The organism is Streptomyces sp. CB00455 (assembly GCF_001905445.1).
Taxonomy (GTDB): domain Bacteria; phylum Actinomycetota; class Actinomycetes; order Streptomycetales; family Streptomycetaceae; genus Streptomyces.
In genome coordinates, this window is the sequence record NZ_LIVQ01000001.1 from 1 (window position 1) to 57,151 (window position 57,151).

Here is a 57,151-nt window from a genome sequence, read left to right on the forward strand (position 1 = left end):
CCATTTCCTGGCGCGACCCGACACCACAGACCAAACAACCGATCCCGGGATAAAACAACGGGACGAAACGACCTCTGAAGTCAGTGGGTCGCTCTGCTTGCGTCTTGAGTCGCTCCGGAACGTTCGTAGACCCCCGGGTCGACACGCCAGGCCAAGCAGCCTCGACACGCTGCACACGCTTCCCGGTGGACTTCGCTGGTCTGTGTTCGTTGTTGAGTCGCTTCAGTCGCTGTGAGGGGAAGTGCATGCCTGCTGAGCTGCGGTTTTCGCGCAGCGACTCAGGGCAGCCCACCCCTGGGCGCTCAGTCGCTGGCCTGCGACTCGGGCGATGGTGCGCCAGTAACGGCTGGCCCGTTCACCCCCTGGCCGCGGGCCGCAAAACGCCTCCCGCCAATTGCAGTAACTGCACCCAACCAGGCCACACCCACACGAACTGCGCCTGCCTGCAGGCAGGCCGTTGGTGCCATGGCTTCCACGCCGCGACCCTGGATTACTCCCGCATCGAGCAGTGGTGGACCAGCAACCCATCCATGGGACCCGGAGTGGCCTGCGGACCAGCCGACCTCGTCGTCGTCGACATCGACGCGCACGAGACCCAAGCCCCCCACCGAGACAAACTCCTCCCCGGAATCCCGGTCAGCGACGCCGTCGACCTGCGAGGCCTGCGCACGGGCTTCCACTCCCTGACCGTACTGGCAGCACTCTGTGGCGAACGCTCCCCCGCCGAGGACGAAGCGACCCTGCGAGTACGCACACCCTCAGGCGGAATGCACGTCTGGTACCGGGCAACCGACGGCCGTCGCTGGCAGTGCTCGGCGAGAGCCTCGACCAGATTGCGGTCTCGATGCTGTGGGCCCGGTTGGGCAACATGTCGCGCGCCGCACGCAGCAGCTCGTCGCCGGCGACGGTGGGCCGGTCGCCAACACGCCCAGGAGGTGGCCGCCGCCGTCTGCGGCGGCCACCTCCTGGGGTTACGCGGTGGCGGTGTTCCGGCTGCGGGTGTGGGCGTTGAGGGCGTGGGCTGTGGTGGGGTAGGCGGGCAGCAGGGTGCTCAGGCCGGTGAGGTTCAGCAGCCGTTCGAGCCGTTCGGGGACGGCGGCCAGGGTCACACTGCCCTCCGCTTCCTTGGCGCAGCGGTAGATACCGATGAGGGCGTTGAAACCGGAGGAGTCGCAGAAGGTGACGGCTTCAAGGTCCAGGAGCAGGTGGCGGTGGCCCTGCTCGATCAGGGCCAGTGCCTGGCTGCGCACGTGGGGGGCGGTGTCGAAGTCGAGGTCCCCGAAGACGTGGGCCACGGCGAGATCACCGTCGGTGTGCTGGGCGGTGAGGCGGAAGTCGGTCACGGTCGGCTCTCCGGCATCTCGCCGGCGGGGGCGATGGTGTGGGCGGTCGCCGCGGCGGTGAAACCGTCCACCGCGGCGTCGGCGAGGGGGACGGACAGCGCCAGCAGGGCGACGTCGTCACCGGCGCCGTGGGGAGTGGCGTCGATGAGGGCGATGGTGTCCTCGATGACCGCCGTCGCGCTGACGGGCGCGGTGCGGGCGGCAAGGAAGCCGGTCAGGCCCTCGTCACCTATCATCTCGCCGTCCGCAAGGCGGGCCTCGGTCAGCCCGTCGGTGTAGAGCAGCAGTCCTTCGCCCGGGGCGAGGTGGATGGTGTGGGAGGCGAAGTGTGCGCCTGCGATGGCGCCGATGAGCATGCCGCCCTTGGGCTGCACCGCCTCCACCGTCCCCTGGCCGCGCAGGTGGTAGGCCGGGGGGTGCCCGCCGGTGGCCACCGTGACGGTAAAGCCTCCCTGCTCGTGCGGCTCAAGGACGCCGAAGACGGCGGTGCAGAACCGGCTGCCGACTGCCGCATCGAGGAGCAGCGCCGTGTTCAGCGAGGTGAGGACCACGTCGGGGTCGGGGTCGATCAGGGCGGCGGCGCGCAGGGTGTAGCGGGTCAGGGAGGTCAGGGCGGCGGCTTCGGGGCCCTTGCCGCACACGTCCCCGAGGAAGAACGCCCACCTCTTGCCGTCCAGGGGGAAGACGTCGTAGAAGTCGCCGCCCACGTCCTGCGGGGAGGCGGTGGCGTAGTGGCAGGCCAGCTCCAAACCGGGCACCACCGGCAGCGCCGGCGGCAGCAGAGTGCGCTGCAACGCGCCGGCGAACGCCGCGATGGACATCTTGTCCTGTTCCGCGCGCTGCCGGGCCTCCTCCTGCTCGATGCGCCGCTCCTGCTCGGTGCGCAGCGCGTTCAGAGCCGAAAGGCGCATCTCCATCTCATCGAGGACGATCGCGGCCAGATCCACGAGGGTGGCTGTGTCCTCCTCGGTGATCAGGCGCGGTTTGGTGTCGAGGATGTTGACGGTGCCCAGCCGGTGCCCGTCGCCGGTGATGATCGGCGCCGCGGCGTAGAACCGGACCGCCAGCGGACCGGTGACAAGCGCGTTGTCGCAGGCGACCGGGTCCATGAGAGTGTCGGGGATCACCAACGCCTCATCCGACAGGACTGCCGAGCCGCACAGGCCCGGCTCCCGCCCGATCTCGCTCACGCCCTCCAGGCCGTGGATGGCCTTGAACCAGATCCGGTCCTCGTCCACGATCGTCACACTCGCCACCGGCACCTTGAACAGCCGGGCCGCCAACGCCGCTACGCGGTCGAACGCGCCGTCCGGAGGGGTGTCGAGGATGTCGTAGCGCCGCACCGCATCCAAGCGGCTGGCCTCCTCCGCCAGGCTGAGCGCCCGCCGCACCGGCTCCCCGGCTGGGGGCGCGGCGTGTCCCGCTTGCGGCATGTCTGCCTCTCCTTGCCCGCCGACCCGGACGGTCCGCGCCTCGGCAGCGTAGACCAGCCCCCTGCCGTCATGAAACCAGCCACAGAAAGAACGGCTTCGCGCTGCTTGTGGGCGACGCCGTCGCGGACGACGTCGGCGTACGACTGGAAGCTGAAACCCCGGACACGACGAGCCGGAGTTGCTCGACGATGACTGTCTGGGACGGGCCCTGGACGCTATCGCCCCGCACCTGGCCGAGATCGCCGACAGGATCGCGGCGCGGGCGATGGGTGAGTTCGGCATCGACGTGTCCACGTTCCACTGGGACATGACATGTATATCGCTCTACGACGCCTACCCGGCCGAGGACCAGGACGAGGAGTATCCCCGCATCAAGCACGGCCGTTCCAAAGACCGCCGCCCTGACCTCAAACAGATTAAGGCCGGCCTCGCCGTGACCGGTGACGGCGGACTTGCACTGCTGTCCCACGCCATCAACGACAGAGCCGCGGAGATCTCCCAGATCACCGGCACGATGAATGGTTTGCGTGCCCGGCCGCCCCGGCAATCGAGCCGGGGCGGCTGTAGCGGATGGCATCAGGGGTGGGGCTGTGCAGTCATTTGTGGACGGTGACCCCTTCGGCGGAGGGGCGTTGTGCTGGTAGTGCTTCCCCTGGTGTCGCGGCCCTCGAGCCGGGCTGGGTCTGTGCCATGTCCTGGGCGGTCGAAGGCCGGGTTGATCCTGTCCGGCGAGGAACGGGGCGCCGTTCGAGGGGTGGGTGCGGCGTCGCTCCAGGCCGCAGGCGTGGGCTCTTCGGTGCCGGACTCTCCTTGCCTGCGCCGAAGGCGCTTCCAACTGGTCTTCTGCGTGGACGAGAAGTCGCAGATCAAGGTCCTGGACCGCTCGCAACCCGTCCTGCCGATGATGCCTGGCGTCCCGCGGGCTGCCCGAACACGAACTCGCCGTCGTGCCGGGACGGACGTTCCATGGTGTGAGGCTGCCGCTGGGGTGCAGGCCGGTGCAGGACCCGGTCCGACCGCATCGGGCCAGGACCTGGACGGGAAGGTCCCGCAGGAGGTGGCCAGGCGGGCTGCGTCGTATCCGGCGTCCGCGATGACAAGGACTTCCGGGTCGCCGACCTGCCACTGACCTGCGGTGATCGTCAGCTCGCGCAGCTGCCGGGCGGTGACGGTGGCCGTGTCGTCTCCGAGTCGGCGAGCACTCCTTCGGGTCGGCCATCACACCTTCACTGGGCTCCGTGTTGGGGATATTGCGCGGCTGCGAGCACTGTCGCGGACAGGTAACCCGGGGCGGAGGCTGCCCACAGGCTTGACGAAGAACGCAGCGGTATTCACCGGTCCAGGGCCGGGACGGACGTCGATCGTTGGAGGTGAGCAGGTTCCCTGCTGTGTCACGGCGACCGCCCCGGCTATCCCCCCGGATACCCCCGGCGTCCGCTTTCATCCGGTACGCCGGATCGTGCCTGTGCCCGGGTACGACGACATGGTGGTGGCCTGCACCCTTCGTAAGGGTGCAGGCCACCACCATGTCGTATCAGGACCGTGCTGTCGGCATGCGGCTACCAGCGGTACCAGCGGCCGCTGCTGCCCTTCGGGCGGGCAACGAAACCGATCAGCCACAGGATCAGCACCGCGATCGCGACCCACCAGAGGATCTTCACCGCGAAACCGGCACCGAAAAGGATCAGAGCGAGCAGAAGAACAAGAAGCAGGGGAACCATGATTATCAACCTCCGAGGCACCTAGTGCCCGGCCACCCTGCGCGCATGCATGCAAATCTTATGCGTTTCTTATTTCAGCAGGTGGGCAGGAGAATGCGCCCGCCGGCCGCGCACCGGCTCCGGGTCGTCTCTCACTCGGATCGCGGACGATGGGGCGGGGCCGAGCGAGGGGGCGCCGCTCTGGTGGAGATCCTCGCTGACGTGACGCAACATGCCGTAATGACCGGGCCGCCTGCGGTGAAGTGGGGCGGGTAGGACGAGAGCCCGTGCGGCCGACGGGCGGGCACGGAATCTCGTGGAGAAGGGTTGGTTCAGCCGCCCGCCAAGTAGCTCGACGGCGCCCGAAGCACACGGCGCGAAGCCCGGCGTCTTGGGACCAAACAGGAGCAGCCAGGCCAACACGGCGCCGCAATGGCAACTCGTGCACCCCACGCACATCGACCTCAGCGGCCCCAGGGAGAGCGAAACCCATACCCGAAGGCAATCACTCTCGGGGAGGGACTGAAGGGACCGAGTTTTTCAAATGGAGTCTCTTTCGACGACCAGCTACCCGAATTCACCGTGATGCTCGACGACGCTCCTGCTACGGAAGGCCTTGTGGCACTCGGGGACTCCGTCGGCCTCGCGCTGCTCACGGTCCTCGACTCGCTGCGCCCTGACGAACGGCTGGCGTTCGTGCTGCACGACGTGTTCGCCGTGCCCTTCGCGGAGATCGGCACCATTCTCGGAAAATCCGCCGACGCGACCAAAATGCTCGCCAGCCGCGGCCGCAGGAGGATACAGGTCGCCCAGCAACCGGCAAGTGCCGGTCGACCACAACGGGAAGTGGTCCAAGCCTTCCTGGCCGCGGCCCGCGACGGTCAGTTCGAGCAGCTGCTGCAGGTTCTCCACCCCGAAGTGAAGTTCACCGTCCACACCCCGAACGGCACGTTCGTCACGCTCGGAGCCACTGAAGTCGCCACCCGCGCGCGAGTGGCCGGCGGCGCGGCACGAGGACATGCGGTGACCGTCAACGGCCGCCCCGGCGTGATCTCCTGGAGCGAGGACGGCACCTCGCTCTCCCTCCTCGCCTTCACTGTTACCGACGGCCACATCACCGAGATCACCGCCGTGGTGGACCCAGCCAAACTCGCGCTCATGGACCTGCCGGACCCGGTGTGACTCACTACCGGCGAAAGCCTCGCCGGGGACGCGGCTGAGGCTAAGGGCTGTCCCGTAATCCCCGGTAGACCAGCGCACGGCGTCAGATGCGCTGCATCGCAAGGCGGAGGGGCGCCCTCATACTGGGCGTATCGGGGCGTTCCGACAACGCGGCGAGGCGCTGTAGCTGGCGTCGTGCGCCCGCCGGGGATTGCGGGACAGCCCTTAGCCCCGCCGTCTGGGCGATCAGATGGTGATCGGTGTGGACTCGCATCGATGCGACGATCCACGTCGCTCGCAGGCGGCCTCGACGCTGTCGGCAGGCCGTCCGGCGGCCGGTGTGCAAGAGACCGGGAGCGCCGATCAGGTTCTTCGCGTACTCGCTGGTCCGACGGCGGAACAAGTACCCGCGCCCGGCCTGGTCTGCGAGTTTCCCCAGGACGGTGTCCCAGATGGCGCGGGCGACGAGCGGAACCAGACGGTCGACGGCCGTGTGCATGAGCGGTCAGCTCGTCTTGATGAGGTCCAGGCGGAAGTTCGGGCACGTGTCCGGGTCGGATTTCTCGTAGAGGACCGTCCTGGTGGAGTCCATGGCGACGGACAGACGGTCGACCGTGTCACCCGACATCCAGTCGTGCGGCTGGGTGAAGTAGAGGTGGACCAGGGGATGGTCCTTGGGGTTCGAGGGGATGTCGATTTCCCAGGTGCCCGAGCCCTTGAAGGTGGTGCCCAGTTCCGCGCGGTAGTAGTTGCCGGTGGGCCAGTTCTCCGCCGTGAGGGTGCCGCCGTTGTGGCCGGGGGTGAGTGAGAGCAAGAGGCTGACACCTTCCGCGTCGCGTTTGCCCCGGTAGGTGCCGGCGAGTTCGCTGCCGCCCGCGGCCGTGGCCTCGTGCGGGATGCAGCGCTCGACCGCACTGGAGGCGCCGCACCCGGTGAGCTGGAGCGTCAGCAGGGAGAGGGCTGCGGCCGTCGTGAGCGCGCGCAGGGGGCGGATCATGGGGTTCCTTCCCTCCGGCCGGGATGCGTTCGGTCCAGGTGATCTCCTGGCGGACGGTGGAGAGGACGCCCTCGTCCCGGTTCGTGCTCTTGAGCCATTCGTAGTAGCCGATGAAGTGCAGGAACGAGCGGACGCCTAGCGCCCTGCGGATCCGTGAGACCGGGCGCATGGCCAGCATAGAGTGGCCGCCGAGGGCGAAGAAGTCGTCGTCGGCGCCGACCCGGGTGAGCCCCAGCACCTCGGCGAACAGCGCGCACACGATTTCCTCGCAGGCTGTGCGGGGTGCAACCGCCGCGGTGGCGGTGGTCTGCGGGGCGGGCAGGGACCGGCGGTCGAGCTTGCCGTTGGCAGTGATCGGCAGGGAGTCCAGGACGATGACGGACGAGGGGACCATGAAGTCCGGCAGGGTGCGCCGGGCGAAGTTGGTAAGGGCGGCGGTATCCACGCCCCCGCCGGGGTCGGCCGGGACGACATAAGCGACGAGCCGCTTCTCTCCCACGCGGTCCTCCCGGACCACGGCCGCCGCCTCGGCAACCGAGGCGTGCTCGGCCAGTATGAGCTTGCGAGCAGGAGAGCGGCACGACCAAATGACCCGCTTCACGGCTACAGCGGTCGAAGGCCCAGTCTTCCCCGCCAGAACCTCCCCCTACGCGCCGTCCTCGTCCTCCAGGGCGGGGGGCTCCTGCCAGGTCAAGGTTTCCAGCGGCGACGGCAGATGCCGGTCCGGGATTGGCAGCGCGTTCATGACGGCGGATGCCTCGTCGGTGAAGAGGACGACGGGCTGGGCCGGGTCGTGGACGAGCATGGGCGCTGCCGTGTTTGCGGTGTTCCTGGCGGTCATCTGATCCCCCTGCGTCGGTACGGGCTGTGCCCGGTTGGCGGTCGGCGCACGGGCCGACTCGCGAAAGCGTAGCTGGATCAACACCTGCGGCCTTTAGGGCGCAGCGCCACCGGCTCCTTCCCCTGGCAGGGGATGTCGGGCCGGCGCGCAACTACACGGCAGTGATCCGCGTAAGGGTGTCCTGGAGGCGGCGGACGGCCTCCTCCGCCTCCGTGTATTCGTCAGGAGCCGGGAGGACAGTGCCGAAGGTGCCGCCGTGGCCGGCAGGCAGGGCGCGCCAGCGCAACACCGGTTCGAGGGCGTGGATGGCACCGGAGAGGAACCAGGCCAGGCGGCCATGAGTGCGAGCGAGGGAGATCGCCAGGACGGCGAGCGTTTCCCGCAGGTGTTCGAGCCGGTCGATCTGCGGCAACGTCTCCTGGGTGTCCGGCGGGCCGACAGCGTCGCGCAGGCCGGCCTCGACCTCACGAGCGAGCGCGCGTTCCTTCGGCGCCAGTTCCCACACCCCGTCTTGGATCTGCTGCTCGGCTTCCTCGGCCAGCACCGCGACGATCCTCTGCATGTCCATGCGGCTCACTGTAATCAGTGGTCCCGGCACCCGGCACGGAGCGCAGGCTGACTGCGCTTGCAGAAAACATGCCAGAGCCCGACCGGGTGGCTCGCGCCCCGGACGCGAGGAGCGATGCACGATCGCCATCGCCGCGAACGCCCTGTTCTCCGAGTGGAGGCAGACCTTCACCGACCCCGGCTCTACGCGGCGATCGTGGACCGGGTGACCTTCAACGCGCACCTCGTCGAGACCGGAACCGACTCGTTCCGGCTCGCCCCGGCCCAGCCGAGGCGCCGCACATCCTGAGTGCCGTCCACCGGCGAGTCAGGGCGCTGCACCGGCCCCGCTCGCCGGCCGCAGACGATCTGTGGCGCAGTCACCAGAGCTGGTGACGGCCGCAAGGACGCCTTCACCCGACTGGTCCGGCTCCTGGCCTTACGGGAATACTTCGGGGTCGTGCTCGTGCTTATCGGCTCGCCGCGTCGCACAGGGCAACGCCACCGGCAGCACCCGGGAAGCCGTCACCCGCGCCTTCGAACTCCTCGAAGCCGGCTGGACGGCAAAGCGGCCCGGCGCCTGACGGGGTCGCGCCTGGGACGACGTACTCGACCCGGCGCAGCGCCGCGGGGCCGAGTACGCGTCGCGCAGTCAGCAGGTGATGGTGACCTCGTGGACCACCGGGTTGGCGGGACGGGGGAACGAGGCCGCGCCGAAGGTGCCGCGAATGGTCGAGCCGCACGGGGCGGTGGTGACCAGGCCGTGCACCTCGAGGTTCGACGAGGTGAAGATGACCGACTTGGTCTGGGTGCTGGGCGCGGTGCCGCTGCCGAGGACCTCTGCGGACAGGGTCGTGATCAGTTCCTTCGGGGCGGGCGCCGGGCTGCCCTGGGAGGGCGGACCGGCGAAGCCGACCGTGCCGTAGAACTCGACGGTGTTACCGGTGACCGCGGCACACACCCGCGTGGACAGGCCTGCCTGGAGACCTGAGCGGCCGCAGGAGGTGACGGTCGCGACGCTGTCGGCCGACTGCGCGGTGGCGCCGGCCGGGGTGATCGCGACAACGGCCAGACCTGCGGTGCCTGCGGCGAGCAGAGCTAAGCGGTTCATGGGTGGCCCTCCTTGAGATGAAGCACCGTCCAGGGATCCCCGGACAGTGGGTATGACATGTGATATTTCACATGTGATCAAAATGCAAGTTGATCAAGGCCTGAACTCGTCCCGTCCGCCCCGTGGCCATCTCGCCCGTGCCCACAGCGACTTGGGCCCGCACCCCCAGTTGCGCCAGTGTCGGCGCCCCTTTCCCGCCCGGATGTGGGAGCCGTCCACGCAGGCTCTGGACCCATCGAGCCAGCCGACCGCGTTCAGCTCGGCCGGCAGGATGCGGCGCAGTCGCCCACCGACCTTCACCACAGGCTCCTGCGGCTCGGCGTACCTCACGACCCCTGGAAGAAGCCCACACGGCCCCTTCCGGCCGAAAGGTGCAGCGTGCCGTACTCGACCATGGCTGGTTGTGCGTGGCCCCCACGCGCGCGTGGTTGACGGTTCATCAGATTGGCCTGACAGTGCCCTCATGATGACCCAGGCGATGCGCGAGCCGCATGTTTCCGGTCGATGGGCGTGGGGTGCGGTGCTCGCCGTACTCACCACATCCTCTCTGTTCGCGGGAGTCCCAGCGCATGCCGCCGAGGCGCCGACGTACGACGCGCGGGCGGTCGAAGTGAGTGTCAGCGGCACGCACTTCTTCGACGGCTACGGACGTGAGGTCGTGCTGCGCGGGTTCAACGTCTCCGGCGAGACCAAACTCGCCGAGAACGGCGGCCTGCCCTTCGCGAGTGTCGAGGACGCGCGGAAGTCGGCCCGGGCCATGCGCGAACTGGGCGGAGCGAACTCCGTCCGCTTCCTCCTGTCATGGACGGCGGCCGAACCCGTGCGCGGGCAGGTGGACGAGGTCTATCTGAGCCGGGTGACGGCGCAGATAAGGGAGTTCCTGGCCGTGGGGCTGCGCGTGTATCCCGATTTCCACCAGGATCTCTTCTCGCGCTACGTCTTCGACAAGGACAGCTGGTACTCGGGCGACGGCGCACCGCGCTGGGTGGTCCAAGCGGGCGCCTACCCGCGGGAGTCCTGTGGAATCTGCGCCCACTGGGGGCAGAACATCACCCAGAACCAGACGGTCAAGAGCGCCATGCGCGACTTCTGGGCCGACCGGAACGGCATCCAGGAAGCCTTCCTCGACACCGCCCAGGCGACCATGGCGTACCTCGCGGGTCATCTGGACGGGGCGGAGTTCGCGGGGATCGCCGGCTTCGACCCCTACAACGAGCCCTACGCAGGCCAGTACGCGAGCGGCGAGGACGGCGCCGCCTGGGAGCAGGGCCGCCTCTGGCCGTTCTACGAGAGGTTCCGGGCGCGCATGGACGCGGCGGGCTGGCTGGACAAGCCTGCCCTCGTCGAACCGAACATGTTCTGGAACTCCAACCTCTCCTTCATGAAACAGACCGGTGGCCTCGCCGGCGTCGGAACCCTGGGGCCGCGGTACGTGTTCAACACGCACTTCTACGACCAGGCACGGATGTCGGGCTTCTTCAACCTCTCCAAGGCCAAGGACGGCGAGTACACCGCAGACTTCAACTCCGTACGCAACCGGTCCACCGCCCTCAATGCCCCCGCCATCGTCAGCGAGTTCGGCCATCCACTGACCGGCACGTCTTCCGACAAGGCCCCGTCCGTCGTCAAGGGCCAGTACCAGGCGCTCGACAGCGGCCTCGGCGGCCGCACCTGGTGGCAGAACCCGGCCGCCGCCGGACCCGTCCTGTCCGCGACCCAGTGGCAGTGGGACATCTACAGCGGCCGCCATCACGAGGCGATGAACGACAACCCGAACAAGATCCGCACCACGGGCGATGCCTGGAATGACGAGGACCTGTCCGCCGTACGCCTCGACGACAGCGGCACCCCTGTGCTCCGTCAGGACGCGCGACTCCTGGACCGGCTGTACCCGAGCGCGGTCGCCGGGCATACGCTCGCGTTCCTCTACGAGGACCGCTCACGCGACGCGGGCACCACCACGACCTGGAGTCAGATACCCGGCAGCATGCCGGAATCGGCACGTCTCACCGGCTCGGGGCTGCCGTACGGCGTGCTGGTGTGGCGTGGTGGCAGCGCAAGCGCGCCGACGGAGCTGCACTTGCCGGCCGGGTTCGATCCCGCCACGACCACGGTCATCTCGGACCTCGGAACGGTCACCGGCCCCGGAACCACCGGAGCCATTGCCATCGTCCCCGAGCCCGGCGGTACGAACGCTCGCCGCATCCTCCTGTTCGGTGCCTCGGAAGGACTGCACTTCGCGCTGATCAGCGCCGCCCCGGCGACGGCCGAGCAGCGCTCGGTCGTACAGAAGGAAGTCGTCCGATGGGCGGCGGGCGCCGGCCTCGGGTGAAACTGGTTGTCCGGATCCCGCCAAGCCGCGGCGCGGTCGCGGCCACGAGACGCCCGACCGTGGTGGAGGCAGGGCCGTCCTTCCGGGAGGTGTTCTCGCCGAGACTGGCCAGGTGCGCGCCGAGAAGGCCGGTGCCGCCCTGGTCACGGATCCGGTCCATGCGGTGGGCGGTTCGCGCCGGCCGGTGCATCCGGCTCGCGAACAAGCGGTGCGGGTCGGGCGGGCGGATGCCGGCCGGCCCGGAACCCCTCGGGGGTTCCGGGCCGGCCGGCATGGCCAGGGGGTCAGGCGGCGCCGGGGGTCATGCCGCCGATCATCTCGGCCAGCACGGTCCGCCGGTCCTCTCCCGGCCGTGCCCGCAGGGGGCGCGCCAGGCGGGCGGCGTCGTAGTGCCAGCGGTGATCGAGGTCCCGGGGGACGTCGTCGCCCTCGCGGAGGTCGGCGTGGGTGTCGAGCAGTTCCGTGAGGTCGAGGGCCAGGTCACGCCAGGACACGTGGCCGCTGGACGCGTTGGCGACCCCGTGGACGGGACGGTCCAGGCTCGCGGTCACCGCGCGGGCCAGCGCAGCCGCGTGCACCCACGCCACTCCGTACCAGGGGTGTCCGCCGGTACCGGGCCGCGGCAGTTCGATCGGCCGTCCCTCACGGGCGCACTGGTAGAGCGTGCCGAGGGCGCCCCAGCGCAGCTGTTCGCGCAGCCGGTCGTGCGCGCCCCACACGATCGGTGACCGTACGGCGCTCGCTCCGCCGCGTCCCTCGGTGCCCGCGGCGCGCAGCAGCAGGGCCTCGCAGTCGAGTTTCGCCCTGCCGTACGGGCTGACGGGCTCGTGGGGCGGCGCCTCCTCCGCGACCCGGTCCGTGTCGGGGCGCCCGTAGGCGTCGACGCTGCTGACGAAGACGAACGGTCCCCGGCGCCAGGCGTCGACGATCGTATCCATGGCCGCCAGGTCCACGTCGTGCCGGGTGAAGGTGCAGGCGGAGTGGACGATGGCGTCGGCGCGCGCGACGGCGTCCCGCAGCCCGGCCAGGTCGGAGAGGTCACCCTCGATGACGTCGACGCCCTCGCCGGCGATCAGGTGGGCGGACTCGGGCCGGGCCAGCGCCAGCACAGGGCGACCCTGTGCGGCCAGTTCGCGTACGACGAACGCGCCGACCCCGCCCGTCGCGCCGGTGACCAGGACCGTGCCCGGGCGGATGTCCCGGGAGCGGGGCGCCGGCCTGCTCGCGGCCTTCGCGGCGCTCTGCCGTGCCGCGCGTTCGTCGAGGAGCGCGGTCAGCGCCCGGGGCGTACGGGCCTGGAGGACGTCGAGGCCCGTGAGGGGCAGACCGAGGTCCGTACGGAGCCGTTCGGCGAGCTGTACGGCCTTCAGGGAGTGGCCACCGAGAGCGAAGAAGTCGTCGTCGGGCGAGGGGAGGACACCGAGCACGGCGGCGAAGGCCTCCGTGACCGCTTCGGCCCGGGGGCCGGACGGGGCGCTCGGAGTGGACGACCCGGGCAGCCGGCCGTGGTCGAGGGAACCGGCGGCCGGGCGCGGAAGCGCGTCGAGCAGGGTGACCGTGGCCGGCACGGACTCGGCTGCGAGCGACCGGCGCAGCAGGCCGAGCAGTTCGTGACCGGAGGGGCCTACGCTGTCGTGCAGGACGGCGTAGGCCACGGGCGGCCCCTGGGCGGGCCGGACCACCGTGGCGTCGGCGACCTGCGGGTGGGCGCGCAAGGCTCGCGCGGCCGGGTGGCCGTCGCCCTCCGGGTCGTCGCCGTCCGCTCCCCCGCCATCCGAGCCGTCACCGTGGTCCGGGTCGGCGGCGTGTCCCGGGTCGGCGGCGTGGTTCGGGTCGGCCTGGGGCATGTGGTCCAGGGTGAGTTCCGGGTCGGCGGCCACCGCGTGGAGCAGGGCCGCGTAGTCCCGTACGGCCGCCTCCGCCACGGTGTCGTCCAGCGAGTTCCCGTCGTACTGGACGCAAGCCACCGGCTGCGCGGCATCGCCCAGGCCCAGGCCGTAGGACAGCGTGAACTTCGCGCCGTCGGTGGGTACGTCGACGTACTCGGCCGACGTACCCGGCAGGCGCAGGACCGTCGGCTCGCCGAGGACGTCGGAGGTGACGCGGACCAGCGCGGTGCCGTCGGCGCCGCGTGCCCCGGCGCCGAGGCGTTCGAGGACCAGGTCGAAGGGGATGTGCCGGTGGCTCTGGGCTTCGAGGAGTGCGGCGCGTACCCGGTCCAGCAGTTGGACGAAGGTCGGGTCGCCGGAGACGTCGACTCGTACGGGCAGGGTGTTGACGCACAGGCCGACGAGGCCGCGCATGGCGGTTCCGCTGCGGTGGGTGCCCGCGACGCCGATGATCAGGTCGTCGTCGCCGGTGAGGCGGTGCAGTGCGGCGAAGGCCGCGGTGAGCGACACCGCGAAGAGCGTGGCGTTGCGCTCCGCGCCCAGCGCCCGCAGGGCGTCGGGCACGGCGGGCGCGAGGGGCACGGTGCGCATGGCCGCGGGCCGGAGCGCGGTGGGCGGCGCGGCCGCCGCCGGTCGGGGCAGGCGCGGGGGCGCCGCGTCGGCCAGCAGGTCGCTCCAGCGGTCCAGTTCCGCCGCGTGGCCGGTCAGGGCGTCGTGCTCGCGGCGGGCGTGGTCGGCGTACCGGGGCGGTGCGGCGAGGGTGTGCCGGCCCGTCCCGTCGGTGGCGGCCGTGTAGAGGACGGCGAGTTCGGCGGCCACCGTCTCCAGTGACGCGCCGTCCACAGCGATGTGGTGGAACGTCAGGAGGAGGGTGTGGTCCTGCGGGCCGTGGCGCAGGACGAGGGCCCGTACGGCCTCGCCGGCCGTGAGGTCGAACGGCCGGGCCGACTCGCGCCGCAGCAGCCCGGGGGCGTGCGTCGCGTCGGTGTCGACGACGGGTACGGGGACCGTCCGCGGCGCGGGCAGCACCTCCTGGCAGGGCTCGCCCGCGCGCTCCGTGTAGCGGGTGCGGAGAATGCCGTGCCGGGCGACCAGCGAGGTGAGGGCGCCGGTGAACGCGGCCACGTCGAACGGGCCGCGCACCCGGGTGGCGAACGGTACGTGGTACGAATCGCCCGCGCCGCCGAGCCGCTCCATCAGCCACATGCGGCGCTGGGCGCGGGAGAGGGGGACGCTTGTGTCCTGCGGGGCGGTACCGGAGGCGTGGCCGGTGTCCCGCGGTACGGGGCCCGTCGCGCCGGCGGGTTCGGCCGTCACACGTCGGGCGTTTTTGGCGCGAGCCCGGCGCAGCAGTTCCCGCTGGAGGTGCTGTTGGCGCTCGCGGGCCGCGGAGTCGGCGTCAGTGGACATCGCTGTGCTCCGAGGTCTCGGGGTGCAGGTCGCTGTGGGCGGCCAGGAGGGCGCGTTCGACCAGTTCGGCCTGCGCGGCGACGGTCGGGGCGGCGAAGAAGTCGGCGAGGGAGAGTTCCACGCCGAGTTCCTCGCGCAGGTCGTCGGTGACGGCGAGGGCGAGCAGGGAGTGGCCGCCGAGAGCGAGGAACTCGGCGTCGGCGCGGGTGACCTCGCTGCCCAGTTCCCGGCTCCACACGTCGGCGACGGCCTGTTCCAGCGGGGTCATCGCCGGCGCCGGCGCTTCGGCCGGCCGGTTGTCGGCGGTGCGCGCGCGGGCGGTGAGCGCGCGTCGGTCGACCTTGCCGGCGGGGGTGAGGGGAAGCCGTTCCAGGACGGTGACCGCGTCGGGCACGAGGTGGGCGGGCAGGACACCGGTGAGCCGCTCGCGCAGCGCTCCGCCGGACACCACGAGGCCGGGCGCGGCGACGACGAACGCGACGAGGGACGCTTCGGGTGTGCCGGCACCGTCGACGGTGACGGCGGCGTCGTCCACGTCCGGCAGCTCGCGCAGAGCGTGTTCGACTTCGGCGGGTTCGATGCGGAAGCCGCGGACCTTCACCTGGTCGTCGTCGCGGCCGTGGAAGACGAGGATGCCGTCGGTCCGGCGGGAGACGATGTCGCCGGTGCGGTAGAGCCGGCCGGCGGCGGGGTGTTCGACGAACCGTTCGGCGGTGAGTTCGGGCAGGCCCGTGTACCCGTGGGCGAGCCTGCTGCCGCCGATCCACAGTTCGCCCCGGTCGCCGTCGGCGACCGGTCGGCCGTCGACGTCCAGGACGTGCGCTGTGGCTCCGGCGATGGGCCGGCCGATCGGTATCGGCGCCTCGCAGTCCTGCTCGGTGACCCGGTGGGCGGTGGCGAAGGTGGTCGTCTCGGTCGGCCCGTAGCCGTTGACGAGTTCCAGCCAGGGGAAGGCGGTGAGCACCTCACGGGCCTGTGGGGTGGCCATGGCCTCGCCGCCCACGACGACCGAGCGGAGCTGGGCGAAGACGCGCGAGCGGCGCGCGGCGAGCTGGTGGAAGAGAGCCGTGGTGAAGAACGCGACCGTCACGCCGTGTCGCTCGACGTGCCGGGCCAGGTCCTCCAGGGAGGGGCGCTGCTCGGTGCAGACGACGACTGCGGCGCCGTTGGCGAGCGCGACCCAGACCTCGAACGTCGAGGCGTCGAAGGTCATGGGCGAGTGGAACAGGACGCGGTCGCGGCCCGTGAGGGTGACGTAGTCGGGTGCGGTGACCAGCTCGGCGATCGCGCGGTGCGGCACGGCGACGCCCTTGGGGCGGCCGGTGGAGCCGGAGGTGAACATGATGAACGCCGGGCTGTCCGGGTCGGACTCGTCGAGCGGCCGGCCGCTCGTGAGCGGCTCCTCGGGCAGGGCGAGGACGGGTCCGGGGAGCCTGGCGGCCTCCAGCAGCTTCGCGTCGCCGACGGTGAGCGTCACCTCGGCGTCGGTGATCATCGCCTCGGTGCGCGGCCTGGGCTGGGCGGGATCGACCGGCACGCACACCGCTCCGGCCAGCCACAGCCCGAGCTGGGCCACGACCGTGCGGGACGAGCGTGTTGTCAGCAACGCCACCCGGTCGCCGCGCACCACGTCGTGGTCGCGCAGGCGGGCCGCGAGGGCGTGGCCGGCCAGGAGGAGCCGGCCGTAGGTGAGGGTGGTGTCACCGTCCACGACGGCGAGGGCGGTCGGGGTGAGTTCGGCGTGCCGCGCGACGAGCTCCGGCAGGGTGGCTGCCCGGGCCGACGGCGGTACGGAGGTGGTGGTGCGGGCGGCGGGCGGCGGTACGGGCGTGCCGTTGTTCGCCGGGTCGACGGGCTGCAAGGTGGGGGGTGCCATGTCAGGCTCCTTCCGGGCGAGGGGTCCGGCGCTGGTCGAGGAGGGCGGCGAAGGCGCGCAGGTCGGTGCTGAGGAGCAGCTCGTGGGCTCGCGGGCGTACTCCGGTCTCGCGTTCGACGATCGCCAGCAGCCGTGCGGCGACGACGGAGGTGCCACCGGCGTCGGTGAAGTGGTCGCCGAGGCGGGTGCCGGGACGGCCGAGGAGGTCGCGCACGGTCGTCAGCACGAGCCGCTCGGTGGCGGTGGCGTCGGCGAGGTCGTCCGGGGTGGCGGTCCGGGACGGCGCGGGGGCCGATCCCCGGGCCTGCTCCTGGCCCTGCTCCCGGGCCGCCAGGGCGCCCCGGTCCACCTTGCCGTTGGCGTCGAGGGGGTAGCCGTCGACGATCCGTACGGCGGCGGGGACGGCCTGCTCGGGGAGCCAGGCACGGACCGCGGCGAGGAGGTCCGCGGTCGCGGGTTCGGCGCCGGCGGCGGGCCGTACGTGCGCGACGAGGCGGTTGTGGCCGGTGCTGTCGCGCAGCACGGTCACGACGGCGCTGCGCACCCGGTGGTCCTGCTCGAAGGCGGCTTCCACCTCGGCCGGTTCGATCCGCACCCCGCTGATCTTCACCTGGTCGTCGAGGCGGCCGAGGAAGTCCAGGCTGCCGTCGGCGTTCATGCGTACCCGGTCGCCGGTGCGGTAGAGGCGGTCGATCCCGGACGGCGCCAGTTCGTGCGGAGCCTTGGTGAACCGGCGTGCGGTGAGTTCGGGGTCGAGGTAGCCGAGCGCCAGGCAGTGGCCGCCGACGCGCAGTTCACCGTCCTGCCCGCGGGCGACGGGGCGGCCCTCGTCGTCCGTGACGACGAGGGTGACGCCCGGCAGCGCGGTGCCGATGGGCGGCGGTGTCGGGTCGCCGGCCTCCGGGTCGGCGCCGCGCATGGCGTGGGTGGTGGTGACGACGGTGGCTTCCGCGGGGCCGTAGGCGTTGTGGACGGTGGCGGTGACGTCGGCGCCGGGGCGGCGGCGCATGCGGTCGCCGCCGACGACGAGGTGACGCAGCTTAAGGTCCTGCGGCCACGGCCGGTCCAGGAGCGGCTCGATGGTGGGGGTGGCCGCCACGGCGTGGGTGAGGCCGGTGTCGCGCCACCAGTCGGTGAGCACGTGCGAGTCCCAGCGGGTGTCGTCCGGGGCCGGGACGAGGGCAGCGCCCGAGGTCAGGCCGGCCCACAGTTCCAGCAGGTGCGGGTCGAACGCGACACCGATGAGCAGGGACTGCCGGTCGCCCGGCGCCAGGCCGGTCTCGGCGCGGTACCAGTCCAGGGCGACGGACAGCGAGGGCTCGGCCACGGCGACCGCCTTGGGGCGGCCGGTGGAACCGGAGGTGAGGACGGCGTACAGGGCGCCTTCGGGCGCGCGCCGGGTGCCGCGGGAGCCGGCGAAGGCCGCCACCGCGGCGGCGGGGGCGTTGACACCGCCGGTGGGCAGCGGCAGCGGGGTGTGCTCCCCGCCGCGGTGTGCCTCGGGCAGGACGCCGGGGTCGCCGATGAGGCAGGCGACGTCGAGGTCCTCGGTGACGGCCTGGGTGCGGCGTTCGCCGGGGCGGGGGCCGAGCGGCAGGTAGACGGCGCCGATCCGGGCGAGCGCGACGGCGGTGACCACGAGGGCGGTGGAGCGGTCGAGGCAGACGCCGACCAGGTCACCGGGCCGTACGCGGTCGCCGAGGGCGGCGACGACCCGCGCGGCCGCCGCGTCGAGGTCCTGGTACGTCCAGGTCCGCGTTCCGTCGATCACGGCCGGGGCCTGCGGGTCGCGCCGGGCCTGCTCCTCGAAGCGGGCGAGGACACCGGTCGGTTCGGCGGCGGGGCCGTGGGCGATGCTCGGCACGGCGGCGGTGTCGGTGGTGTGCGCGGTGTCGGTGGTGTGCGCGGTGCCGGTGCTGTGCGCGGTGCCGGTGGCGTGGCCCGTGTCGACGGGCGTGGCGGGGGCGACGGGAAGGGTCGGGGACTGGGTCATCACGACTCCGTGGAAAGGGTGGTGGTGGCGAGGGCCTCGGCCTGGTCGGCGAGCACGGGATTGCGGAAGAGCACCTTCAGCGGCGGGCGCGTGCCCAGCCGGGGCTCCAGCCAGGCGGCCAGTTCGGCGGCCAGCAGGGAGTGGCCCCCGCTGTGGAAGAAGTGGGAGCGGGCGTCGAAACGGCCGTGGCCGAGGACCTCGCGCCAGCCTTCCGCGAGCAGCGCGGTCATCGGATCGTCGGACACGACGGACGCGGCGGTGCCGGCGGACCCGGGCTCGGCGCCGGTTCCCGGCTCGGACGTCACGGTGTCGTCGGGGGCGGACGTCACCGTGTCGTCGGGATCGAGCGCCGCCGCTCGGCGGGACAGCGCCGTACGGTCGGGCTTGCCCCCGGCGAGGGTCGGCATGGTCTCCAGCCGCGCCCACCGGGCGGGTACGAGCGGGCCGGGCAGGCGCAGGCTCAGCTCGGCGTGCAGTGCCTTCTCGTCGAAGTCCGCGCCGTCGGCGCCGTCTTCGAGGAAGCCGACGAGCCGGGGCCCACCCGTGCTCTCCCGGTCCAGGACGACGGCGCAGGACCGGCCGCCGAGCACCGCGGACGCCGCCGCTTCGATCTCCTCCAGCTCGATGCGGTGTCCGCGCAGCTTGATCTGGTTGTCGCGCCGTCCCAGGAAGTACAGCAGCCCGTCCAGGCCGCGGTAGCCGAGGTCGCCGGTGAGGTAGACGCGCTCCCCGTCGAGCGCGTCGGGGGTGACGAACCGTGCTGCCGTCACCTCCGCGTTGCCCGCGTAGCCCTCGGCGAGACCGGGTCCGGCGACGGCGAGTTCACCGACGGCGCCGGGCGGCAGCGGGCGGTGGTGGGCGTCCAGGACGAGGACCCGCTCGCCCGGGAGTTCTGTACCCAGGGGGATCTCGGCGCCCTCGGCGAGGGCGTCGCGGGAGACCTCGTGGACGGTCGAGCTGATGGCCGCCTCGGTGACGCCGTACACGTTGAGCACGGTCGCGTCGGTGTCGGCGAGGACGCCGCGCAGGGCTTCCACGGGAAGGCGTTCACCGCCGAGGACCAGGAGCCTCGGCGCCCAGCTCTCGTCCCGCAGACAGGGGCGCAGGTCCTCGCGGGTGGCGAGGAAGTAGCTGGTGGGCAGGTTGGCGACGGTGACCCGGGCGGACGCGAGCAGTTCGGCGAGCTCCGCGCCCGTGGGTACCTCGTGCTCGGGCAGGACCAGGCACGCTCCGGCGTGCAGGGTCGGCAGCACCTCCTCCAGCGCCACGTCGAAGGACGGCTGGGCGAACATCAGGACCCGGTCCGAGGTGACGAGGCCGAACCGGTCGGCGGCCGCCGTCATGTGGTGCGTCAGCGCCGCGTGGCCGACGGCGACCGGCTTCGGCGTGCCGGTGGAGCCCGAGGTGTGGATGACGTAGGCGGCGCCGGGGAGTTCGGCGGCCGCGCGCGCGGGCGGCAGGACCGGGGCGTCGATCCGGGCGATCGGCAGTGCTTCCGGCAGGGCCGGGGCGCCGTCACCGGTGAGGACCAGGGCCGGGGCGAGCCGTTCCAGCAGCAGTCCGAGGCGGGCCGGCGGATCGGAGGGGGACAGCGGGCAGTAGACGGCGCCGGTCCGCAGGCACGCGAGCAGGGCAACCACCGAGTCGGTCCCCCTGGGCAGGACGGCGGCCACCGGCCGGCCGGGTGTCACACCGGCGGCGCGCAGCCGCTCGGCGAGCGAGCCGACGCGGTCGTCGAGTTCGCCGTAGGTGAGACGGCGCGCGCCGCACAGCAGGGCGGGCAGCGACGGGTGGTGCGCGGCGACGGGGTCCAGCGGATCGCGGTCGGTCGGCACGGGTACGGGCTCGGCGGCCGGTTCCACGATGGTCGGTGCCAGGTCGGCCAGCGGGGTCTCGGGGCTGTCGAGATAGGCGCGCAGCAGGTCCAGGAAGCGACCGCAGAGCAGCCGGGCGACGTCCTCGCCGAAGAGGTCCGCGTCGTAGTCCCAGACCAGGGTCATGCCGGGCGAGCCGTGGCGCGGGGTGACGCCGCGCCGGTCGTCGGGGAGCAGCACCACGTCGAGGTCGAAGCGGGTGGTGCCGGTGTTGAACCCCTCGAAGAGGGTGATGTCGAGACCGGGTACCTCGATCTCGGGCAGCGGTGCGTCGTGGGCGCTGAACATGACGGAGAACAGCGGGTTGTCGGCGCCGGAGGTGTGCATGCCGAGCGCCCGAGTCAGCTCCTGCACCGGCACGTCCTGGTGCGGCAGCGCCCGGATGAGGGTGTCGGTGACGTCGTACATGGTCTCCTGGGCGCAGACGGCGCCGTCCAGGGCGAGCGGCAGCGGGATGGTGTTGACGAACATGCCCACGGCGTCCTCGTAGCCGAGGGGCCGGTTGCCGACGGCGGTGCCGATGACCATCCGGGAGCGGCCGCTGTGCCGGCGCAGGAGTTCGGCGAACAGCCCCAGCAGCGTGGCGAACGGGGTGAGACCGCGCGAACGGGTGTGGCCGCGCAGGCGTTCGGCGAGATCGGCGCCGATCGTCTGGCGCAGTTGTCCGCCGTTGTGCCGGCGACGGGCACCGGGGCGGACGAGGCCGGGCAGCGGCAGGTCGTGGGGCTGGTCGCGCAGTTCGGCCCGCCAGAAGTCCAGCGATTCGGGGGCGTACGCGGCCTCGGCCCGGGCCCGGACGTGGTCCGCGTACGACGAGGCGGGCGGGAGTTCCAGGGTCTCGCCGAGGACGTGGGCGCGGTAGACCCGGAAGACGTCGTCGAGAAGGATCGCGAAGGAGTGTCCGTCGTGGATCAGGTGGTGCTCGACGTGGACCAGCCGGTGATGGCGCTCGGCCAGCCGCACGAGCGTCCAGCGGATCAGGGGTGCCTCGAAGGTGTCGAGCGGTGTCTCGGCCTCGGCGCGCAGGAGATCGGCGAACGCCGCCTCGGGATCGGCCTGCGCGCCCAGGTCGACGGTGCGCAGCCTCGGGGGACACTGCGGCGCGACCCGCTGCCCCGGTACGGACCCGGTGGAGGCGACGAGTTCGAGGCGCAGACCGGGGTGGCGTGCCAGGGTGGCGGCGAGTCCCAGCCGCAGCGCCTCGGCGTCGAGCGGGCCCCACAGGTCCAGCGCGGCGGTGAAGTTGTAGGCGCGACTGCCGGGCTGCATCTGTTCGTGCAGCCAGACGATCTCCTGCGAGGAGGAGAGGGGAAGCATGGGCGATCCCTGAGGTTGTCGGGTCGGATTCCGGTGCCGGTCACGGTCGTGTCCGGTGGTCGTGCGGGCGGCTTCGCGGGTCGCGCGGAGCCGTTTCGGGCGTGGGGGGATGCCATGGGGGGAAGTTCGGGGTGCGCGGCGGCGTGGGACGTGCGGTGCGCCGGTGTGGGGTGCGCCGGTGCGCGGGCTGTGGGGCGCTGGTGCCCCCAGGTGCCGGGGCCGGGGTCGGCAGGGTCAGACCGCGGGGTGCGGGGCGGGGCGCAGAGCGTGGGTGAGCGCGTCGAAGGCCCGGTGCGCGGTGGTGTCGTCGAGCACCGCGCGGTCCCACACCATCCGCAGGTGGATCTCCGCTCCCTGGGTGACGGAGACGGCGAAGGGGCCGCGGACCGGTCTGCCGTCGACGTGGACCTCCCGCCCCTCGACGCCGGCCAGTCGCAGGGGCGGGCGACGGCTGGCGTCGTCCACGGTGAGCAGTCCGTCGAGGCCTCCGGTCCAGCCCGAGCCGGCGGCGCGCACGGCGGTCACGACGGCGTCGAAGGGCATGTCGGCCCGGTCGAGGTCGTCCCACCACGCGTCGGCCGTCTCCTCCGGATCGGGTGTCCGGCCGGTGTCGGCCGGGAAGGCGACGGTGTTGAGGAAGCAGCCGATGACCGGCTCCGCCCCCGAGGGACGGCCGCCCCACGGGTAGCCGAGCGGGATCACGAGGTCCGGGCCGTACAGCTCGCGGGCCGCGGCGCGGCAGGCGTCGAGCAGTCCGGGGAAGGGTACGCCGCCGTCGTGCGCGGGCAGTCGGATCTGCGCGGCACCGCTGGACGACGCGCCGTCGGGCACGCGTGCCGGACGGGGTGAGGGGGCGTGGGCCTGGAGCGTACGCAGCCGGTCCGCCCAGTACGCGGCCGCCTCGGGAGTCTCCGCCCGTTCCTCGGCGGCGAGTTGGCGCAGGACCGTGTCCCGGTAGGCGGCGAGTTCGGCTTCCGTGTCCCCGGGCTCGGGGCGGGCCGTGACGGGCTCCTCGCTGTAGGCGGCGCCGAGTTCGTCGACGATCCGCGCCAGCGAACGGCCGTCGCAGACGGCGTGGTCCAAGGCGATGGCGAGGACGTCCTCCTCGCGCTCCTCGTCGCTTACGAGGAAGAGCCGCAGGGGGGAACCCTGCGCGTCCCAGGAGGACAGCGCGCGACGGAGCGTGTCGGTGGGCCGCTCCCCCGGTATCGGGGCCGGCCGGGTCACATCGACGTCCGGATCGGCGACGCGCAGGACGGGAGTTCCGCGCACGACGGCCGGCCGCGAGCGCAGGGCGGTGTGCCGTGCGGCGAGCCGGCGGGCCGCCGCCCGCAGGCGTTCGGGGTCGATGGTTCCGTAGGGGAAGGCGAAGAACATCGGCACCAGGTCGGGGCGGCCCGACGGATCCAGCGAACGCACCAGGAGGAAGCGGCGCTGTGCTCCGGTGACGGGCAGCAGGACGTCGGACCGGTCGCCGGCGGCCGTCAGACGCCGGTAACGGGCCAGGTACTGACTCGTGATGCTGAGCACGTGGTTCTCTCTGTCGAGGCCGCAAGTCGCGGGTCGCGGTCACGCGGAAGGGTGCGGCGGCGGAGGTCGTCCCCGCGCGTCGCGGTACGGGTGGTCAGCGGGTGGGTGCGGGGGCCGGCCGTTCGTCGCCGTCGGCGGCGTTCTCCCGCGGCGCGTCGTGGGTGGCGCGGGCGTCGTCCTGCGTGCGGGGGCCGTGCGGGGCATCGTCCTGCGGGCCGGGGTGCGGGGCGTCGTCCTGCGGGCCGGGCAGGTCCCGCATCCGGCGCAGCGGGGAGAGCAGCAAAGGCAGCGGTACGGCGAGGATGCCGACGGCGCACCAGGCGAGTGCCGTACGTGAGCCGTAGGACTGGGCGAGGGCGCCGCCGATGAGCGCGCCGAGCGGCAGGGTGCCCCACATGAGGAAGCGCAGGGTGGCGTTCATCCGGCCGAGCAGGCGTGGTGGGCACAGCCCTTGGCGGAAGCTGACCTGGGCGATGTTGTAGACGACGGCGCCGAAGGAGACGACCGCCGATCCGGCGGCGAAGAGGGCCGCCCCTGGGACGCCGTGCCCGGACAGGGGCCACAGCAGGGCGAACGGGCCGGTCACGAGGACGGACAGGAGGATGACCCGGGCCTGCCCCAGCCGGGCGGCGAGGCGTCCGGCGCACAGGGCACCCAGCAGCCCTCCGACGGCCGACGCGGACAGCACCAGCCCGAGCCCGCCGGGTTCGAGTCCGACGACGCGGACGAGGTGCACGGTCTGCGTCGCCATGAGGACGGCGGTACAGAGGTTGGCGAGACCGGTGGTGAGGGCGATGACCCGGAGCAGCGGATGGCCGAAGACGAAACGGACGCCTTCGGCGATCTCCTTGCGCAGGGAGGCCCCGGCGGCGGGCTCGGGTACCTCCTCGGGCTGTCTGACGCGCAGGAGGAACAGGGCGGAGAGCAGGTAGCCGATGGCGTCGGCGACGACGGCGAGGTGCGCTCCGACGAGCTGGACCAGCCCGCCGCCGACGCCGGGGCCGGTCACCTGGGCGGTGGAACGGACCGTCTCCAGCGCACCGTTGCCGGCCACCAGCTGGTCCCGGGGCAGGATCTGCGGCAGGTAGCTCTGATGGGCGACGTCGAAGAACACGGTCGCCACGCCGATCACGAGCGCGACGACGTAGAGCTGGGCCATGGTCAGGGTGTGGGCGAGCGCGGCGGCGGGGATGCTCGCCATGGCCGCGGCGCGGATCAGGTCCGCGCGGATCATCAGGGACCGCTTGCGCATGCGGTCGACGAGTGCCCCGGCGGGTAGCCCGACGAGCAGGAAGGCGGCGGTCTCCGCGGCGGTCAGGAGGCCCACCTGGAAGGCGGGGGCGTCGAGTTCGAGCACGGCCACGAGGGGCAGTGCCACGAGCGTCACCTGGGCACCGAGCTGCCCGGTGGCGGCTCCCGCGAGCAACAACCGGAAATCGCGCGCACGAAGGGGGCCACCGGCGGCGGCTCGGGATGTTTCGGACATGTGACCGACATTCACCGACCTACCGATGACGAGTCAAAGCATCCCTGCCATTTTCGGACTTCTTCTGCGTCGCTGTGGGGCCAAGTCGGGAAATCTTTCGCCCTACCCGGGGTACAGCCGCGTGAATTCCTGCCGCTGGCGCTCGAACGCGGGACAGGTGGGGCAAGGGGGAGCAAGGGGTGCGGTCAGGACCCGAACGACCCGCCTCACGCTGAGTCACCGGTCCAATTCTGACCGAAAACGCTCATCTATGATCACGCCCCTCCGGAATCACCCATTCCGTCCGCTATGAACATCACGGGGCATCGCCCGACGCCCATGCCGCAGCCGTCGGGTCCGTCGCGGCACGCGCGCCCGCCCCGCGGGACGACGCAGGGCCCCCGGGCGTCAGTCCTGGCTTCCTCCAGGCGCCCGCCGGCGTCGCCCGCCAGGACGATTTCCTGCTGGAGCGGGCGCTGGCCGAGTCGAAGAAGGCGGGCGTCGCCACCGGTCCCGGAGCCCGATCCGGCCGGGACGTCGAGGACGTCGCGGATCGCGAGGGCCGCGAGGGCCGCGAGAACGGCCTGGCAGCTGTTGTCCTCGTGAGGGCCGTCGAGCCCGAACAGGACCGGGGACACGGAACCGATCGAGACGGTCACGGTGCCGCCGAAGCACGCGATCTGCTCCCTGACGAGCAGCGCGGCACCGTCGAGGAGGTCGTCGAGCTCCCGGTCGCCGCCGCTGCCGAGTGAGGGCGCGATACGGGTACGTACGCAGACGACACGGACCTGGGGGCGCGCGGTGCTCACGTGCCGTTGGCCGCGCAGGCACCCGGCTCCCCACCGCCCCCGCCGACCACCCGGCCGCACACCGGCGCGGACGCCGAGTCCGGCGCCCGCGCCGGCGAAGCGGCCGGGGAGCGAGCGTCACGCCCTCCCCGGCACCGTCGTCGTTCACTGCGTACGGGGTGTGCCGGGCAGGCGCGCGGTCCAGGGCGAGCCCGGGACCGCGCGTGAGAATGCGCTGCTGCAGCCGCTGCAGACCACGGCCCGGCTCAAGGCCCAGGTCCTCGACGAGAACGGCCCGTACGCTGCTGTAGACGGTGAGCGCGCCCGCCTGCCGACCGCACCGGTACAGGGCGAGCATCGGCTGACCGCACGAGCGCTCTCTGCGCGGCTCGGCGGCGCCCAGCAGCCAGCTGATGGCCACCACCTTGTTTCGGCTGAAGGAGCAGGAAGCCGAGCGTCGCCCGCTGCTTGATCCCGCCGAGCCCCACCGTCCTGCCGCTGTCGACCACTTCCCTCGGATCTAACAACCGGAACTGCATCGAATCCCCACCTCACAACCCGTCCGTGCCCCTAGAGGCGACTTGCCCGGCACTGCCGGTCCACTGGGAATCCGCCAAGATCACGTCACCAGGGTGCAAGACGCCGGTCCAAGCGCACACAAAGCTCGTACAAGGCGGCTCGCCAGGCCCTTCACAGAGGGGTCGGAGGCGGGTTCAGCGAGCCGGCACCGATGCGGTCGCGTGCCGGAGGGAGACGGGGACACGATCGGCGAGGGGGGTACGGCCGGTGAGGCTGACGGCGCTGTGCGTCAGCGCTATGGCCGTCAGCAGGATTCCGTCCCTCAGCATCCAGCCGCCCGCGAACCCGGAGAGTCTGCTGCCGCCGATCTTGGGTCCCGGCACAAGCAGCCGCGCGTGGAAGGTTCCCCGGTCCGGGTCGACGGTGACGACTGCCTGGTCGAAGCCGAGCCAGCGGCCGGTCAGCGGGAACCATGCCTTGTAGACGCTCTCCTTCGCGCTGAACACCAGGCGGTCCCAGGACACCTCGGGCCGGCGCACCTCCAACGGGGACAGCCAGGCCCGCTCCTCGGGGACCGTCACCCGTTCGCGTGTGCCGCTGCTCCTGATCGGCAGATTGGGTTCGGCGTCGATCCCGATGGTCGCGAGATCGCCGGCGTACGCCACGGCGGCCGCCCGGTATCCCTCGCAGTGGGTCATGCTTCCGACGACCCCGGCGGGCCACACGGGCGCCCCGCGCTCCCCGTGCAGGATCGGCGCGGGCGGGATCCTCAGCTCCGCGAGGGCCCTGCGGGCACACGCGCGTACGGTGGTGAACTCCCGGCGGCGCCGGGGAACGGCGCCCGACACCAGCCGCTCCTCGGCCGCGTACAGCCCCGGTCCCCCGGTGTCGTCCTGAAATGCCTCGGCAACCGCCATGGGCGGGGTGAGCAGCTGCTCGATCATGCGTGTCCTCCGCGTCGTCCGCGTCGTCGCGAGATGAGAAGTTGGCGGCGTCGGCTTCCTGGCCGCCCAGCTCGCCCACTGGGCCGGCGCGACCATGATCGCCACCGTCCGCCGAACCACGGGCCTCGACCACGTCGCCCGGCCATCGTCTCCCACGCCGTCGCCCTGGACACCGGCGACCCCTCTGCGGCCATCCGCTCGTACGCGCCACCGGGCGTCGACCGGACCATCGAAGTCGCGCTGTCCGGCAACGCCGACCCCTGCCGAGGTAGGCCGGTTCCAGGTCAACGACCCGGGCCTTGTTCGTTTCCTGACCGCCGAAGCCGGCGCGGAGGCCGACGGCCCGGCGTGCACGCCACGGGTGGGTAGCGTTGCTGCCGGGCCGTCAGTCACTCACGCCGGCGGCGGCCGCCGGCGTGGGCGTGCTCTCACTTCCCGTGCAAAGCCCTGCGGCGGCGTCCGCGAAGCACCAGCACGCCGCCGGCCGCGACCAGCAGGCCACGGGCCGGGCCGCTTTGGGCTGTGTGGTGGAGGAAGAGCGCAGCAATAAGCGCTGGCCCTCCAACAGAACGGGCTCCAGCCGGGCCCTGGCCAGTCGACCAGTGCTCTGCCGCGGCCCCAGATGGGTAGTCCATCACCAGGGAATCCACACCCGGGCGCGGGCGTTGCCGCACAGCAGGATCCGACGGGCGCCGGAGGAGTGACGTGACGTGACGATTACTGCCGAGTCGTTCGCGGGGCGCGTCCTGGCTGTGTTTTCACGTCGCTCCCCTGGGCTTCGCCTCCCCTGAAGATGTCCGGCCTTGTGTCTGCGCCGGGCAGTCTCGCCGCGCCTGCGGCCCCGTCGCTTCCCCAGGTTCTCCGCACCCATGGGGCATTGCCTCAAGCCGATCTAGCCCCAGACGGCATGCCCGGTGGCGAGTCTGGCTGACGCGACGGCTCGCTGGAAGGCCGCGTCTCCACCAGAACGGTTTCGGTATCGCGGCGTACTTCGAAGCGCCGCGGTTCTCCTGGAGCCTGCCCTCTCGGTCTTCGACGTCGACTTCACCCACGGCCTCGACCACGCCCTCACCTCCAGCCCTGACCTCGACCGCGCCACCGAGCTCGCCCGCGATATCGTCCGTGCCCAGCCCGTTGAGCGCGCCCTCGAGCACCCCCTCGTCCGCGCCCTCGCGCGCGACTTCGCCCTCGCCCGCCACTGCGCCCGCCCCCTCGCCGGCGAGCTCTACCGTGCCCGTGATCTAGCAAGCGATCGCGACAGCCCCGACCGTGTCTTGGCCCTCGACCGAGCTCTCGAGCTCTACGCCCTGAAGAGGGCCACAACTTCGCCGATCACGGCTCACTGACACCAACCTCATGAGACGGCACCGCTAGCACATTCCTCGGGAGCCCCTGGCCCGCGGCGATCCGCCGGGCGTCGCGACGTTCGCCGCGACGAAGCGGTATGCCGGGAGACGGTATGGGGGCGCGTTCGAGCCGGCGGGGCTGGCAGCCGTGGCATGCCGTCCCCGCCCCGCCCCTTGCGTTGGGTTGCTCAAGAGCCGTCTGCGCCGCCCTGGCTCCTTTCTCTTAGTACTCCAGCCGTAGTTCGTGATCTCGATCGTGAGGGGCGCCGAGGAGGCAGCTGGCAGCGTCGATCATCTGGACGAGACCGACCACGCCGTCGCGGGCATCCGTTCCTTCTCCGCCTACCCGAGTCCACCGAGGCGGAGGGCGTTCCTTATCTCGCTGAGCTTCGCGGTCGTCGCCGGGGTCCACTCGTTCGCCTGCTCACCGAGACGGAGGGCGTTCTCAATCTCGCTGAGTTTCGCAGAGGACAGGGCGCCCGCTCGCTCGATCAGGTCGTCCCGGGACACGGTGGTCAGCCACGTGCAAGGGGTAAAGCCCGGACGCGGCAACGCGAACCGCAGCACGCCTTCAAAGGGCAGTCCTTCCACGGCGCCTACTGCTACTTCGACGCCCAGACCGGTGATGTCGACACCCGCCCGAGCGACGACCTGCATCACCCGGATCCCGGACGCGTCGTCTCCGGACAGCAGCACGACCGGCCGCCGCTCGTCGAACTCCGCCCACCAGACTTCGCCACGTTGCACATCTCCTCCTGACACAGGACGGCGGGCGGACGCTGCGCGATCCCGACGCGCTGTGGAGACGGGTGCGGCCATCTGTTGATCATCGGTGTGTAGACAAACGCCCGCGGTGGCCGCGGGTCACAGCCTAGACCCTGCCCGCTGGCAGGAGGGGTTCGAGGGCCTGATGAGCCGGATAGCGGGACGGTTCATCAGGCCCTCGAACCCCGATTCCGGGTCCGGAAGTTGGTGCTCGGATTGGTGTCGGACCTGCCGCGCAAGAACTGCTGGACCATCGCCGCATCGGCCGCGGAGAGGACCCCGGACGGCATGCAGCACCTGCTGGGGCGGGCCAAGTGGGACGCCGACCGGGTCCGCGACGATGTGTGTGACTACGTGGTCGACCACCTGCACGACGACCAGGCGTACTGGTGGTCGACGAGACCGGGGGCGTGAAGAAGGGCACCGGCACGGTCGGCGTCCAGCGCCAGTACACCGGCACCGCGGGCAGGATCGAAAATGCCCAGGTCGCCGTCTACCTGGTCTACGCCGGCCGGCGCGGGCACGCGGCAGTGGACCGGGAACCGTACGTCCCGCGTTCATGGACCCCCGACCCTGACCGCTGCCGGGATGCCGGACTCGACCAGGACACTGCCTTCGCCACCAAGCCGGAACTGGCCACTCGTATGGTTGCCCGGTTCCTGGACGCCGACCACCAGGCCGCACGGGTCACCGGCGACGAGGTCTACGGCGGCAACCCCAGCCCGCGAACCGCACTGGAGGAACGCGGCACCGGCTACGTCCTCGCGGTGGCCTGCTCGCACGAAGTCACCACCGGGGCGGGGAGGTTCCGTGCGGACACCCTGGCCAAGAAGGTACCCAAGCGGGCAGCGTCCGAGTGACCGGTTCCTGACTCGAGTTGACCACCGCGCGGGACAGTGCGACCGGCGGGCCGTAGAGGTACTCCATCTTTCGCGGCCGCCCGATTATTCCGCTCACAATGTCGAGGCTCGGGTGTTTCCTGATCTCCCACGACTCCGGGTGGATCTTATTGGGGTTGATCACCGGGTACCGCTCACTCGCGGGAAAGCCATGGGGGTTGACCGGGCCCGGGTCGATCCCGTACTGCCGCAGCACACCTACCGTGCGCCCAGACCCTGCCCACCAGGCGCGGCACGATCCATCAAGACGGCCCCGCGTCATCCATACGAAGGGCGCCGCGGGACCCACCGGGCCGGCCGGGGACCCGTATGCCACACACGGCATGCGCCGCGAGTCCCTCGCCTCCCCCTGCCCCTCGGCGCGCTGCTCAGGACCGAGCCGCCCCGCCCAGCCCACGACGTGACAGGCCCCGCCATCCACGGTCCGATCCCCCGTTTCCGAAGTCGCGCTTGAACGCGCATAGGCTTTGGCCCATGACTCCTGATGCCGCAGAGAAGCTGCTCGCTGATGTGTGCGGGACCTTAGCCCGCGCCGGCTTCGACGTAGCGTCGGCTAGTGAGGAGGGCAGCCCCGGCCTGCGGGTGCGACGGGATGCGGACTCCGTGATGGTGGGATGGGTGCCAGGCAGCGAACTGGATCCCGCGGGTCGCCACGATGCCGATTTCGAGGGCATCTGTGCCGCTCTGCGATCCGCACTGCTGGCGATCCTCACGCAAGCCGGTCATGCCGTGCAGGTCGACCGCGACAGCGGTGAAGTGCGCGTTGGGCTCCTTGCGTGACCCTCAGCGGGGCTCCGCCCACCAAGCCCGGGTGCAACAAACACCACACCCAGAACGTCACAGCTCCCCCACGCCGATGCAAACCGCACACCCTCCCCCGGATGCCCAGAAAGGCCCCGGCCCGATGCCCGCCCCCTGCCGGGCCTGCTCCGGACGCCGCCACGGTACGGTCGGCCGACCGCGCCCAGGCATCCGGATAGTAGCCGCTCAGGACAAGAAGCTGCGGGTGGGCGAGGGTCCCGGTGATGGCGCCGATGATTGCTTCGGGGATGCCTCTGCGGTGGACCTTGGTCAAGCCGCGCGCTGATGGCCGGTAGGGCTGGTTCAGCCCTTGGCCACGACGCCTTCGACTCGGGACACATCCGTCCAGGACTCCAGCCACTCCCGCGCCGTGGCCGGGTCGGTGGTCATAGGGCACAACGTCCAGGGGGGGGCGGTCAGCCCGTGCCCGGTGAACAAGTCCTCCAGGAGGGTCCTGCGCTCCTGGTACGGGCGTACGAGGAGATCCACCCCGTCCAGCTGCAACACGTCGAACGCCACGATGTAGGCCGGCCACCTGGCGGCCAGGCCGGGGGCGCTGCGGCCCCGGGCCGCAGCCCGGCGCTGCAACCCCTCGAACGACAGCCGACCCGCCTCGGCGTCCCAGACCAGCAGTTCGCCATCGAGGACCAGGCCGCCCGGCAACTGCCGCTCCGCCGCAGCCACCAGATCCGGGAAACGATCCTGCACCAGCGACCCGCGGCGGGTCTGCAACACCACCCGCCCACCCGGGGAGGCCGCGGTGAACAGGAGCGCGCGGTGCCCGTCGAACTTCTGTTATGCGCTGTGGGACAGTTCGCCTCTGCGGCCCTCGCGGCTACGCGTCCGTGGTGCCCCGTGCCGCCGCCGGATCGAGGGAGTCGATGTCCTCCATGAAGCTCAGCATCCGGGCGTTGACCAGGTCCGGGTGGTCGATCTGCGGACCGTGGCCGGTGGCTGCGACGATCTCGGCGCGGGCGCCGGGGATCAGGCGCGGCACGCGTTCCAACTGGCGCTTCGGGTGCACGAGCAGGCTGCGCTTACCCATGATCAGGTAGAACGGGGTCCGGATGGAGCCCAGTTCCTCGTCCGACAGCGGCAGCGGCGCGGGTCGGCGGATCTTGAAGGCCTTGACGCTGGCCTGGATCATCGCCCGCAGCTCGGGAACGATGATCACCGGCTGTTCCAGCCATTTGGCGAGGCGGGGGCGCCACGCCTTGGGGGCGTAGGTGGCGAAGAGACTGGCGAAGATCCATACGAAGAAGCGCAGGCCCACCTTCTCCAGACCGCCCGGGTCGAGGGCGGTGACCGAGGCGAGCCGCCCGGGCCGAAGGTGGACCTGGTTGATGACCAGCCAGCCGCCGTACGAGGAGCCGACCAGGTGGACCTTGTCGAGGCCCAGCGCGTCGAGGGCCTCGTCCATCCACTGCGCCGCGCGCTCGGGCTGCCACATCGGTTCGCGCTGGACGCTGCGGCCGGGGTCGCCGGGAGTGTCGAGGGCGTAGACGGGGCGCTCGGCGCTGAGGGCAGGGGTGTTGGGGTACCACTGGGCGGAGCAGCCACCCGAACCGTGTATCAGGACCACGGGCGTGCGTGACTCGGCTGCCGGGTCGGCGGGGCCGTACCGGTAGACGCGGGTGGTGCCGAAGCTCGTCTCGACGTCCGTCTCGGAGCGGACGGGCGCGCCCTTCGCGTAAAGGACGTCGCAGGCGGCGAAGTAGCGGTCGCGCAGCTCGTCATTGACGTAGTGGCCGATGTCGCGGCGCACTCGGGTGTTCTCAGGCACGGGGCACCTCCAGGAAGATCCGTTCTTCGTGATACGAACGTACCATATTGTTGATACGGCGGTACCATGAAGGTGGTCGGGCCCATCCGGCCCGGAACCCTTGAACCACCCACACCCCACCCACGGCCGGAGACAGCACTGATGCCAAAGCGCGTGGACCACGAGGAACGGCGCACCCAGATCGCCGAAGCGCTCATCCAAGTCGCGGGGCGGCGGGGGCTGCACGCCGTCGGCATGCGCGACGTGGCCGCCGAAGCCGGCGTATCCCTACGGCTCGTGCAGTACTACTTCGAGACCAAAGAGAAGCTGCTCTTCTACGGGCTCCAGCACCTGACCGACCGCTTCACCGCCCGCGTGGGCGCCCGCCTGGCCGCCGCCGGACCGGACCCGGGCCCGCGCGTGACGATCGAAGCACTACTGCTGGCATCCCTGCCGACCGACCAGGAGAGCCGGACCTTCCACCTCCTGTACAGCTCCTACTCGATCCTGTCCGTGACCGACGGAGCACTCGCCGCCCAGCCCTTCATCGACAACCCCGACGCGGCCGAGAACGCCCTCACCGGCCTGATCGAAGGAGCCCAGGCGGCAGGCCTGGCCGATCCCGGCACCGACGCACGCACCGAGGCCATCAGCCTGCTCGCCATGACAGCGACCATGGGCACCAGCATCCTCGTCGCCCAACGGACACCGGAGTCAGCCATCGCCGTACTCCGCCACCACCTCGACCGCATCTTCACCGCCACCGGCCACACCACCCCGGGTGCCGGACAACGGACAGACGCCGATACCTGCCCATAACTTCTGCTCAAAGGCGCCGCCGCCCGCCGGCGCGCCAGGGCCGGGCAGCGCCTCGGCGGCCTGCGCCAGCATTCTCATGGCCTCCTCCACCATTGGTAGCTGGCGAGCGGCTGGCTACCGGAACAGCGTATGAATCCGCTCCACGTCCTCATTGCTGCCGCGCTGGCGGCCCGCGTTGCTCAGACGTCCTCTCGACCCAGTTCACCACCACCCACACGTGGATCGAACAGGACAGCACCGCCAGGACCGCCACGATCACGGTGCCGCCCGGCAAGTTCGGCTGGCTGGAGTACGCGCCCCTGGCCCGCGAGACCGTCGGCTACTGGAAGATCACCCTCAATGGACACAGCTACACCGTCCCCGGCCACAACCTCTCCTACGCCAAGGACAACACCGAAGGCAAAAGCGCCCTGATCGTCACCCACACCGCCACCGAACCGCCCACCAACGCCACCTGCAAGCGATACCACCCCCAACCCACGCCGCCCCACCCGCCCAGAGGCAGACCCCATCCGGCCACCCAGTGCCAGAGTGGAACTGGGTGGCTGCGCACTGAAACCCTGCGCGGCCCAAAGCCCGCTCGACAACGCGATTCAGGACGCTTCAGCCAGCAGACCAGAGCGGACGCCGACCGAAGTTCGCACAGCCACCACCACCTCGCCCTGAACAGACAACGGGGGGGTCAGTCGAAACAGCTGTGGCGCGGAACGCACGAGAGCCCTACGAGCACGAACTCGCCGCCGCGTTTGGCCATAGGAGGGCGTCGTCCACCACGCTGGGCCCGTGGCCACAGCACCGTCCGCGTCAATGCCCGTGGATGGTGCGGCTATCCGTGACGCTCCGGTGCCATCGGATCTCGCCGTCGTGCCAGTCGTCGGTGGGCGTGAGCCCGGCGGCCGTGGCGACGGCTGCGGATGCCTGATGTTCGGGGTGAATGTGGGCGATGATGGTCTGCACCGGTTGCCGGCTGAGCCAGTCGACGAGTCCTCGGGCGGCTTCGGTAGCAATGCCGCGTCCCTGCCATGGAGTTCCCGTCACCCAGGCGATCTCGGCGAGAGGGCCCTGGCTGCAGGACCTGATCGTCGCCTGGACCGTACCCGTCAGGCATGCCTCGCCGCGGAGTCGGATCACCCAGTTCAGCCATGAGACGGCCGGATCGGGAGAGCCCGCGATCATGTGCTGATAGCGCGAGCGCAGGGTTTGCGGGGTGTCCGGGACCCCGCCGACGAAGGCGTGTAGGGCCGGATCGGACAGTACCCCGGCCATCTCCGCCGCGTGCTCGACGTGAAGCGGCAGCAGGTCCAGGCGCCGGGTGCTGATGGCCCGAGCGGTGATGGCGCTCACGCGGCAACCGTCTCGTGGCGTTGGAGGAGATGGCCGTTCCCGAAACGGTCGCCCTCACGGACGATGCCGTTGATCAAGGATCCGGACTGCGTCGTGCCGTCCTCGCTGACTGCGCTGAGCATGGGCGTGCCTTCCCGACCAGCGTTCGCAGCGCGGGCCCACTCGGTTACCTGATGATCACTCACTCGGGAAGGTACGCCCTTCGCGTGCTCCCCTGCTGGCAGCAGCCCGCGGCCGACGGCGGTGAGCATGTGCATGACGCCGTCGTAGCGGTTGTAGGTGGCCCGCAACCGACGCGGTGAGCGGACCGGTCGCCACGCCTGGCCTTTGCGTGGCTGCAGCTTCAGCGGCCCGAACTCGTCCACCCACACCACCCGGCCATCGGCCGGCGGGGTGTCGTAGAGAGCCAGCACCCGGTGCATCTTGGCAATGGAGTCCGGGTCGTTTGAGGACTTCCAGGTCATGGTCGTCTGCCAGGAGACCTTGCCCTCGCGCAGTATCCGGCGAGGGTCTCGCGGCTGACCGTGGGAACGACCTGCTGTTTGACCAGATGTTCGGCCGGCTTGCTCAGGCTCCAGGTGGAGAACGAGGTGATCTTCCAGTCGGGGGGACGTCCGGGCGACCAGACAGATGTGCTCGCGCACCTGGCTACCGATCGTCCTGGGGCGTCCCCCGCTCCATTTCGGGTCCAGCGCGTCGAACCCTCGCTCGTTGAACGCGTGGATCACATCCAAACCGTCATGCCCGTCAACAGTCGAAGACCGACCAGCAAATCTCGTTTCGCAACCGCTGATCATCTAGGACGAGTTCACGAATCACATCCGGGAGCTGTTCGCGCTGCCAACGGCACTCGAGCCTGCCGACGCTCTCACCCTGCCGTCCGGCGGCTGCCGCACGCACGGCCTTGATCGCGTAAGCCGCAGCGCCAAGCTCGTGTGCGGCGACATGCGCCACCACTGCCGCCTGGCCGGCGGCATAAGCGGCGTGCCGAGCGGCTCCGCTCAACTCTCTTGCCGCAGCCATGGCATGGCCACCCGCCGCTCGGGACTGAGACATCTTGATCTCGCCGCGCGTCCATGCCCGAATCTGCTCGATCGCCTCGCGGGGTCGCGAGTCCGAGGGCTGCACCGACTCAAAGAGGTGCAGAACGTGCTCTGCGCACGCGGCAGCCCACAAAGCCAGGAGCCGATGGTCGGAGTCCGTAAGCGTCCCCCCGCGGCGGATGGTGATGAAGCGGGGGTCACGATCTTTGGGGAGGATCATGGTGCTCCAGGGAATCGGCTGCGCGCACGAGACGAAGGCGTCCAACGTCAATGTGCGAAGACAGAGCTGGACACCCTCGCGACCGCACTCTATGCGAAGACCCACTTCCGCGAACTATGGGGAGAGACGAGTGCCGCTGCATGTGAGGCCGACCTGTCGGCTGGCTGAACTACGCCCAAGGGCTCGGGAGCCTGGCTGCCTCGCAGTGCCGATCCCCCTTGGCTTGATCGCGCTCGTGTTTTGAACGCCCCGGTCTACGATCATCAAGATCACGAAGGGGGCGTCATGAGACTGGCATGGCTGGTGTGGCTGGCCGACCGATGGGGTGAGCTGGGTTACAGCAACGGGGGGCTGTCCGGGGCGATCGGTACGGTCGCGGTCCTGCTCAGTGCAGCACTCGTCGCCGTCGCACTGCATCGTTTCCGCGTCGCCTCGCTCGCCACCGCGGGGGTGGTCGCCGTCGTCGGAATCGGCTGGCTGGCCACCCACTGACGGCACAACAGAGCGTGGCCCGGGGTTCGCGTGCAGGGTCCGCCGGGAGGAAGAATCAAAACAGGGAACATCGCATGACGGACGCTGCCGTAGTCGGTTCCGGTCCCAACGGCCTAACCGACGCCCTCACATTGGCCCGCGCAGGACTGGCCGTCGAGGTCTTCGAGGCACACGAGCGGCTGGGCGGTGGACTCCGCACCGAGGCCCTGTTCGACTCAGACGTACTGCACGACATCGGTGCCGCGGTCCATCCGACGGCACCGGTCTCCCCCTTCATGGGGTCCCTCCCGCTGCGCGAACACAGCGTCCGCATGATGCGGTCGCCAGCCGCCTACGCCCATCCCCTCAGGGGCGGGCGGGCGGCTGTCGCATGGAACGACCTCGACGCCACACCTGCGCCGAACTGGGCAGGGACGGAAAGCGCTGGCGGAACCTGATACTGCCGCTGATGCAGCACTCCGGGGCCATCGTGCAGTTGATGCTTTCCAGCCAGCGGGCCCTTCCTCCGCTGTCCGCTTCGGCTGCACTGGCACCCACCCCGGCTGCCGATGCACGCGCTCCTACTGGGCGGTTGCGGCGCCGTAAAGGCGTGTGTCCGTGACGGTTTCGGTGCCGGGGGCGCCAGGCGTCGGCCTGGCCGAAGACGAACTCGCCGCCGCGCCGTGGCGGGCGGCCCATCGTGTGCGGCTGCCGGGGTGGGGCGGCTCGACAGGTCACATACGAGCGCGGCCGCCGTCAGGAGGCCGGTGGTGTCCATGCCGGGGCTTGTTCTGCGGCAGTGCACGGATCGACGTCCTCGTCCTGGTGGCCTTCGTCGTGCGGTGGTGCGGGTCGGGTTTCGACGTCCGGGCATGGCCGGGCCTTCCTGGAGCAGGTCGTGGCGCACGCCGACCCGCCACGGGTTGGCGTGGGACACCTCCCACCGGATGGTGGGGATCTCCACCCACCATTCTCAGGACGGCTTGCCCGAAGGGTTGCCAACGCCGCTGCGAGCATCCCCTTCGGCTTGCCCGCAGCGGTGGGCAAGCCACGAAGGATGCCGCTGGGTGGCCAACGGAGGCCAGGTGAGGGAGGAGGCGCGGCGCTCTTCAGTGATGCTGAGCGGGCTTATCGGTGGGGTCCTCCACGTGCGCTGGTCGGAGACGCTCACGGTGCTTGGATGCAGAAGGGCCGGGGAAAGACGTTCGCTTAACATTCCGTGGGGGCCTGACCACAGGTGGTCGGCCTGGGGAGAGGAAAGCGATCGATGGCGCTGCAGACCGGGCTCTATTACCCATATGTACACCTGCGAGACGACTCGTGGGCCAAGGCTGCGGCCCTGTACTGGCGCCACCTGGCCCGCGTGGTGCCGGCCGGATTCCCAGTGCGAGACCGCGCCGTCATCCGGGAGCTCAACCAGGGCTCGGGCTTCCTCGTCGATACTGACCCACGGCCGGTTGCCGAGGCGGTCGCGCCGATGTTCGTCGCGGCGGTCCGGGACAACGCCGAAGCCCTGCGCGCCCGATTCGCTGTTGGGCGTCGCCAGCTCGCGCAGGCGTCCCCGAGGCTTGCCCCCACTACCCGGAGTCTGACCGGCCTGTACCCCCAGGAGGTTCCCGGGGAGCTGCAGGACGCACTGGAGGAGTCCGGGCTGGCTACTCTGGACTGGCGGCGGACACACCACGGCGCGTGGGTAGCCGTGGATCCGGCTCTGGCGTGGGCATACAAGTGCGCGATCACTCACGAGCTGGCACGCCGGACGGCGTTCACCCCAGTCACCGACCAGGTGGACGCCCACTCCGCGACGGGCGACTGGACCTCTGAGCGCATAGCCGACGTGCTCCTGGACCGTGCGGCGTCGACGGTAGGCCACGAGACGGCGGAACCCAGGGTGGCCATGATGGCCGTGCGTTGCGTACTTCCGGCCGACCTGCGCCATGTCCCAGTGGAGAAGATCGTCCGGCTGCGGACGCAGTACGCCGACGAGTTCGTTGCCTTCGCGGCGGCGGTTGATGCGGCGGCCGCCGACGTGGTTGAGATTGCCCAGGAGGTCACCGACCGTGCGGCCTTCGAACTGCATCTCCAGGGAGCGTTCGATCTCCACGTCGCCCAGCCCCTCGAATCGCTCCGCAAAGCGATCAACGGCCTGAAGATGGAGACCATCTCCACCGCGCTCACGATCAAGCCGGAGGCGACCGTCTCCGGGGCCGGACTCGGCATGCTGTTCGGTGGAACGGCCACGGCGGTCGGCGCCGGCATCGCGTTCGCAGCCCTCGCCACCCGCCAGGCCGCCGCGCGCGAGCGCGACACCCTGGTGGCTTCCTCACCCGCGGGGTACCTGCTGCGCGTGGAGGCCGAGTTGAAGCCGACGACGGTGCTCCGTCGCGCGGTCAGGGTCGTCGCACGCACGGCGGGTGTAGGGATTTGACGGCGGCGCCGAGCACAGCGAGGACCCGGACATAGAGGGCCCGGCGACCGACCGGTTCAGCCCGCATGCCCTGCGAAGGGCCTGCGCGACCCACAACTACGAGCGCGGTGTGGACCTGGTGGCCATCCAGCAGCTGCTTGGTCACTGGACGGTCAGTTCGACCATGCGAGATACGTCCGTCCCTCCGCGACGTTCATCGGAGATGCTGGCTTAATTCACGAGTTGTGGGTTCTGGCACAGATCTTGGGGAGCGGCCGCGGAGGGTTACTGAAGGAGGCTTCTCTTTGCATTCCCCAGTCCCCTCAGATCGGCGGGATCGGCAGCAATCGCGCCCCGGAGTGCCCCGACTGGGCCCGTTTTATCGGTGGAACGGCAAGGTTGGGGTGCTCGGTTCCTGAGGCCGACGGCCATGTCGTCGAGATTGATCAATACCGTTCCCCGGGGGAGCACCAGCGATCTCCTTGTCACGACCTCGCCAACGCCGTACGATTCGCACCTGAACGTTGGCATCAGCCCGCGGCACGGTGACGATCCGCCCAGCGCTGATGGCTATGGCCAGGCCGTTTGCCTGTCCTGTTCTGCGGTGATACAGCCTGCGGGACCGGAATTGGTGTGACTACGATCCGCACGGCGGCCGTCTCGTGCGCCACCGTGCACCGCGAACCACTTCAGGCAGCCATCCACGGAACACGGCAGGCGTGGGGAGCCATTCCCTCTGGACACAAAGTCTTGATCACTGTCTTGCGGATCGCCCGCCATGTCCGCAGAGAACACACCAAGTGGACGCGCAGTTCCATCAGTTGCCGTGAGCCCCTGCTCTGAGCAGGATGTTCCACGGCCCACTGTTCCGCCAGAGAGTCGTACACGTCATCGGTCGACAGCTCGCTCCCGGGAAAAGTTTGTGCGACGGTCTCACTGATGATCCGGGCGCTCCGGGAGCCCACAGCGTCCTCAACGAGTTTCTTGACCCATGCCAGGCCCTGCTCGTCTGTGTACAAGCCGAACCTCAGGTCGCGCGTCCTCATCGCATCAGACCTTTGTGATGGTTGTCAGCGCTCTTGGCGAAGACGGCGGTGAACCAGGAGTAGGCGGGAGCGAGCGTTGGTGATGCGGGCCATCCATTGATCGTTGCCAGGAGCTGCCAGTAGCGCTCGGTGTGGGGGTAGGCGGTTGTCTGCAGGCGGGCGAGGAGCCAGCGGCGCAGACTGCCTTCGTCGGCACGCTCGAATGCATCGGCGTAGAGGCGGCCCAGGGAGTCGGTAAGGGACGCACCTTTGGCGGATGCGGGCAGGAGGCCGGCGGATGCGGCCTCGTCGATTCGTTCACGCATTGCCTGGTTGAGAGCGTCGTGCAGAGTGCTGACGTCCTGCTGGGAAGGCTCTTCCGCCTGGTCCTCAGCTGTGCGGCGCATCGCGACACGGAAGTCTGCGTCCTGGCAGAGTCCGGCGAGTTCCACCCAGGCCTCGACCTGTTCGGGCGTGGGATCGTCGGGGAGCTCGGGCATGGAAGATCGCATCAGGGCCACGAACTCGGGGTTAGCGTGGAGGCCTTTGAAGGCGTCGTCGATGAATCCGGATACCAGTCGGCGTCGTTCCGCCTGAGAGAGCGTGGCAAGTCGGTGCATGAGGTCTATCTCCATGGTCGTGGGGCCGCATCTGGCGACCGCGCGGAGTACTGCCCGGCGCAGGCGGAGAGTCTGGATCTGCACGTCCAAGGCGTTGGCGTGGGCTTCCGTGACTTCCGGTATGGATGCCTCCCGGTCCAGCACCTTGCGCACGGTCGCCAGATCGAGCCCGAGATCGCGCAGCGTTCGGGCCAGGTCCAGGCGCGCGAGTGCATCGAGGCCGTAGAGCCGGTAACCCGCCGGGCTCCGGTCGGTTGGCGGGACGATGCCCTTGTCGGAATAGAACCGGATGGTCTTCACCGTCAGGCCGGTCCGGCGGGATAGCTCTCCGATGGAATAGAGCGTGTCGCTGTCCATGCCCCCAGCTTGATGTCTCCCCCCACGGGAGACTCAACCGGGGCCAAAAGTTCCTGCGGGACCGCGGGCTCTGTGCAGGTGGCCAGAGAGCACGTGCCAAGGCCCGACCGACATCGTCACCTGAGGGAGCGTCATTTCGAATCGTCGGCGGACAAGGCGTACGCGGTCTCACGCGAACCCGTCTCCTCGCAATCGAACATCGGAGTAACGCTCGGCAACGACTCCCCAAGAACTGTGCCAGAGATTTGACGCCAGCTGCTGGCGTCGGTGCCCGGTCGACGCAGCCCGGCACCCGGGCACAGACAGCTGGGCAGGGCGGGCACCTCTGATCTGTCAAGAGTGATGGTGTGGTGACGGCTCGTCATGGCAAGATCCGCAAAGGTCAGGCGGTGAGTCGGCCATGAGAGGGGGTAGCCATGTCCGATGAGCAGGTCACCGGGGAGAGGGGCCAGGACGTAGCCCCGGGAGTCGAGTCCAGCGGCCAGGCCACGGGCGGCATCCAGCAGATCCCGGCGCAGATCAGCGTCACCGGTTCGCCTACCGTCGCCGTTGCCCGTGACCGGCTGGTAGAGGCCATCGGCCGGGAAGCCGCCTTTCTGGCCGACCAGCGAGCCGGCCAGGCGTCGGAGGGGCTCGAAGTCCTCGCCCGCGCCTTCGCCCTGGTGGCAGGTGCTGCCCCCGCGGTGGCTGCCACGCCTGTGACTGCCGGGCCGGCAATCAGCGGTCGGGCGGCGGGGCTGGCGGACCCGGTCGCGTTTGCCAAGGATTTCGCCGCCGGGGGCGTGTCAGCGGCCATTAGCAAGAACAGCACGACGTAGGCGCACTCTGCACACCCTCCCTGGTACGGACCACCCAGAGCCCGTACCGGGACGGCCCCCAATGTAAGCGCGGGCTATCGCGTAGGACACGCCTTGGGCCTGGCCGTGGTGCGCGTCGATCCTCCAGTCGAAGGCCCGCTTGACGGTGTGCCGCTGCTTGTGTAACCCGTCCTGGCCCTCCCCGCAGGATCTGAACGATGACCCCACCTACCCAGGGCGACCTGCTTTAGTGACCGACCGTCAGCGCTCCCCAATATCCGGGCCAGACCCGAGAAATGAGACCAGCCGGAAGGCGAGTTCCGGCTCCGTGCCTGCACCGAACCAGAAGGGCGAGGCGCTCCGTGCCGGAGGGGTACGGGGCGCCTCGCTGGTGGGTCAGGCGGGGGTGATGTTCTCGGCCTGCACAATCCCTACTTTGCCGCCGCCCTTGAGGCAATCAATGCTTGTGGCGGCTTGAGCTGACGAAGCGCCCATCATGCTCATCCCGGCGAGAGAAGCCGATACCAGTGCGGCGGCCAGGAAACGGTGTGTGCGCATGGAAGATCACCTCGCGTTGTGGCTGGTTCAGGGGTAAGCCGTGATCGACCGGACGGGTGTCGGCCTGCGGGGCGTCCGTCCCGGCTGAAGCCGATCCAGTGCCACTGACCCGCTCGTTCACATCCGCCTGGCGCGACCACAGGCGCAAGGCACGCTCATCGAGGACGTGGCCACGCCGCGGTGCGTCAATGCTGGCAGGACGGCCGGACGCGGAGCAGCTCGGTCCGCAGCACGGGTGTGCCGTCGACCGGTGCCGGGTCCTCCGCGGTCGGTTCGATGCCTCCGGCGGCGACTTTGTCGAGTGTCCTCAGGCCGTCGGCGCCGACCGTGCCGAACACCGTGTAGTTCGGTCGCAGCGCGGAATCGCCGTAAACGACGAAGAACTGTGAACCGTTCGTGTCCGGACCGGCGTTGGCCATCGCCAGCAGGCCGCGCCCATAGAGGCGGCGCGCGCCGGTCGGATCGGTCGGTGCCGGCGGCAGGTCCACCGGCAGCTCGTCCTTGTACTTGTACCCGGGCCCGCCCTCACCGGTACCGGTCGGGTCGCCGCACTGCAGGACCTTCAGCGTCGGGTACGCCGTCAGACGGTGGCACACCGTACGGTCGTAGAACCCGTGCCGTGCCAGGTGCAGGAAACTCTGGACCGTGCACGGCGCCTTGGCCCGGTCCAAGTGCAGCGGGAGCGGGCCCTGGCTGGTCGGAACAGCCATGTCAACCGTGCCACGGCTGGGGGTGTGCCGCGGGTCGGGCGGCAGCGGAACACGGCGCGCCGGCGGCTCGTCCGGGGTCTGTGTGTACTGGCAAGGGCCGTGCGTCGTGCGCGGCGGAGCGCCGTCGGAAGCGGTGGCGACACTCCCCCCGGACACGACTAACGCCACGGCCGCCAATGCGCTGATCAGTGCCCGATTCATCTCGCACGCCCTCCCGATGATCACCAAGTCCTGCAGCGATCGCAGTCTAGGGCGTGGTGTGGTCCGCGGGAACAGTAATCGACAGGAGGCTGGCCCGGCCGACCCCGCGATCCTCGCGCTCCAGCGGACGTCCCTCCCTGCTCGACGGAGCCATTGCCGGTGTAGGCGTCGGCCGCACCACAGGCCCCAGACGGCCCGCACGCGGATCCGCCAGCCGCTTCCCCACCGTCCGAACCGTCCCACCGGCAGCCTCCGCCATTACCTGCACATGCAACGACGACACCTACCCCGCACCCTGATCCACCGGTGTCCGGGACCGCCCCGTGGTGAGGTGCTCGGCGACCCGGCCGGCCGCGTCCGGGCGCGTCCGGGCACAGCCGGTCGCGTCCGGGCACAGCCGGTCGTCTGACCAGATCGGCCACCGCCCTGCAGCGCGGCCACCGAGGCGGCCGCTCGCCCGGCTTCGATACAGGCACCGCACCTTCACTCAACCGGAATATTCCGTACCTGTTGTGAGTCCTCGATGGCGTAGGCCACGGTAGGGACCATGAAGATCAAACGACTCATGCGGGGCGTCACCGTATCGTCCGCGCTGGTGGGCGCGGTCGTGTTCGCCGCCTCCCCGGCCTACGCCGCCGACCTTTCGATCTCCCTGCCCTCGGGCCGGGGCAGCATGTACTACACGGACAACGGCGACGTGTTCACCACATGCGACAACAAGGCCGACGGGCACGGCGTGACCGGCCAGCTCTACCAGTGGGCTTATTCCGGAGCCGCCCGTCAGACGATCCGTTCCTGGGAGGACGGCGGCGACGAGGGGTGTTCCGTGCACCCCTACGACGTCGGTTTCGGTTCCATGTACCAGATGCATCTGTGCTGGAACGGTGGCGGCTGCGTGGACAGCCGCGTATTCCAGGAATAGCAGTAGGGCGCGGGCCCCTGGCCCATCTCCCGGGGCGGCTCGCGCGAGACGGCCCTGCTCCACCGCCCGGAGGCAGGGTCGTCTCCGCTCCCCCGGCAGCTCACCATCCGAGCGTCCTCATCGGTCACCCGGCAGCTGCAGCCGGGCCCTCGCCGAACCGGGGCACGTCATCGACGGTCGCGTCCAGGCGCAGGCACACGTACCGGATCGGGCGCCGGTAGACGCCGTCCCGGTCGACGGAGGTGTCGGCGCTGACCTCTGCGACGAGGCCGGGCCGGACGAGGGTGGACCGCCGGCGTCACGGCGCCGTACGCACCGTGCGCGCGGACCTGCTGGATGCCCTCCCAACCCGACGGACCCCGTACCCCAGATACGTCACGACCGGGCTGCCCTCCGGCTCGATCACCATGTCGACCAGTCCCGGCAGTTGCCCGTCCGTCACCGTGCCGCGCCTGCGCCCGCGTATCGCGCGCACCAGGTCGCGCACGTCTCGGGGCTTGAACGCCGAGACGTCCTTCGCGGAGAGCCCCGCCCGTTCAAGGGCTTCGGCGAGTTCCGTCGGACGGCGCAGACGCCGGGCAGCGTAGCGGCCATGGGGCATGATCCGCGTGCCGGGGAAGGTCTGGAAGGCGCCGAGATAGATGAGGCGGGACACGAGCGTTCGGTTCACCGTGTCGTAGACGAAGGCTCCACCAGGGCGCAGCACGCGCGCGGCCTCCGCGAGGACCACATCCGGCCGTTCGGTGATTTCGAGGGTGTCAGCGCAGTACACGAGATCGAAGGAGCTCTCGGGGAGGTCGAGGTTCTCGGCCGGAGCCGTGAGGTAGGTGACGCCCCGTCCGTCGTTCGCATTCGCATTCGCATTCGCATTCGCGTCCGCTTCCGCTTCCGCTTCCGCGTCCGAAGCGAGGGTGGTCGCGGCAGTGGACGGATCGGCGGCGACCACCTCGAATCCGAGCCCGGCGATGCCGCGGGCCAGAAGCCCTCGCCCGCTGCCCACGACGAGAGCCCTACCGGCCGCCGCCGGGAGGTTGGCCTCCCTGATCACGCGGCGCAGGTACTCCATGCGTACGGACTGGAAGGTCAGGGCCCGGATGTGGCGGCCGTCGACGACGCCGGCGGCGTCCGAGTCGAGTGCGATGTGCGGGGCGCTGGTCATGGCGTACTCCCTCGTCGTTCAAGTCAAGTTCCCTGAGGAAACCTAGCATTGACGAGTTTCCTCAGGGAACTTGTTGGCGCTACGGTGGGGGCGTGACCCGCATCCCCCTCTCCTCCGTTGCGTGCTCGATCGCCCGCGCGACCGACCTGTTCGGCGACGCCTGGACGGCCCTGATCATGCGGGACGTCCTCATCGGCATCAGGCGATTCGACGAGCTGGCGGAGGACCTCGGCCTCTCCCGCAAGGTCCTTGCGGCGCGGCTGGCTCGGCTGGTCGAGGAAGGCGTACTTTCGCGCGAGCAGTATCAGGCGAGCCCGCCGCGCGAGGAGTACGTGGCCACGGAGAAGGGCCGGGAGCTCTACCCCGTCCTGCTGACGCTCATGGCCTGGGGCGACAAGTGGTACGCGGCGCCAGCAGGGCCGCCCGCCCGGATCCGCCACGACGCCTGCGGACACCTTGCCAATCCGGTCGTGACCTGCGACACCTGCCGGGATCCACTCACGGTGGCCGACACGACCCAACTACCCGGCCCCGGCGGACGGACAGGACCGGGAACCCAGCTCCTGGGACCACTGATCGCCGCGCGCGGGCAAGGAACCTGAGGCCACCGGAAGGGATGACCTCGGGGGCGGCGGCGTCGTGGGGCAGAGGGTGGACCAGTCGCAGATTGTCGCCGAACGACACTCGCAACTTGTCGCGGGTAGCGAAGTCGTCCACGCTGAAGTTGGTCCTGGGCCGCGGCCCGGACGGTCAGGAGACCATCGACCTTGCCCATGAGGACTCGCCGCGCTCTGACACTGCTGACGCCAGAGCGCCCAGGTCCGATGTGAGGGATCCACGACCGCGGGGACCATGAGGGCGGCAGCGAAGACGAGGCCGGGGGCGAGCATCCACCCGCTGACAGCCGTGCCCTGAGCGACCCGTTTCGACGGCCGGGACCTCCGGGGCCGATCGGCGTACCGTTCCCCTGCTCGCGGTGCAGGTCGACCGGGTCTGGCGCAGACCCCTGCGGCACCACGAGGATGGGGGTGGCATCGGTATGTCATGGACTGGACATTCGCGCATCCTCGCGGTGAAGTAGGAGAAGGGCGACGACATCATGAACAGGTTAATCTCCAGGGGTTTGGGCCGGGCGAGCCTCGCGCTCGGTGCGGCCCTGGTGTCGACCGTGCTCTGCACCACCGTGAGTGCGGCGGCGCCCGGGGGCGTGAGCGGGGTCGCAGGGATGGACTCCCTCGCCCCTGCGGTTGACGCACGCGCCTGCCCCGTCGTGTACTTCGACCTGGGCGAGACCCTCGTGCACACCGCTGATGACGGCAGCATCGCCTATCAGTCCGGAGCGGCCGCTTATCTGCGCGCCCTGCGCGAGCGCCACATCAGAGTCGGCCTGATCACCAACGTTCCGCCCTCCTGGGGGACGACCGATGCCGAGCGCGCCGCCAGGCTGAAGAAGGAAGTCGACGCGACGTGGAAGGGCTCTGTGCCCTTCGCCTGGAAGGACTTCGGCGACCGGATCCTCACCCCCCGCACCGAGGCGGAGCGCAAACCAGCTCCCGTCCTCTGGCAGCGCGCGAGGGCCGAGTCGGGGCACTGCCGGCTCGTCTTCCAGGCGGAGACGGCCGAAGAGGTGCAGATCGCCGCTTCACTGGGCTATGTGCCGTACCAGGTCGGACAGCCCCACCGGCCCGCGTTCCTCCCGGTCGGGCTGGTCCAGCTCCTCGGTCACGGCTCCGAGGTGCAGGGGCCGCCGACACCACCCGGACCGGCTGGCCTGGCCGTCGGATGAGGCCGCCACCAGATCCGGCCTGGCCTCGAAGCCGTTGCACACCAAGCCTTTTCAAACTGGGCTTCGGCCCTGTGGCGCAGTCCGCGCTGACCCGCGTGGACCAGGCAGGAGCGTCGCCCCATCGCCCCATCAGTGAGTGAGCTGACAAGGCTCACTGCTGCTTGGGCCCTGGTGGCGCCGGCGACGCTCCACGACCACATGCGGTCCACGTCGACACGGACATGGACCGCACGGCCGGGTCTCCTTCCCGCGCTCATGCGTATCCGACGAGGGAAGTCGTCAGACTGCGCACGGAGGGTGCCCGGCCCTCATGGGGTCGGGTCAGCGGACGCCGGCCGTCTGCCGTCGGCGCGCGTACACCACCGCACCGCCGATCGCCGCCAGGGCTGCGGCCGCGGTGAGGGAGATCGGCTGCCAGGACGCCTCGACCGCCGGTGTCCCGGACGCGGCGGCTGCCTGTTCCGGCTGTTCCTCCACGAGGCCGGCGTACCCACCCGCCAGGCCCTTGCGATCGTATGCCGAGCCGGGCATCTTGTCGCCGTAGCGGGCGGTGACCAGCTTCTGGTAGGCGGCGAGGGTGACGCCGCGTTTTGCGCCGAGACCGGTGGTCGCCTCCTCGTTGAGCGGCTCGACCATGCCGTCGGCGGTGAGCCGGTACCAGGCGTGGATCTGCGGCTCGGTGAAGGTGCGGGCCTGTGCAGTGCCGCGCTCGGCGAAGCCGACCTCGGCGTCCCCGTCACGGATGCCGGCCAGCTGCCAGCCTTCGGCACCGACGCTCTGCGGGCCGGTTCCTGTCGGAGCGGCGTTCCCCTTGGGTGCGAGCAGTACGGCGGCGTGCTTGCCGTCGGTGGCATTCACCCGGGAGGTCAGGTAGGCGAGCCGGAGCGCGGTCTGCGGGGTCGCCTGGGTCTTGCCGGTCACGAACTCGGGGCTGATCTCGAACATCGGCACCGGGTCCTTGAGGTCGAAGCCGGGCGGCGCGGCGACCGCGGCGGGTGCGTTCCCGGAGGTGCCGCCGTCCGCGGCGGGGGCCGTACCGTGCTGTCGGGCCGACATCAGGAAACGGGAGACGGTGTCGCGGAGTTGGTCGCTGCGGATGGCCTGCTGGGCGGACTGGTAACCCGCGATGTCGTCGCCTTGCGCGGCCTGTGCGGGAGCGATTGCGCTCAGGGCGGCGGCGAGTGCAGTCGTGGCGAGGACGGCGGTCCGCACTGCCACGTGCTGGGGGTGTCGCGTGGTCTGCATGGTCGGTCTGCTCCTCAGCCCTGGATGCCGATGCGGGAGTGGGTCCACTGGAACGAGTTGTTGTTCACGTAAGTGGCGTGGTCCCACCAGGTGTAGGTCTGGGTGGTCTGCCACGGGTCGCCGACCGCGATCATGTTGGTGGCGCTGTCGTAGCCGTAGATGACGTTCATATGGCCGCCGCCGGTGCGCCAGCCGAACCGGACGGCGAACGGCCGGCCTGCGGCGATCTCGGCGGCGGACTCGCCGACCGAGGCGTTGCGGTACAGACTGCGGCCACTGTCCCTCAGCCCCAGCCTGGCCAGGCCGTTCGCCATGTCCTCCAGCGTCGCGGGCTGGTTGTTGCAGTCCACCCATGTTCCCTGGGCGGCGAGCCGGCAGAACTGTTCCTGGCTGACGGAGCGGCCCCAGTGCTTGGCGATGGTCACGCCGGAGGCGTCCCAGCACCACTGGGTCCTGACCTGCTTCTGCATGTCGATCTTGAGCGTCTTCGCGGTCGTGGGAGGAGGGGTGGGGGTGGGTTTCGGGTTCGGGCCCGCACCGCAGACCGGCAGGGCCGTGGTGTTCTCGTTGATGAAGGCGTCAGCGATGTAGTACGAGCCGGTGTAGATCCACCGCGGGTTGTTCTCCACGGTGTCGCCGGTGGTCCGGCAGGACATCTGGATCCTGTCGCCTACCTTCGATGAGCCGTTAATCTGGGCCGAGAGGGACGGCTTGGCCCGGTGGTTGACGGTCTTGTAGTTGCCCTGCCCGCCGATGACCGTCCCGCGGACCACATCGGCCTGGGCGAGCGCACCGAAGCCGAACAGCAGACCGCCGGAGAGTGCGGCGGTGATCGCGGCTATCAGCGCTTTCTTGGGGCGGGACGCGCGACGTTTGTGCATCATGCTCCTTGATCTGAGACATACGGGAACTTGCCTGCCCGGCAGCCCGGTCGTCCGGTCTGCACGGCAGATGTCGAAGGGCGCCTGGCTCGGCGGCGGCGCGTCGTGAGATGACGGACGGTCGGCCAGTCGGCGCTGAACGGAACGGCGCAGGAAGATCACGGCCGTCACGATGTCTGGGGCTCACACGACGCGCTGGTCACGGACCGCTCCACCCGTCGCCCCGCGGCTGCCTGCAGGCTCGGGCCCGGCGGACCAGCAGCAGCCCGCAGGCGGCCCCGGTCAGGGCGGCCGTGGTCAAGGCCGTCGTCGTAGTCCGGGAGAAGGTGCTCCCGTCGCCGCCCGGGGCGGGCTGTGCGGGTGCGGTGGCCGAGGGCACGGCTGTGGCCGAAGGGCTCGCAGGAGCAGGAACGGGAGCGGTGGGCGCGGCGGAAGTGCTGGGGGGTGCCTGGTCGGCGACGGGTACGGAGACCTCGCGTTCGGCGTGTCCGCGGGAGGGGAACCCAAGGCCAGGGCCTGGGCGAGGAGGAGGAACAGGATTCCGACGCCGGTACGTGTTGGAGGGCTGTGCGCTGTGCCGTGTTCGCATCGTTTGGTGCTCCTGGTGCGGTGGGGATGCGAAGGGGCGCCACTGCTGCTGTGCGGTGGAGGGCTGGTGCGGTGAGGGAGCCGGCGGACGGCCGCATGGGGAAGGTGGCCGTCCGCCGGCGGTTGATCAGACGGACGAAGGTCAGACGACCTTCTGTACCGCCCAGACCTGCGTTGCGCGCCCGTCGGCGCGCTTGAAGTCGCGCAGCCATTCGCCGTAGTACGGGTGGCCGCTCACGATGAGGGCGTATCGGAGACCTTGTACTCCGTGCCGGGCAGGAGGTCGTGGACGTTCAGCGTCTGGGACTGGACCCAGGTGAGGTGTCTGCCGTTGCGTAGCACCTGGTACCAGGCGGCGCCGTCGACCCTGGGCCGGCTGGCCACCGCGGAGTGAAACCGGATCTGGCCGACGGTGACGACTGGGCCAGGGGGCGGCGTCGGCCCTGATGTCGACGCCCTTCGGCGGGGAGTCGGGACCGTGGCTGCACAGCCCGGCTTCCGTACGGTGGACGCCAACGCACTTGTCGCCCTTCGACGCGGCGTTGAGGCCGTTGAGGCCGTTGAGGCCGTTGCAGACCATGCCGCGTGTCGCGTCGTGGGCGGGCGCGTCCGCGCTGGGCGCAGGCTCAGCGTCACGGCCCGGCGCAGCGGCCGGTGTGAGGACGTCTGCGGCTGCGTCGGCCTGAGCGGCGCTCCCCGGTTGGGCGTTGTCGCCCAACCCGAAGTAGGCGATGCCCCCATCTGACACCGCGGCTGACGCCTTGTCGGTGGTGAGGAGCGCCAACAGGCGCGGTCTGCGGCGGCGTTCACGTTCCCTTCGACGGTAGCCCGTCATGCGCACCTCAAATTCTCGGCCGGAGGAGTGGGTGCACGGAAGCCTGCCAGACGGGTGCGGTGGAGAATTCGGACAAACGGGAATGGGCTTCGAGATATCCGACCGTTACCGTGACGGGCGTATCTGATGATCAATCAACTAGCTGGAAAAATAGGCCAGTTACGCATGTAGAGACGAAAAGGTCCAGGCCATTTCCAGGATGTCGTTATGCAATCGAGATAATCTCGTAGACTTACTGACGGAAATTCAGTCAGTGATTCACCTAATTACTACCGCCCGAATTCCCCCTGTCACGAGCGGTAAGAATTCCCCCGCTCCCGCCTGAGAGCTCGTAACACGAGCTTGCTGAAGTGCGCTGTAACCGGTGCGCCGATTCGGCCGCCAGTGAGGGGGCGGGTGCTCGACCGTGGAACGTGGACGCTGAGGTGTGGTCGTTGATCGAGCCGTTGTTGCAGCAATGACCGGAGCGCTCGCCCGGGAGCCGAGGCTCGGCTCAGGTCGGACTGCTGGCGGTGTCTGGACCGGTGGCAGAAGCCAGGAGTCTCGACCGGCTGTACCGGATCGTGCTCGCGGAGCTGAACGCGGCGGGTGCACTCGACTGGTAACGGGCGGGCGTAGACGGTTCCGTACCCGCGGGAAAGATGGGATCTGAGAGGCCGTAGTCGGGCGCGGCTGCGGCGCCCGGGTCGGTGTCCCGCGTGCGAGACAGGCCGGGACCGGCGGCGGCGGCGCCGTCGATCGCGGCCAGGGCGCGGGCGACATGGAGCAGCCGGTACGCCTGGGCGCGGCTGATGCCGAACTCCGCGTCGCAGTAAGACTCCCAGCTCCTGTACCCGAGGGGGAAGCCAGACGTGGGCGGAGTGGGCGTCACGGACCCGGGCGGCGAGCACCGCGACGGAGCGCCGGACGTCGTCCACCGCCGCGCGCCGCCCTGCCGTCACCTCCCGGGCCTGCTCCGTGGTGAGCGGTGGCCGCGCCGGTTCGACGCCGTCGTCCTGATCCCGTTCGCGGGTGCCCCTGACTCCATCTCCTCCGGGCCGGCGGGCCGGGCCAAGGCGTACGGGAGCACGGCCTGCGAGCTCCGCCTCACAGGCTCACACCCTCACAGCTCCGGCGCCGTGATCACCCCAACATCCGGACCGTCGACTCCCGCGGGACCCTCCTGGCCTTCGGCGGAGCCCAAGTGGACACCCTCGGCGACTGGGACGGCGACGGCTGCAACGACCTCCTCTCGCTCCAGAAGGGCGCTCGCGGCTACTGCAGCGGGCCCGCCCACGCACCTGCCTTCGCCCAAGTGGCGTTGCTCGCTCAGGCGCCGACAGTGGTGACGCCGAACATCAGCGTTCGACGGCTGACGTCGTAGTGCACGATCGGCGTGCTGCGCAGGAGGACTTGGAGGACGTCGGCGTCATCGGCGTCGACGGTCAGCACCTCTTCCCAGGCGCCTTCGTCGAGTACGAGTTGCAGGGTGAGGGTTCCCCGGGCCGCGGGTTCACCGGCGACCCAGCTGAACTGGTAGTGGCTGAGTTGGCGAACCTTGATGCTGTCGTCCGTGACGGGTTGCGTCACCTTGGTCGTGGCAGCTCTGGGCATGGCGTCTCTCCTCGCGTGAATGGCGTCGGGTGCGGGCAGCGGACTGGGCATCCGGCGGCCAGGTGAAAGCCGGCAGCCGGCATACGGTTCGGGACAGCGAAGGGGCATGCCGACGCTTCCCCGAACCCTGCGGGAGGGTTCAGCGGCGGCCCGTCACCGGGCCGTGGTGGCAGGCACCGCGTACGGCAGCCATTCCTTTCCCGCCGGCCATGGCCAGGGGCGAGGTGACACGGCGCAGCATCCCCGCCTGCTGCTGCTCAGGGCGCTGCTGTTCTCCGTGCAGGGCGTTGAGTACCAGCATTCCGGCCGTCAGAGCCGGTACGACCCACTGCAGGATCGCGAGGTGGTGCTGCGCCTGCTCGAGCTGCGCGGGATGTCCTTGGGCCGCGGCTTGTTCCTCGGAGTCCGGGGACGAGGCGAGTTCCACCCTTTTGCCGAGCACGCGGCTGTAGGCGGTGGCGGCCAGCGCGGCACCGGTGAGGACCGTCTTGGCGATGGTCGAGGCGGCTACGCCGCTTTGGTAGGCCACCCTGGCACTGTTGGCGCCCAGGAGCCCGGCGCCGCCCACCAGGTGCGCGCCGATCGCAGCCGCGTTCACCGGGGTCCAGGCAGCCCAGCCGGCGCTGGCGATGCGCGAGGCGAGAACGGGCTCCGTCACCGCTTTGCCTGTGGCCCTGTTCAAGGCGACCGCTCCCATCAGAGAGCCCCCGAACCAAGCCGCCAAGCCGATGTCGTGCAGACTGCGCATAACCGTGTTTCGTTCGGACATCTGACTCCTTCCAGACACACGTCCCCGCATTCGCAGGGCACCGCAGCCAGCTTCGATGCGACCGGCTTCGCCGGCCACAGGAGGCAGGCACATGGGCGAACCTGTTCCCGCAACAGGCGGGGCTTGTCCTTTTGCGGCATGTCGAACGCGATGAGGCATACCGGCAACGCCGCGCGGCCCGGCGGGAAGCCAGGGCGGAGCCTGCCGTCTCGGTCGTCTTGAGCCGCGGGCGGCCATACCGCCGCAGCAGGCCCACCACATGGCCGACCTCGGAAACCCGATCACCGAGCCGGGATGAGCAATCCGATCCTGCCCGGCTGGGGCTCCATGGTGTCAGTGCTGCGGGACATACTCGTCGTGCTGCTGCGTCTCCCGGGCGCCGCAGCACGCGGGGAGCAATGCCGGTTTCGATAAGATCGCTGCCGACGCCGAGGAGCTGCGCCTGCTGGGGCACGCCCGCGGGATCAGGTCGGCTCAACTGTTCCCCGCGAGATCACCCTGCCCGCTGGCGGCGCGCCCCGCCACAGCCGCCGGCACGCCTTACGTGACCGTCGGAACTGCCGAGACCACAGGGGCAGCGCGCCGCGCGAGCGGCTCGTGGCACTGCTTCTCGACGCCTTTACGAACCGACGAAATTCATTGAGTTCGTGGAGCTTGATCCAGCGCATGAAAGAGGGCCGGCCCGATCCGCGATCACATCCGGAGCGTTGATCAGGCGCGCCGATCCGGAACAGCACGGAGATCACTTCGACAAACTCGGCGGCCCTTGCCGGCGCCGACGGCCACCTGCCTCCACATCGCCCCCGGGGTCACGTTCGACAGCCATGACATCACAGGCGAACGCGAGGCCAACCCCCTGCTGCGGCCGCTGGCCACCGCCGTGACTACACCGTCGAACGCTAGCCGACGAACAAGCCGCCCTCGCCGTAGGCGACCGCCGTGCAGTTGCGTAAGCCGTCGGCATCTCAGTGAGCCGCCATCGGCGGCTGGTGAGGTCGTCCAAGAGCACGGTCAACCGCGCGTCGCTCGAACAGCACACCTGCGTGTGAGGAGGCATTCAAGCAGGCGCAGGCTGTCGGCACCCAAACCGTACCGCGGCCGTCGGCCGAAGGCGCGGAAAGGACACCCGTCCGTTCGGAACGTGCGCCCCACAGCCCGGAGAGCAGACCACGCGCCGGCGACGAAGTGTCGAGCAGCGGGCCGCTGCGAGGTTAAAGCAGCCCTTGCCGCCAAACGTACGAAAACTCGGCGGCGTCTCCCCGCCGCGCCGGGCGTACTCGACCGACGCACCCGGCCCGGCGTCATTCCCCGCCGCGTCGCCGCCGCCCTCCTCGCGCCGGCTCCCACCGACCCTCCCTTCTCCTGGCAGCCACCGCAGCCCTCCTGGCAGCCACCGCGCCATGCGTCGCAGAAACCGCCCACGACCTCCGCCACGTCCTCGAACTCGCTGAACAGTCTGCGGCGGAGAAACAAGCAGACAAGCCCGGTTGGTTCGCATACCGCCACACAGCTGGCCCACCCGTTGGACGCCAAGCCTCCGCCCCCGAACGAGTGAATCTGCCGGACGGCCTCGTTCGGGTACACCTGTCTCAACTCGCGTCTGCGAGAGGCACAGTCGGACATCCTCGGAGACCCATACGGGCACGCGCTGAGCGGAAGCAGCCTGTCTCATGAGACGTACAGAACGCGAAGAACTCGGTTCGCCAAGTCGTCACCGCCGACGGCATGCAGGCACGCATGCAGGCCGTGAGTACCTGGCTCACCTCCGGTGCACGTCCGGTGGCCGCGCTCCTCGCCGGCGGGCTCGGCACCTGGATCGGCGTGCGCCCCAACCTTGCCGTCGGCACCTGCCTGCTCGTCGTCCCCCTCGCGGTCCGCTATCGGTCCCCGCCGCGCAGCCTGCTGGAAATCCCCGGCTCACCCGCCGTGGCTCCTCCTTCAGCGGAGGCCCTCACACCGCCGACGGCGCCGGGGCCGCTCGTCCCCGATACCGCAGTCGCCGTGGAGGTGGGCACGACCACTCTTCGGAAGGTGGCCCGTGAGCACGAACCTGAACACGGCCCCTGGCCCGGGGCCGCCAGCGGCGGGCCCGTCGCCGGGCGCGCCCCTCCCGCTCAGCACCTGCTCCCTGCCCTCCGACGTCCGAGGTGATCACGTGCCACCCTCCCGCTCTCATATCCGCGCGACCATCAAGGCCTATCTCAGGCGGCATGCCGAGGAACGGGAGGCCCTGGAAGGACTGCTGGCCGTCCTCGACGGCACCACGGAGCCGTCGAATCGCGCCACGCTGCCCGGTCACATCACCTGCAGCGCGGTGGTCGTCGACCGCGACCGTCGGGTGCTCCACATCCGCCATCGGGGGACAGGACTGCTCCTCGCTCCGGGCGGCCACGTTGAGGCGGGTGACCGTACGCTCCTGTCCGCGGCCGTGCGGGAGGTGTGCGAAGAGGCCGGGCTCCGTCCCGGCGACCTCTGTCTGACCCCGCAGCTCCTCGGCGAGCCGATCGACGTGGACCGCCATGACATCGACGCCGATCCGGCCAAGGGCGAGCCGGCTCACCAGCACTTCGACGTCCGCTTCGCGTTCTACCTCACAGCCGAGCAACCGCCTGCGCTCGCTCTCCAGGACGAGGAGGCCGCCGGGGCCCAGTGGCTCCGGTACGCCGACGTGCGGTCCCCTACGCTGCGGGCCAAACTCCTGGACGCCGAGGCGGACGGCCTCGATGGGCGCCCGGAGCCGGTCAACGCGAGCGCCCTGATCCACGACGGGGCCGGCCGGTACCTCCTTCATCTTCGGGATGACCGGGAGGCCATCTGGGAGCCATGGGTGCTGGCCCTCCTCGGTGGCGGCCGTACGAGGGACGATTCCTGCCTTGAGGCGACGCTGCGGCGCGAGCTTGCCGAGGAGGTGCCGGGGCTGGAGCCCACGGAACTGGTGGCGTTCGCCGTGGAGGAGGCGACGAGCGTCGACGGCCTTGCGGTGCCCATCAGCGTCCATGCCGGGCGCTGGAGTGGGGATGCCGAGGCGGTGGAGCTCCGCGAAGGTGTCCTGCTGAAGTGGTGCACCGTGGACATGCTCGACCGGCTGCGCCTGAGCCCCGGGCTCGGGGAGCTGATCCGGCGCCACGCGGCCGAGCATCCCGCGGCCGGGGGACCGCCGGACGACACCGGTCCGCTGCCCCGCGAGGCCCCAGAGGGGACCGAGCTGCACATCGTCGGTGTCCACCTCCACATCCAGGACGAACACGATCGGATCCTTCTCGGCCTGCGCCACCCGGACTCGGCCTTCGCGCCGGACACCTGGCACTTCCTGGCCGGTCACTGCGAGCGGGAAGCCGCGATCGACTGCCTGGTGCGGGAAGCGAAGGAGGAAGCCGGCCTCACCATCGCGCCCGAGGACGTCGACCTCGTCCACACGGTGCACCACGTCGACTCTCCCGCCGTGCGGCCCAGGATCGCGCTCGTCTTCCAAGCCCGGTCCTGGGCCGGCGACCCGGAGGTCCTGGAGCCCGACCGGTGCGTGGAGTGGCGGTGGTGGAAGCCGCAGGACCTTCCAGCCGCCCAAGTCGTGCCGTACACCCGACGGGCGATCGACGGGATTCTCGCGGGGCGCCCGTACTCCGAGCAGGGCTGGGGCGAGCGATGAGCACTCTGGACGCCTGTCCTGCCGCCGGTGACCAGGCGCCGGAGCGGACCGCGGGGCCGGTGCGCGGGGGCGCGCCGACGGGTGCGGAAGCGGATCCGGCAGCCGCGCGGGCGGCGATGGTCGTTCGACTCGAGGAGGCAGGGTTTCTGCGGCCGGGCCCGGTCCGCGACGCCTTCATCACGATGCCCCGCGAAGTGCTGATGCCGCAGGCGTACGTACGGCGCAGTGCGCCGGGCGAGGAGCCGAGGCGGTGGGATCTGCTGGACTGGTCGGCGCCGCAGGACCGCCCCGAGCTGCTCGGACTGCTGTACGGCGAGGGCAGTGTGCTCGTCCAGCACGACGGGGAGCCGCTGCTGGGTCGCGCGCGGGGGACACGGTCGGGGGCGTCGATCACGTCGATGTCGACGGTGATGGGCCTGACCGCCTCGCTGCTGGAGGAGCTGGATCTGCGCCCGGGTCTGCGGGTGCTGGACGTCGGGACGGGCGCGGGGGTGACCGCCGCGGTGGCCTGCC

The 57,151-nt window shown here is 70.5% G+C and carries 46 protein-coding genes and 8 pseudogenes (1 of these 54 cut by a window edge); 20 read left to right on the forward strand and 34 right to left on the reverse strand.

Annotated elements, in window-relative coordinates:
- Positions 1-245: 245 nt before the first annotated feature.
- Positions 246-860 (forward strand): annotated as a pseudogene (locus AMK16_RS00005) (bifunctional DNA primase/polymerase); the annotation flags it as partial.
- A gap of 111 nt (positions 861-971) precedes the next feature.
- On the opposite strand, the gene AMK16_RS00010 reads toward AMK16_RS00005, so the two are convergent.
- Both AMK16_RS00010 and AMK16_RS00015 read right to left on the reverse strand, forming a co-directional pair.
- Positions 972-1,343, reverse strand: a complete 372-nt coding sequence (locus AMK16_RS00010; RefSeq protein WP_073906872.1) for an STAS domain-containing protein — start codon at positions 1,341-1,343, stop codon at positions 972-974.
- A complete protein-coding gene (locus AMK16_RS00015) occupies positions 1,340-2,776 on the reverse strand; it encodes a PP2C family protein-serine/threonine phosphatase (protein ID WP_079191217.1) in 1,437 nt (478 codons plus the stop codon). The genes AMK16_RS00010 and AMK16_RS00015 overlap by 4 nt, the downstream gene beginning before the upstream one ends.
- 178 nt (positions 2,777-2,954) lie before the next feature.
- On the opposite strand from AMK16_RS00015, the gene AMK16_RS00020 reads away from it, so the two are divergent.
- Positions 2,955-3,389, forward strand: a complete 435-nt coding sequence (locus AMK16_RS00020) for a hypothetical protein (RefSeq protein ID WP_073906875.1) — start codon at positions 2,955-2,957, stop codon at positions 3,387-3,389.
- Positions 3,390-3,611: 222 nt separating this feature from the next.
- A pseudogene (locus AMK16_RS38445) lies at positions 3,612-3,734 on the forward strand (IS630 family transposase); the annotation flags it as partial.
- On the opposite strand, the pseudogene AMK16_RS38260 reads toward AMK16_RS38445, so the two are convergent.
- A pseudogene (locus AMK16_RS38260) lies at positions 3,697-3,976 on the reverse strand (transposase); the annotation flags it as partial. The pseudogenes AMK16_RS38445 and AMK16_RS38260 overlap by 38 nt on opposite strands.
- Positions 3,977-4,335: 359 nt before the next feature.
- Entirely contained in the window at positions 4,336-4,497 is a 162-nt protein-coding gene (locus AMK16_RS00040; protein WP_030964779.1) for a hypothetical protein, read from the reverse strand.
- Between the two features lie 528 nt (positions 4,498-5,025).
- On the opposite strand from AMK16_RS00040, the pseudogene AMK16_RS00045 reads away from it, so the two are divergent.
- Positions 5,026-5,658: pseudogene (locus AMK16_RS00045) on the forward strand (sigma factor-like helix-turn-helix DNA-binding protein); the annotation flags it as partial.
- A 484-nt stretch (positions 5,659-6,142) separates the two neighbouring features.
- On the opposite strand, the gene AMK16_RS36865 reads toward AMK16_RS00045, so the two are convergent.
- From AMK16_RS36865 to AMK16_RS00060, 4 genes and pseudogenes are all read right to left on the reverse strand, one after another.
- Positions 6,143-6,634: a hypothetical protein gene (locus tag AMK16_RS36865; RefSeq protein ID WP_242438658.1), complete on the reverse strand. Its 492-nt coding sequence runs from the start codon at positions 6,632-6,634 to the stop codon at positions 6,143-6,145.
- 130 nt (positions 6,635-6,764) lie between these two features.
- Positions 6,765-7,181: pseudogene (locus AMK16_RS36870) on the reverse strand (AMP-binding enzyme); the annotation flags it as partial.
- Positions 7,182-7,280: 99 nt separating this feature from the next.
- On the reverse strand, positions 7,281-7,475 hold the full coding sequence (locus tag AMK16_RS35635) for a hypothetical protein (RefSeq protein ID WP_143196764.1): 195 nt from the start codon (positions 7,473-7,475) through the stop codon (positions 7,281-7,283).
- 151 nt (positions 7,476-7,626) lie between these two features.
- Positions 7,627-8,043, reverse strand: coding sequence for a hypothetical protein (locus tag AMK16_RS00060; protein WP_073906885.1), 417 nt, complete (start codon positions 8,041-8,043; stop codon positions 7,627-7,629).
- Positions 8,044-8,196: 153 nt separating this feature from the next.
- Here AMK16_RS00060 and AMK16_RS36875 point away from each other — a divergent pair, with 153 nt between their 5' ends.
- Entirely contained in the window at positions 8,197-8,331 is a 135-nt protein-coding gene (locus tag AMK16_RS36875) for a hypothetical protein (protein WP_338014396.1), read from the forward strand.
- Between the two features lie 342 nt (positions 8,332-8,673).
- Here AMK16_RS36875 and AMK16_RS00065 read toward each other — a convergent pair whose 3' ends face one another.
- Entirely contained in the window at positions 8,674-9,132 is a 459-nt protein-coding gene (locus AMK16_RS00065; RefSeq protein WP_073906888.1) for a hypothetical protein, read from the reverse strand.
- 463 nt (positions 9,133-9,595) lie between these two features.
- On the opposite strand from AMK16_RS00065, the gene AMK16_RS00075 reads away from it, so the two are divergent.
- A complete protein-coding gene (locus tag AMK16_RS00075) occupies positions 9,596-11,464 on the forward strand; it encodes a cellulase family glycosylhydrolase (protein WP_242438481.1) in 1,869 nt (622 codons plus the stop codon).
- 284 nt (positions 11,465-11,748) lie between these two features.
- On the opposite strand, the gene AMK16_RS00080 is transcribed toward AMK16_RS00075, so the two are convergent.
- The 9 genes and pseudogenes from AMK16_RS00080 to AMK16_RS00115 form a co-directional block, all read right to left on the reverse strand.
- A complete protein-coding gene (locus tag AMK16_RS00080) occupies positions 11,749-14,763 on the reverse strand; it encodes a condensation domain-containing protein (protein WP_073906891.1) in 3,015 nt (1,004 codons plus the stop codon).
- Positions 14,753-16,639 carry a non-ribosomal peptide synthetase gene (locus tag AMK16_RS00085; protein ID WP_073906895.1) on the reverse strand — a complete coding sequence of 629 codons (1,887 nt, stop codon included), beginning with the start codon at positions 16,637-16,639 and terminating at the stop codon, positions 14,753-14,755. Before AMK16_RS00085 ends, AMK16_RS00080 begins: the two co-directional genes overlap by 11 nt.
- 1 nt (position 16,640) lies before the next feature.
- Entirely contained in the window at positions 16,641-18,632 is a 1,992-nt protein-coding gene (locus AMK16_RS00090; RefSeq protein WP_079191221.1) for a non-ribosomal peptide synthetase, read from the reverse strand.
- Positions 18,632-21,823, reverse strand: coding sequence for a non-ribosomal peptide synthetase (locus AMK16_RS00095; protein ID WP_073906899.1), 3,192 nt, complete (start codon positions 21,821-21,823; stop codon positions 18,632-18,634). Before AMK16_RS00095 ends, AMK16_RS00090 begins: the two co-directional genes overlap by 1 nt.
- A gap of 234 nt (positions 21,824-22,057) precedes the next feature.
- Positions 22,058-23,353 (reverse strand): condensation domain-containing protein, encoded by a 1,296-nt coding sequence (locus AMK16_RS00100; protein WP_073906903.1) that lies wholly within the window; start codon positions 23,351-23,353, stop codon positions 22,058-22,060.
- Positions 23,354-23,447: 94 nt separating this feature from the next.
- Positions 23,448-24,839, reverse strand: coding sequence for an MFS transporter (locus AMK16_RS00105; RefSeq protein ID WP_079191222.1), 1,392 nt, complete (start codon positions 24,837-24,839; stop codon positions 23,448-23,450).
- Positions 24,840-25,093: 254 nt separating this feature from the next.
- The gene (locus tag AMK16_RS36880) at positions 25,094-25,627 is read right to left on the reverse strand and encodes a hypothetical protein (protein ID WP_242438659.1); all 534 of its coding nucleotides are present in this window, start codon (positions 25,625-25,627) and stop codon (positions 25,094-25,096) included.
- Positions 25,628-25,892: 265 nt separating this feature from the next.
- Positions 25,893-26,030: pseudogene (locus AMK16_RS36885) on the reverse strand (BTAD domain-containing putative transcriptional regulator); the annotation flags it as partial.
- A 289-nt stretch (positions 26,031-26,319) separates the two neighbouring features.
- Positions 26,320-27,069, reverse strand: coding sequence for a 4'-phosphopantetheinyl transferase family protein (locus AMK16_RS00115; protein WP_073906907.1), 750 nt, complete (start codon positions 27,067-27,069; stop codon positions 26,320-26,322).
- A gap of 914 nt (positions 27,070-27,983) precedes the next feature.
- Between AMK16_RS00115 and AMK16_RS00125 the strand changes: the two genes are divergently transcribed.
- Complete coding sequence (locus AMK16_RS00125) at positions 27,984-28,415, forward strand: hypothetical protein (RefSeq protein ID WP_073906910.1); 432 nt, start codon at positions 27,984-27,986, stop codon at positions 28,413-28,415.
- Positions 28,416-28,757: 342 nt separating this feature from the next.
- Here AMK16_RS00125 and AMK16_RS00130 read toward each other — a convergent pair whose 3' ends face one another.
- Positions 28,758-29,162 carry a type II toxin-antitoxin system PemK/MazF family toxin gene (locus tag AMK16_RS00130; protein WP_073906913.1) on the reverse strand — a complete coding sequence of 135 codons (405 nt, stop codon included), beginning with the start codon at positions 29,160-29,162 and terminating at the stop codon, positions 28,758-28,760.
- Positions 29,163-29,325: 163 nt separating this feature from the next.
- Between AMK16_RS00130 and AMK16_RS00135 the strand changes: the two are divergent.
- A pseudogene (locus AMK16_RS00135) lies at positions 29,326-30,028 on the forward strand (IS701 family transposase); the annotation flags it as partial.
- 525 nt (positions 30,029-30,553) lie between these two features.
- Positions 30,554-30,859 (forward strand): hypothetical protein, encoded by a 306-nt coding sequence (locus AMK16_RS35640; protein ID WP_073906915.1) that lies wholly within the window; start codon positions 30,554-30,556, stop codon positions 30,857-30,859.
- A 324-nt stretch (positions 30,860-31,183) separates the two neighbouring features.
- Here AMK16_RS35640 and AMK16_RS36895 read toward each other — a convergent pair whose 3' ends face one another.
- Together AMK16_RS36895 and AMK16_RS00150 are read right to left on the reverse strand one after the other, a co-directional pair.
- Complete coding sequence (locus tag AMK16_RS36895) at positions 31,184-31,615, reverse strand: ATP-dependent DNA ligase (RefSeq protein WP_242438482.1); 432 nt, start codon at positions 31,613-31,615, stop codon at positions 31,184-31,186.
- A gap of 100 nt (positions 31,616-31,715) precedes the next feature.
- Entirely contained in the window at positions 31,716-32,663 is a 948-nt protein-coding gene (locus AMK16_RS00150) for an alpha/beta fold hydrolase (RefSeq protein WP_073906919.1), read from the reverse strand.
- A 141-nt stretch (positions 32,664-32,804) separates the two neighbouring features.
- Between AMK16_RS00150 and AMK16_RS00155 the strand changes: the two genes are divergently transcribed.
- Complete coding sequence (locus tag AMK16_RS00155; protein ID WP_073906922.1) at positions 32,805-33,461, forward strand: TetR/AcrR family transcriptional regulator; 657 nt, start codon at positions 32,805-32,807, stop codon at positions 33,459-33,461.
- An 804-nt stretch (positions 33,462-34,265) separates the two neighbouring features.
- Here AMK16_RS00155 and AMK16_RS00160 read toward each other — a convergent pair.
- The 3 genes from AMK16_RS00160 to AMK16_RS00170 are packed head-to-tail and all read right to left on the reverse strand — an operon-like array spanning position 34,266 to position 36,068.
- Positions 34,266-34,805 (reverse strand): GNAT family N-acetyltransferase, encoded by a 540-nt coding sequence (locus AMK16_RS00160; RefSeq protein ID WP_073906925.1) that lies wholly within the window; start codon positions 34,803-34,805, stop codon positions 34,266-34,268.
- Positions 34,802-35,533 carry a helix-turn-helix domain-containing protein gene (locus AMK16_RS34015; protein WP_199885317.1) on the reverse strand — a complete coding sequence of 244 codons (732 nt, stop codon included), beginning with the start codon at positions 35,531-35,533 and terminating at the stop codon, positions 34,802-34,804. The genes AMK16_RS00160 and AMK16_RS34015 overlap by 4 nt, the downstream gene beginning before the upstream one ends.
- A gap of 19 nt (positions 35,534-35,552) precedes the next feature.
- Entirely contained in the window at positions 35,553-36,068 is a 516-nt protein-coding gene (locus AMK16_RS00170) for a putative immunity protein (RefSeq protein ID WP_073910018.1), read from the reverse strand.
- Between the two features lie 285 nt (positions 36,069-36,353).
- On the opposite strand from AMK16_RS00170, the gene AMK16_RS00175 reads away from it, so the two are divergent.
- Together AMK16_RS00175 and AMK16_RS00180 are read left to right on the forward strand one after the other, a co-directional pair.
- On the forward strand, positions 36,354-36,560 hold the full coding sequence (locus tag AMK16_RS00175) for a hypothetical protein (RefSeq protein ID WP_073906929.1): 207 nt from the start codon (positions 36,354-36,356) through the stop codon (positions 36,558-36,560).
- A 74-nt stretch (positions 36,561-36,634) separates the two neighbouring features.
- Entirely contained in the window at positions 36,635-36,997 is a 363-nt protein-coding gene (locus AMK16_RS00180) for an NAD(P)-binding protein (protein ID WP_073906932.1), read from the forward strand.
- Between the two features lie 126 nt (positions 36,998-37,123).
- On the opposite strand, the pseudogene AMK16_RS38265 reads toward AMK16_RS00180, so the two are convergent.
- A pseudogene (locus AMK16_RS38265) lies at positions 37,124-37,268 on the reverse strand (NF041680 family putative transposase); the annotation flags it as partial.
- 538 nt (positions 37,269-37,806) lie between these two features.
- On the opposite strand from AMK16_RS38265, the gene AMK16_RS00185 reads away from it, so the two are divergent.
- Complete coding sequence (locus AMK16_RS00185; protein ID WP_073906936.1) at positions 37,807-38,967, forward strand: DUF6236 family protein; 1,161 nt, start codon at positions 37,807-37,809, stop codon at positions 38,965-38,967.
- A 70-nt stretch (positions 38,968-39,037) separates the two neighbouring features.
- Positions 39,038-39,181, forward strand: a complete 144-nt coding sequence (locus AMK16_RS00190) for a tyrosine-type recombinase/integrase (protein ID WP_242438628.1) — start codon at positions 39,038-39,040, stop codon at positions 39,179-39,181.
- Positions 39,182-39,988: 807 nt separating this feature from the next.
- Here the strand turns inward: AMK16_RS00190 and AMK16_RS00200 are convergent.
- Complete coding sequence (locus tag AMK16_RS00200; RefSeq protein WP_073906944.1) at positions 39,989-40,948, reverse strand: MerR family transcriptional regulator; 960 nt, start codon at positions 40,946-40,948, stop codon at positions 39,989-39,991.
- A 416-nt stretch (positions 40,949-41,364) separates the two neighbouring features.
- Here AMK16_RS00200 and AMK16_RS00205 point away from each other — a divergent pair, with 416 nt between their 5' ends.
- Positions 41,365-41,766, forward strand: coding sequence for a hypothetical protein (locus AMK16_RS00205; protein ID WP_073906947.1), 402 nt, complete (start codon positions 41,365-41,367; stop codon positions 41,764-41,766).
- Positions 41,767-42,141: 375 nt separating this feature from the next.
- Here the strand turns inward: AMK16_RS00205 and AMK16_RS36100 are convergent, their stop codons facing one another.
- Together AMK16_RS36100 and AMK16_RS00210 are read right to left on the reverse strand one after the other, a co-directional pair.
- Entirely contained in the window at positions 42,142-42,303 is a 162-nt protein-coding gene (locus AMK16_RS36100; protein WP_158071191.1) for a hypothetical protein, read from the reverse strand.
- Between the two features lie 185 nt (positions 42,304-42,488).
- The gene (locus tag AMK16_RS00210; RefSeq protein WP_242438483.1) at positions 42,489-43,013 is read right to left on the reverse strand and encodes a peptidylprolyl isomerase; all 525 of its coding nucleotides are present in this window, start codon (positions 43,011-43,013) and stop codon (positions 42,489-42,491) included.
- Positions 43,014-43,761: 748 nt separating this feature from the next.
- On the opposite strand from AMK16_RS00210, the gene AMK16_RS00215 reads away from it, so the two are divergent.
- Positions 43,762-44,136 (forward strand): hypothetical protein, encoded by a 375-nt coding sequence (locus AMK16_RS00215; RefSeq protein ID WP_143196765.1) that lies wholly within the window; start codon positions 43,762-43,764, stop codon positions 44,134-44,136.
- 298 nt (positions 44,137-44,434) lie between these two features.
- On the opposite strand, the gene AMK16_RS00220 is transcribed toward AMK16_RS00215, so the two are convergent.
- Positions 44,435-45,295, reverse strand: a complete 861-nt coding sequence (locus AMK16_RS00220) for a class I SAM-dependent methyltransferase (protein WP_073906956.1) — start codon at positions 45,293-45,295, stop codon at positions 44,435-44,437.
- Between the two features lie 92 nt (positions 45,296-45,387).
- Between AMK16_RS00220 and AMK16_RS00225 the strand changes: the two genes are divergently transcribed.
- Both AMK16_RS00225 and AMK16_RS00230 read left to right on the forward strand, forming a co-directional pair.
- On the forward strand, positions 45,388-45,897 hold the full coding sequence (locus AMK16_RS00225) for a winged helix-turn-helix transcriptional regulator (protein WP_073906959.1): 510 nt from the start codon (positions 45,388-45,390) through the stop codon (positions 45,895-45,897).
- Positions 45,898-46,394: 497 nt separating this feature from the next.
- On the forward strand, positions 46,395-47,081 hold the full coding sequence (locus AMK16_RS00230) for a hypothetical protein (RefSeq protein WP_073906963.1): 687 nt from the start codon (positions 46,395-46,397) through the stop codon (positions 47,079-47,081).
- Between the two features lie 321 nt (positions 47,082-47,402).
- On the opposite strand, the gene AMK16_RS00235 is transcribed toward AMK16_RS00230, so the two are convergent.
- The 5 genes from AMK16_RS00235 to AMK16_RS00255 form a co-directional block, all read right to left on the reverse strand.
- Entirely contained in the window at positions 47,403-48,326 is a 924-nt protein-coding gene (locus AMK16_RS00235) for a hypothetical protein (RefSeq protein WP_073906966.1), read from the reverse strand.
- A 14-nt stretch (positions 48,327-48,340) separates the two neighbouring features.
- Entirely contained in the window at positions 48,341-49,210 is an 870-nt protein-coding gene (locus tag AMK16_RS00240; protein ID WP_079191225.1) for a papain-like cysteine protease family protein, read from the reverse strand.
- Positions 49,211-50,029: 819 nt separating this feature from the next.
- Positions 50,030-50,179, reverse strand: a complete 150-nt coding sequence (locus tag AMK16_RS36105; RefSeq protein ID WP_158071192.1) for a hypothetical protein — start codon at positions 50,177-50,179, stop codon at positions 50,030-50,032.
- Between the two features lie 1,759 nt (positions 50,180-51,938).
- A complete protein-coding gene (locus tag AMK16_RS00250; RefSeq protein ID WP_073906972.1) occupies positions 51,939-52,223 on the reverse strand; it encodes a hypothetical protein in 285 nt (94 codons plus the stop codon).
- A 139-nt stretch (positions 52,224-52,362) separates the two neighbouring features.
- The gene (locus tag AMK16_RS00255; RefSeq protein ID WP_242438484.1) at positions 52,363-52,992 is read right to left on the reverse strand and encodes a hypothetical protein; all 630 of its coding nucleotides are present in this window, start codon (positions 52,990-52,992) and stop codon (positions 52,363-52,365) included.
- A 2,155-nt stretch (positions 52,993-55,147) separates the two neighbouring features.
- Between AMK16_RS00255 and AMK16_RS00265 the strand changes: the two genes are divergently transcribed.
- Positions 55,148-56,638 carry an NUDIX domain-containing protein gene (locus tag AMK16_RS00265; RefSeq protein ID WP_073906981.1) on the forward strand — a complete coding sequence of 497 codons (1,491 nt, stop codon included), beginning with the start codon at positions 55,148-55,150 and terminating at the stop codon, positions 56,636-56,638.
- A protein-coding gene (locus AMK16_RS00270) for a protein-L-isoaspartate O-methyltransferase family protein (protein WP_079191226.1) crosses the window boundary here: on the forward strand, positions 56,635-57,151 show its 5' end (the start). 779 nt of this gene lie beyond the right edge of the window; only the first 517 of its 1,296 coding nucleotides appear in the window; it begins with the start codon at positions 56,635-56,637; its stop codon lies off the right edge, out of view. The genes AMK16_RS00265 and AMK16_RS00270 overlap by 4 nt, the downstream gene beginning before the upstream one ends.

Bases quoted from the DNA above. Each gene is read 5' to 3' on its own strand.
- AMK16_RS00230 (WP_073906963.1), top strand. From the start codon at position 46,395: ATGAACAGGTTAATCTCCAGGGGTTTGGGCCGGGCGAGCCTCGCGCTC.
- AMK16_RS00015 (WP_079191217.1), bottom strand. From the start codon at position 2,776: ATGCCGCAAGCGGGACACGCCGCGCCCCCAGCCGGGGAGCCGGTGCGG.
- AMK16_RS00115 (WP_073906907.1), bottom strand. From the start codon at position 27,069: ATGATCGAGCAGCTGCTCACCCCGCCCATGGCGGTTGCCGAGGCATTT.
- AMK16_RS00255 (WP_242438484.1), bottom strand. From the start codon at position 52,992: ATGTCCGAACGAAACACGGTTATGCGCAGTCTGCACGACATCGGCTTG.
- AMK16_RS00170 (WP_073910018.1), bottom strand. From the start codon at position 36,068: ATGATCCTCCCCAAAGATCGTGACCCCCGCTTCATCACCATCCGCCGC.
- AMK16_RS35640 (WP_073906915.1), top strand. From the start codon at position 30,554: ATGACTCCTGATGCCGCAGAGAAGCTGCTCGCTGATGTGTGCGGGACC.
- AMK16_RS00215 (WP_143196765.1), top strand. From the start codon at position 43,762: ATGAAGATCAAACGACTCATGCGGGGCGTCACCGTATCGTCCGCGCTG.
- AMK16_RS00040 (WP_030964779.1), bottom strand. From the start codon at position 4,497: ATGGTTCCCCTGCTTCTTGTTCTTCTGCTCGCTCTGATCCTTTTCGGT.
- AMK16_RS00075 (WP_242438481.1), top strand. From the start codon at position 9,596: ATGATGACCCAGGCGATGCGCGAGCCGCATGTTTCCGGTCGATGGGCG.
- AMK16_RS00220 (WP_073906956.1), bottom strand. From the start codon at position 45,295: ATGACCAGCGCCCCGCACATCGCACTCGACTCGGACGCCGCCGGCGTC.
- AMK16_RS00080 (WP_073906891.1), bottom strand. From the start codon at position 14,763: ATGTCCACTGACGCCGACTCCGCGGCCCGCGAGCGCCAACAGCACCTC.
- AMK16_RS00105 (WP_079191222.1), bottom strand. From the start codon at position 24,839: ATGTCCGAAACATCCCGAGCCGCCGCCGGTGGCCCCCTTCGTGCGCGC.
- AMK16_RS36100 (WP_158071191.1), bottom strand. From the start codon at position 42,303: ATGCGCACACACCGTTTCCTGGCCGCCGCACTGGTATCGGCTTCTCTC.
- AMK16_RS00085 (WP_073906895.1), bottom strand. From the start codon at position 16,639: ATGGCACCCCCCACCTTGCAGCCCGTCGACCCGGCGAACAACGGCACG.
- AMK16_RS00060 (WP_073906885.1), bottom strand. From the start codon at position 8,043: ATGGACATGCAGAGGATCGTCGCGGTGCTGGCCGAGGAAGCCGAGCAG.
- AMK16_RS00090 (WP_079191221.1), bottom strand. From the start codon at position 18,632: ATGACCCAGTCCCCGACCCTTCCCGTCGCCCCCGCCACGCCCGTCGAC.
- AMK16_RS00235 (WP_073906966.1), bottom strand. From the start codon at position 48,326: ATGCAGACCACGCGACACCCCCAGCACGTGGCAGTGCGGACCGCCGTC.
- AMK16_RS00180 (WP_073906932.1), top strand. From the start codon at position 36,635: ATGACGGACGCTGCCGTAGTCGGTTCCGGTCCCAACGGCCTAACCGAC.
- AMK16_RS00250 (WP_073906972.1), bottom strand. From the start codon at position 52,223: ATGCCCAGAGCTGCCACGACCAAGGTGACGCAACCCGTCACGGACGAC.
- AMK16_RS00205 (WP_073906947.1), top strand. From the start codon at position 41,365: ATGTCCGATGAGCAGGTCACCGGGGAGAGGGGCCAGGACGTAGCCCCG.
- AMK16_RS00200 (WP_073906944.1), bottom strand. From the start codon at position 40,948: ATGGACAGCGACACGCTCTATTCCATCGGAGAGCTATCCCGCCGGACC.
- AMK16_RS00155 (WP_073906922.1), top strand. From the start codon at position 32,805: ATGCCAAAGCGCGTGGACCACGAGGAACGGCGCACCCAGATCGCCGAA.
- AMK16_RS00175 (WP_073906929.1), top strand. From the start codon at position 36,354: ATGAGACTGGCATGGCTGGTGTGGCTGGCCGACCGATGGGGTGAGCTG.
- AMK16_RS00095 (WP_073906899.1), bottom strand. From the start codon at position 21,823: ATGCTTCCCCTCTCCTCCTCGCAGGAGATCGTCTGGCTGCACGAACAG.
- AMK16_RS00240 (WP_079191225.1), bottom strand. From the start codon at position 49,210: ATGATGCACAAACGTCGCGCGTCCCGCCCCAAGAAAGCGCTGATAGCC.
- AMK16_RS00065 (WP_073906888.1), bottom strand. From the start codon at position 9,132: ATGAACCGCTTAGCTCTGCTCGCCGCAGGCACCGCAGGTCTGGCCGTT.
- AMK16_RS36865 (WP_242438658.1), bottom strand. From the start codon at position 6,634: ATGATCCGCCCCCTGCGCGCGCTCACGACGGCCGCAGCCCTCTCCCTG.
- AMK16_RS00210 (WP_242438483.1), bottom strand. From the start codon at position 43,013: ATGGCTGTTCCGACCAGCCAGGGCCCGCTCCCGCTGCACTTGGACCGG.
- AMK16_RS00185 (WP_073906936.1), top strand. From the start codon at position 37,807: ATGGCGCTGCAGACCGGGCTCTATTACCCATATGTACACCTGCGAGAC.
- AMK16_RS35635 (WP_143196764.1), bottom strand. From the start codon at position 7,475: ATGACCGCCAGGAACACCGCAAACACGGCAGCGCCCATGCTCGTCCAC.